Genomic DNA, 54613 nt, shown 5'->3' on the forward strand with positions numbered 1-54613 from the left:
GCAACCTGCGGCTAGCTTTTTAGTTTGCTCTTTGATTTTTATTGAGTATGAAAGGATGTTTGAGAAGGTTTTACAGTAAAAGAAAATTAAAAAATCTAGAAAGAAAATATGAAAGATAGAATAAAAGAATATTTACAAGATAAGGGAAAGGTAACTGTCAATGACTTGGCTCAGGCTTTGGAAAAAGACGGTTCCAAGGATTTTCGTGAGTTGATTAAAACCTTGTCCCTAATGGAAAGAAAGCACCAGATACGCTTTGAAGAAGATGGCAGTCTGACCTTGGAAGTCAAGAAAAAACATGAGATTACCCTCAAGGGGATTTTTCATGCCCATAAAAATGGCTTTGGCTTTGTTAGTCTGGAAGGCGAGGAGGACGACCTTTTTGTAGGAAAAAACGATGTCAACTATGCTATTGATGGTGATACCGTTGAGGTCGTGATCAAGAAAGTCGCTGACCGCAATAAGGGAACAGCAGCAGAAGCCAAAATTATTGATATCTTAGAACACAGCCTGACAACAGTTGTCGGACAAATCGTTCTAGATCAGGAAAAGCCTAAGTATGCTGGCTACATCCGTTCGAAAAATCAGAAAATCAGCCAACCCATCTATGTTAAGAAACCAGCCCTTAAACTGGAGGGAACAGAAGTTCTCAAGGTCTTTATCGATAAATACCCAAGCAAGAAACATGATTTCTTTGTCGCGAGTGTTCTCGATGTGGTGGGACACTCAACAGATGTCGGAATTGATGTTCTTGAGGTCTTGGAATCAATGGACATTGTATCCGAGTTTCCAGAAGCTGTTGTCAAGGAAGCAGAAAGTGTGCCTGATGCTCCGTCTAAAAAGGATACGGAAGGTCGTCTGGATCTAAGAGATGAGATTATCTTTACCATCGATGGTGCTGACGCCAAGGACTTGGACGATGCGGTGCATATCAAGCCTATGAAAAATGGCAATCTGGAACTTGGAGTTCACATTGCGGATGTTTCCTACTATGTGACCGAGGATTCTGCCCTGGACAAGGAAGCCCTTAACCGCGCGACTTCAGTCTATGTGACAGACCGTGTGGTCCCAATGCTTCCAGAACGACTGTCTAATGGAATTTGCTCCCTCAATCCCCAAGTTGACCGCCTGACCCAGTCTGCCATTATGGAAATTGATAAACATGGTCGTGTGGTCAACTATACCATTACACAAACGGTTATCAAGACTAGCTTCCGTATGACCTACAGTGATGTCAATGATATCCTAGCTGGCGATGAGGAAAAGCGACAAGAATATCATAAAATTGTACCAAGTATCGAACTTATGGCCAAGCTTCATGAAACTTTAGAAAACATGCGTGTGAAACGTGGAGCTCTCAATTTTGATACCAATGAAGCGAAGATTTTAGTGGATAAACAAGGTAAGCCTGTTGATATCGTTCTTCGGCAGCGTGGCATTGCCGAGCGGATGATTGAGTCTTTTATGTTGATGGCCAATGAAACAGTTGCCGAGCATTTCAGCAAGCTGGACCTACCTTTTATCTATCGAATTCACGAGGAGCCTAAGGCTGAAAAGGTTCAGAAGTTTATTGATTATGCTTCGAGTTTCGGTATTCGAATCTATGGGACTGCTAGTGAAATGAGTCAAGAGGCACTTCAAGATATTATGCGAGCAGTTGAGGGGGAACCTTATGCAGATGTATTGTCCATGATGCTTCTTCGCTCCATGCAGCAGGCTCGTTATTCGGAGCATAATCACGGCCACTATGGATTAGCAGCAGATTACTACACTCACTTTACTAGTCCGATTCGTCGTTATCCAGACCTTCTTGTTCATCGCATGATTCGGGATTATGGGCGTTCTAAGGAAATAGCAGAGCATTTTGAACAAGTGATTCCAGAGATTGCGACCCAGTCTTCCAACCGTGAGCGTCGTGCCATTGAGGCTGAGCGTGAAGTCGAAGCCATGAAAAAGGCTGAGTATATGGAAGAATACGTGGGCGAAGAGTACGATGCGGTTGTGTCCAGCATTGTCAAGTTTGGTCTCTTTGTTGAATTGCCAAACACAGTTGAAGGCTTGATTCACATCACAAATCTACCTGAATTTTATCATTTCAATGAGCGTGATTTGACTCTTCGTGGGGAGAAATCAGGAACAACTTTCCGTGTAGGTCAGCAAATCCGTATCCGAGTTGAAAGAGCCGACAAGATGACGGGTGAAATTGACTTCTCTTACATCCCAAGTGAGTTTGATGTGATTGAAAAAGGCTTAAAACAGTCTAATCGTAGTGACAGAGGGCGTGGTTCAAATCGTCGTTCAGATAAGAAGGAAGATAAGAGAAAATCAGGACGCTCAAATGATAAGCGCAAGCATTCACAAAAAGACAAGAAGAAAAAAGGAAAGAAACCTTTTTACAAGGAAGTAGCTAAGAAAGGAGCCAAGCATGGCAAAGGGCGAGGGAAAGGTCGTCGCACAAAATAAAAAGGCGCGCCACGACTATACAATCATAGATACGCTAGAGGCAGGGATGGTTCTGACTGGAACTGAAATCAAGAGTGTACGAGCTGCTCGAATCAATCTCAAGGATGGCTTTGCCCAAGTAAAAAATGGAGAGGTCTGGTTGAGCAATGTCCATATCGCTCCTTACGAAGAGGGCAATATCTGGAACCAAGAACCAGAACGTCGTCGTAAACTCCTGCTCCATAAAAAGCAAATCCAAAAGTTGGAACAAGAGACTAAAGGGACAGGAATGACCCTGGTTCCTCTTAAAGTCTATATCAAAGACGGTTATGCCAAGCTTCTTTTAGGTTTAGCTAAAGGGAAGCATGACTACGATAAGAGAGAGTCTATCAAACGTCGTGAGCAAAACCGCGACATCGCGCGCGTGATGAAAGCTGTTAATCAGCGATAAAAAGAGGAATTGAAAATGGAAAAATTAGTTGCCTATAAACGCATGCCTTTGTAGACTAAAGAAACCATGCCTGAAGCTGTTCAGCAAAAGCACAATACAAAAGTTGGGACTTGGGGAAAATTACTGTCTTGAAGGGAGCTCTCAAGTTTATTGAATTGACAGAAGAAGGGGAAGTTCTAGCTGAACACCTCTTTGAAGCAGGGGCAGATAATCCCATGGCACAACCACAAGTCTGGCACCGAGTGGAAGCTGCCACAGATGATGTGGAATGGTACTTGGAATTTTATTGTAAACCTGAGGATTATTTCCCTAAGAAATACAATACCAATCCTTTTCATTCAGAGGTTCTAGAGGCCATGCAGACAGTAAAACCAGGGAAAGCTTTGGATTTGGGTTGTGGTCAGGGGCGCAATTCTCTTTTTCTAGCCCAGCAAGGTTTTGATGTGACGGCTGTAGATCAAAATGACCTGACCCTTGAAATCTTGCAAAGTATTGTGGAGCAAGAAGATCTGGACATGACTGTTGGTCTTTACGATATCAATTCAGCTAGCATTGGGCAAGAATATGATTTTATCGTATCAACTGTTGTTCTCATGTTTCTACAAGCAGACTGCATTCCAGCTATTATTCAAAATATGCAGGATAAAACCAGTGTTGGTGGCTATAATCTTATCGTTTGTGCTATGGACACGGAGGATTATCCTTGCTCAGTGAACTTCCCATTCACCTTTAAAGAAGGGGAATTGGCAGACTATTACAAGGATTGGGAATTGGTTAAGTACAATGAAAATCCAGGCCATTTGCACCGTCGCGATGAAAATGGCAATCGTATTCAACTACGCTTTGCGACCATGCTAGCCAAGAAAATCAAATAAAAATGAATGAAGATTAGGAATTTTCCTGATCTTTTTTCTTTTTTACGAATAATATAGAAAAGGAGGGAAATCATGTTTGTTGCGAGAGATGCTAGGGGAAAATTGGTAAATGTGTTAGAGGATAAGCTTGAGAAGCAAGCATACACCTGCCCAGCTTGTGGAGGTCAGCTTCGTTTGCGTCAAGGACCAAGTGTACGGACCCATTTTGCCCATAAATCCTTAAAAGACTGTGATTTTTCCTCTGAAAATGAAAGTCCAGAACACCTGGCAAATAAGGAAGTCCTCTATCACTGGTTGAAAACAGAGGCTGAGGTGCAATTAGAATACCCGCTTCCAGAGCTTAAACAGATTGCAGATGTATTTGTAAATGGCAATCTAGCTTTAGAAGTTCAGTGTAGTCTCTTGCCTCAAAAAATTCTTAAGGAGCGTAGTGAGGGCTATCGTAGTCAGGGTTACCAAGTACTGTGGTTGCTAGGAGAAAAACTTTGGCTCAAGGAGCGTTTGACTCGTCTGCAAGAAGGTTTTCTATACTTCAGTCAAAACATGGGATTTTATGTTTGGGAAGTAGACAAGGAAAAACAGGTTTTAAGGCTTAAATATCTCATCCACCAGGATCTCCGAGGCAGACTCTATTATCAAATCAAGGAATTTCCCTATGGACAAGATAGTCTACTGGAGATATTACGTTTTCCCTATAAGAAACAAAAAATATCTAGTTTTAGTGTTTCTCAGGATAAGAACATCTGTCGTTATATCCGGCAACAACTGTTTTATCAAAATCCCTTTTGGATGAAAGAACAAGCAGAAGCCTATCAAAAGGGAGAGAATATCCTGACTTATGGGCTAAAAGAATGGTATCCACAAATTCGACCACTAGTAGGTGAGTTTTGCCAACTTGAGCAAGATTTGACCAGCTATTATCAGTATTTTCAAACCTATTACCAAGAAAATCCTCAAAATGATTGGCAAAAGCTCTATCCACCAGCCTTTTATCAGCAATATTTCTTAAAAAATATGGTAGAATAGAAAGGATGGAGGAATCTAATGGTATTACAAAGACATGAAATAAATAAAAAAGATACATGGGATCTATCAACGATTTACCCAACTGACCAGGCTTGGGAAGAAGCCTTAAAAGATTTAACAGAAAAATTGGAGACAGTAGCCCAGTATGAAGGTCATCTCTTGGATAGTGCGGATAGCCTACTGGAAATTACTGAATTTTCTCTTGAAATGGAACGCCAGACGGAGAAGCTTTACGTTTATGCTCATATGAAAAATGACCAGGACACACGTGAAGCCAAGTACCAAGAGTACTATGCCAAGGCCATGACTCTCTACAGTCAGCTAGATCAAGCCTTTTCATTCTATGAACCTGAATTTATGGAAATCAGTGAAGAGCAGTATGCTGACTTTTTAGAAGCTCAACCAAAATTGCAGGTTTATAAACACTATTTTGATAAGCTTTTGCAAGGCAAGGATCACGTTCTTTCACAACGTGAAGAAGAATTATTGGCTGGAGCTGGAGAAATCTTTGGTTCGGCAAGTGAAACCTTCGCTATCTTGGACAATGCGGATATTGTGTTCCCTTATGTCCTCGACGATGATGGTAAGGAAGTTCAGCTATCTCATGGGACTTACACACGTTTGATGGAGTCTAAAAATCGTGAGGTGCGTCGTGGTGCCTATCAAGCTCTTTATGCGACTTATGAACAATTCCAACATACCTATGCCAAAACCTTGCAAACCAATGTTAAGGTGCAAAACTATCGTGCCAAAGTTCGCAACTACAAGAGCGCTCGTCATGCAGCCCTAGCAGCCAATTTTGTTCCAGAGAGTGTTTATGACAATTTGGTAGCAGCAGTTCGCAAGCATTTGCCACTCTTGCATCGTTACCTTGAGCTTCGTTCAAAAATCTTGGGGATTTCAGACCTCAAGATGTACGATGTCTACACACCACTTTCATCTGTTGAATACAGTTTTACCTACCAAGAAGCCTTGAAAAAGGCAGAAGATGCCTTGGCAGTCTTGGGTGAGGATTACTTGAGCCGTGTTAAACGTGCCTTCAGTGAGCGTTGGATTGATGTTTACGAAAATCAAGGCAAGCGTTCAGGGGCTTACTCTGGTGGTTCTTACGATACCAATGCCTTTATGCTTCTTAACTGGCAGGACAATCTGGACAATCTCTTTACTCTTGTTCATGAAACAGGTCACAGTATGCATTCAAGCTATACTCGTGAAACGCAACCTTATGTTTACGGAGATTATTCGATCTTCTTGGCTGAGATTGCCTCAACGACCAATGAAAATATCTTGACGGAGAAATTATTGGAAGAAGTGGAAGACGATGCAACGCGCTTTGCTATTCTCAATAACTTCCTAGACGGTTTCCGTGGGACAGTTTTCCGCCAAACTCAATTTGCTGAGTTTGAACACGCGATTCACCAAGCGGATCAAAATGGTGAAGTCTTGACAAGCGATTTCTTAAATAAACTCTATGCTGACTTGAACCAAGAGTATTATGGTTTGAGTAAGGAAGACAATCCGGAAATCCAATACGAGTGGGCTCGGATTCCACACTTCTACTATAACTACTATGTATACCAATATTCAACAGGCTTTGCGGCGGCCTCAGCCTTGGCTGAAAAAATTGTCCATGGTAGTCAAGAAGACCGTGACCGCTATATCGACTACCTCAAGGCAGGTAAATCTGACTATCCACTTAATGTCATGAGAAAAGCTGGCGTTGATATGGAGAAGGAAGACTATCTCAACGATGCCTTTGCAGTCTTTGAACGTCGTTTGAATGAGTTTGAAGCCCTTGTTGAAAAATTGGGATTGGCGTAAGATGGTTGAATCGTATAGTAAAAATGCCAACCATAACATGCGTCGCCCTGTCGTCAAGGAAGAAATTGTAGACTTGATGCGTCAGCGTCAAAAGCAAGTCACAGGTTCCTTGAAAGAATTGGAAGACTTTGCCCGCAAGGAAAATATTCCCATTATTCCCCATGAAACGGTTGTTTATTTCAGGTTTCTCATGGAAACCATGCAACCTAAAAACATTCTGGAAATTGGGACGGCTATCGGTTTTTCAGCTCTCTTGATGGCAGAGCATGCGCCAAATGCTAAGATTACAACCATTGACCGTAATCCAGAAATGATTGGTTTTGCCAAGGAAAATTTTGCCCAGTTTGACAGTCGCAAGCAAATCACTCTCCTAGAGGGAGATGCGGTAGACGTCTTATCTACACTGACAGAGTCTTATGATTTCGTCTTTATGGATTCTGCCAAGTCTAAATACATCGTCTTTCTGCCAGAAATCCTCAAACATTTGGAAGTTGGAGGTGTGGTTGTCTTGGATGATATTTTTCAAGGTGGTGATGTTGCCAAGGACATTATGGAAGTTCGTCGTGGCCAGCGAACCATTTATCGAGGACTTCAAAGACTATTTGATGCAACCTTAGACAATCCAGGACTCACCGCAACATTAGTACCTCTGGGGGACGGCATTCTCATGCTTCGTAAAAATGTAGCAGATGTTCAATTGCCTGACAGCGAATGATTTTCAGAAAAATTTAAGAAAATATAGTAAAATAGATAGAGTAACACTTATCTCAAAGGAGTAGACATGAAGAAAAAACTATTGGCAGGTGCCATTACACTATTATCAGTAGCAACTTTAGCAGCTTGTTCGAAAGGTTCAGAAGGGGCAGACCTTATCAGCATGAAAGGGGATGTCATCACAGAACATCAATTTTATGAGCAAGTGAAAAGCAACCCTTCAGCCCAACAAGTCTTGTTAAATATGACCATCCAAAAAGTTTTTGAAAAACAATATGGCTCAGAGCTTGATGATAAAGAGGTTGATGATACTATTGCCGAAGAAGAAAAACAATATGGTGAAAACTACCAACGTGTCTTGTCACAAGCAGGTATGACTCTTGAAACACGTAAAGCTCAAATTCGTACAAGTAAATTAGTTGAGTTGGCAGTTAAGAAGGCAGCAGAAGCTGAATTGACAGATGATGCTTACAAGAAGGCCTTTGACGAATACACTCCAGATGTAACGGCTCAAATCATCCGTTTGGACAATGAAGACAAGGCCAAAGAAGTTCTCGAAAAAGCCAAGGCAGAAGGTGCTGATTTTGCTCAATTAGCCAAAGATAACTCAACTGATGAAAAAACAAAAGAAAATGGTGGAGAAATTACCTTTGATTCTGCTTCAACGGAAGTACCTGAGCAAGTCAAGAAAGCCGCTTTCGCTTTAGATGTAAACGGCGTTTCTGATGTGATTACAGCAACTGGCACACAAGCCTACAGTAGCCAATATTACATTGTAAAACTCATTAAGAAAACAGAAAAATCATCTAATATTGATGACTACAAAGAAAAATTAAAAACTGTTATCTTGACTCAAAAACAAAATGATTCAACATTTGTTCAAAGCATTATCGGAAAAGAATTGCAAGCAGTCAATATCAAGGTTAAGGACCAAGCCTTCCAAAATATCTTTACCCAATATATCGGTGGTGGAGATTCAAGCTCAAGCAGTAGTACATCAAACGAATAGTCCAAATCAATAAGTCAGGGAAAAAACTCGACTTCAGGAAAAAATGAAGTAAATCTTCCCACAATAAAACGCATAGTACAAGGTTTTCAATACCTGATATTATGCGTTTTTTGATTTTAAAGACTTTTTGACTAGCCCCATTTTTTAACTTAATACTCAGTGAAAAGCAAAGATTAAACTAGGAAGCTAGCTGTAGGCTGCTCAAAGAACAGCTTTGAGGTTGCAGATAAGTCTTATGAGGTCACCAACATATATAATGTGAAGCTGACGTGGTTTGAATAGATTTTAGAAGAGTATGAGTTAGAAGTTTTAATGGATAATGCAAGATTCCATAGAATGGGTAAGCTAGAGTTCTTATGTGAAGAGTTTGGGCATAAACTTTTACCTCTTCCTCCCTACTCATCTTATACTCAATGAAAATCAAAGAGCAAACTAGGAAACTAGCCGCAGGTTGCTCAAANNATATATACGGCAAGGCGACGTTGACGCGGTTTGAAGAGATTTTCGAAGAGTATTAGTATAGAAAAGTGAATCTGAACTAGTACATCACTGCTTCTAAAACATTCTTATAAATTGATTTAAATTCTCAAATCAATTTATTCAGTTCATATTTCATTTTGCTCTACAATTCTGTTGAGAAGACATGTGTTCATATCAAAAAGGTATTGGCAAGTTGCAATACCTTTTTACGAGTCTCTTTTGTCTTATTTTTGTTTCAACTGACTATATCTCCAGAAGACTAGGCTATAATTATGATTGATAAGAAGTATCATTCCAAGTATCAAGAGTGAATGTTTCAAAATCATGGGTTTCTAGAATGGTCAGGCTGGCATTTGCTAGACCGCCATCTTTACGAAGAAGTGGTTCTTTATAACCTAGAAGAGTACGAATACTGGCAGTAAGATTAGCGCCATGCCCGACAATCAGAATACGCTCAGCTGGACTATCTTTTAATGATTTGATAAATTGGATTGTCCGTTGCGTGGTGCTATAGAGGGATTCGGCTCCAAACATTTGAGTGTCAAATTGAGCAAGATTAGTACGGAAAGCCTGGATTTGTTGCGGGTAAATAGCTTCCAAGGTTGCAATTTTCAAACCTTCTAATTTACCTAGCTGCCATTCACGGAGATTCGGAACACTTTCTAAAGGACAGGGTGTCTTGAGTTGACTTTGGATAATCTCGGCAGATTTGACAGCTCGAGGTAAATCACTTGAATAAATCTGATCAAAAGGAATTTCCTTGAGATATTGGCCAAGTCGTTTTAGGGTTTCAATGGATTCAGGAAGAAGAGGAGAATCACCGCTAGCACCTTGAAAACGACCTTCTTGGTTCCAGACCGTACGACCGTGGCGGACAAAGTAGAGTTTCATTACTTGCTGTCCTCCAAAATATCTACAAAGTCAGCCTTTACAAAGCTAGCCAAGTCTTGTGGCGCGACGATAATGCTATGACCAACTTCCCCAGCAGAAACAATCATTTGATTCAAGTCGAGAGCGATTTTATCGATAAAAATGGGGTAATTATGTTTTTGACGAATACCAACAGGATTATTGGCTCCATGAATATAACCTGTTGTTTTTTCCAAGTCCTTTTGTGGAATCATGTTCACTTTTTTATTGCCAGAAATTTTGGCTAGTTTCTTTTCCGACAGGTGTTGAGTGATAGGGACAATTCCAATAATCGGTCCTGTCTTGTCTCCTAAAAGAGCCAAGGTTTTGAAAATCTGATCTCGTTCATAACCTTGAGGCAGCTCTCCTTCCAGGGCATTGATTTGAATCCCCTGATGTGGGATGCCTGCTTTCGACAGGATTTGTTCCACCAATGTTTTTTTGATTTTTACTTTTTTTGCCATTATTTATACTTATCCTCCAATTGGCTCATCCAAATACCAAGCCAGATTCCCAGCGCAAAGAAGAAGGCGATGATGACATACCCAACAAGAGAAAGGCCAGTGTATTGGATACTTTCAGCGTTTCCTGCATTTGGAATTAAGATCAAAAGGGTACTTGATAGGACGATACCGATGATGAAATGATAGACGCGTGAGTGGTAGTTGTTTAAGGCATAATCCATCAATTTTGAAAAAACGATGAGAGTTGCACCTGCACCAATTCCAATCGGAAAGAAGGTTCCCAAGAGATCAAAAGTTTTAAAACCAGTCAACATAGGAGCATAGAGTCCCAAAATCAAAAGTAAATTTGATGGGCTGAGGCCAGGAACCAAGACGCCAAGGGCCAATAGTGCGCCTGCTAGGACGAAGTTAAGAAAGCTGGCGCTTAAGGTTCCAACGACAAAATTTAAGGCATAGAGTCCTAGTCCAGAAATGATAAAGGTTGTCCAGAACCAAGCTAAATCAATCTTGTCTCGATCAGATTCTCGAGTTGATTCCTTGAGGAGGCTAGGAACTGTACCAATGATGGCACCCGCAAAGCTCCATAAGACAAAGACCTGATAATTTTCAAGCAGGTATTCAATTGGGTAGGAAAATAAGCCGATTCCCAGAAGCATACCGATGGCAACTGGAATAAAGTACAAAACATTTTCTTTAAAGTCTTTAAAAGGATGGGCCAGAAAGCCAATCATTCGTTCGTAAATGCCTAAGATTGCTGCTAGAACCCCTCCGGAAATTCCCGGTAGAATAAATCCAAGAGCAATCACAATCCCTTTAATAAGGCGCGCTAACCATGAGAGCATATAGTTCCTCCAACTATTTCTATTTCAAAAAATCCTTACTATATTGTATCACAATCAAACACAAAAAGAAAAAGCAAATGCTAAACAAATGCTTTTAAGGTTTTAAAAAGAGTTTTCGAAAGGTTTCTTCTTTATTTTTTAAGGGAGAGATGACGTTGATATCCAAATTGTGGTCAAAGCCGGCAATTTTCCCTTTAGATGTGTATTGGTGAATATCATAATCTAAATCAGTTTTAGGACTGCTCTCCAAAAATCCTGAGTCTGAGCCGTAGGACGGAATCCAAACAGAGGTAAACTTGCCTGTATCAATACTATGTTCTTCCATGAAGTAGACACCAACGTAGATTCCGATGTTTTTAGCACCTAGTGATGCTAGTTTTGCTCGAAAGGCTTCAACACCCTCGTTCATATTGGACATGGTTTTATCTTCTACGTCTAGCCAATAGTAACTAGGGCTGTAAGGAGAGGCAGCATTGTAGAAAACTTCGGCAGCCTTTTCCATTTCTTGGACACTTTTTCCAGCGACATAAGCGTAGACAGCAACTGGGACATTCCGCTTTTGAAGTTCAGTGATATGACTCTTATAGGCCTTATCTATTCCATTGATAAAGGAAGCATCATTTTCTTTTGTCGTTTGAGCACCACTGTGAACACGAACAATAGCGCCTGAAATATTTTGTGAGAGGGCATCGTAGTTGATTTCCTCAGGACGCTGCCAGCCAGAGAGGTCAATAATCGGTTTGTCTAAGTGTTTCAAAGCCTGTGCTTCAATCTGTGCTATATTGGATTTTGTTTTAAACGATTGGTTGTCATTAAGTGGGCGATTGATGATTAAAATGAACATCATAATCCCAAAAAAACCAAATAAAATAAGTGGATGAATTTGTTTTCTCATATCTCATAATTTTACCTTAAAAATGAAAAAAATCAAAAAAAATGGGTTAAGGAAAGGACTTTGGAGCATTTTTTCATTCAAGGGCGCGGAATGATTTGAAATATGGTATAATAAAAGGGAATTTCTACAGAAAAGAGAAGATTATGTCAAATTTTGCCATTATTTTAGCAGCGGGTAAAGGGACTCGCATGAAATCTGATTTGCCAAAAGTGTTGCACAAGGTTGCGGGTATTTCTATGCTGGAACATGTTTTCCGTAGTGTGGGAGCTATCCAACCTGAAAAGACAGTAACAGTTGTCGGACACAAGGCAGAATTGGTTGAGGAGGTCTTGGCTGGACAGACAGAATTTGTGACTCAATCTGAACAGTTAGGGACAGGCCATGCAGTTATGATGACAGAGCCAATCTTAGAAGGTTTGTCCGGTCACACCTTGGTCATTGCAGGAGATACTCCTTTAATCACTGGTGAAAGTTTGAAAAACTTGATTGATTTCCACATCAATCATAAAAATGTGGCCACTATCTTGACTGCTGAAACGGATAATCCTTTTGGCTATGGACGAATTGTTCGTAATGACAATGCTGAGGTTCTTCGTATTGTTGAGCAAAAGGATGCCACAGATTTTGAAAAACAAATCAAGGAAATCAACACTGGAACATACGTTTTTGACAACGAACGTTTGTTTGAGGCTTTGAAAAATATCAATACCAACAATGCTCAAGGAGAATACTATATCACAGATGTCATTGGCATTTTCCGTGAAGCCGGTGAAAAAGTTGGTGCTTATACTTTGAAAGATTTTGATGAAAGTCTTGGTGTAAATGACCGTGTGGCTCTTGCGACTGCTGAGTCAGTCATGCGTCGTCGTATCAATCATAAACACATGGTCAACGGTGTTAGCTTTGTCAATCCAGAGGCAACTTATATTGATATTGATGTTGAGATTGCGCCTGAAGTTCAAATCGAAGCCAATGTTACCTTGAAGGGGCAAACGAAAATTGGTGCTGAGACTGTTTTGACAAATGGTACTTATGTAGTGAATAGCACTATCGGAGCAAGAGCGATTATTACCAATTCTATGATTGAGGAAAGTAGTGTTGCAGACGGTGTGACAGTCGGTCCTTATGCCCACATTCGTCCAGGTTCAAGTCTGGGTGCCCAAGTTCATATTGGTAACTTTGTTGAGGTGAAAGGTTCTTCAATCGGTGAGAATACTAAGGCTGGTCATTTGACTTATATCGGAAACTGTGAAGTGGGAAGCAAGGTTAATTTCGGTGCAGGAACCATTACAGTCAACTATGATGGTAAAAACAAATACAAGACAGTCATTGGCAACAATGTCTTTGTTGGATCAAATTCAACCATTATTGCGCCAGTAGAACTTGGAGACAATTCCCTCGTTGGTGCTGGTTCAACTATTACCAAAGACGTGCCAGCAGATGCGATTGCTATTGGTCGCGGACATCAGGTCAACAAAGACGAATATGCAACACGTCTTCCTCATCATCCTAATAATCAGTAGGAGCCTATCATGGAATTTGAAGAAAAAACGCTTAGCCGAAAAGAAATCTATCAAGGACCAATATTTAAACTGGTCCAAGATCAGGTTGAATTACCAGAAGGCAAGGGAACTGCCCAACGGGATTTGATTTTCCACAATGGAGCTGTCTGCGTTTTAGCTGTAACAGATGAACAAAAACTTATCTTGGTCAAGCAGTACCGCAAGGCCATCGAGGCTGTCTCTTACGAAATTCCAGCCGGAAAATTAGAAGTAGGAGAAAATACAGACCCTGTAGCAGCTGCTCTTCGTGAATTAGAGGAAGAAACAGCCTATACAGGGAAATTAGAACTCTTATATGATTTTTACTCAGCCATTGGCTTTTGTAATGAAAAGTTAAAACTATACCTAGCCAGTGATTTGACAAAAGTGGAAAATCCGCGTCCGCAGGATGAGGATGAGACCTTGGAAGTCCTTGAAGTGAGCTTAGAAGAAGCCAAGGAATTGATCCAATCAGGTCATATCTGTGATGCCAAGACAATTATGGCTGTACAATATTGGGAATTGCACAAAAAATAGAGGAGGTCAGTATGGGTAAACCTTTATTAACGGATGAAATGATTGAAAGAGCTAATAGAGGCGAAAAAATTTCAGGTCCTCCTTTGCTAGATGATAATGAGGAGACTAAGATTTTACCAACCTCTTCTTCCCGTTTTGGTTATGCCAATCCTAAGGGACATGGCTTTAGTCAGGAAACCTTGAAGATTCAGGTTGAACCATCTATTCATAAAAGTCGTCGCATTGAAAATACCAAGAGAAATGTCTTCAATTCTAAGTTGAATAAGATTTTATTTGCAGTCATCTTTCTCTTGATTTTGCTTGTCTTAGCAATGAAACTTTTGTAATAGAAAAGGAATTGAAATGAAAATAGGAATTATTGCAGCTATGCCAGAAGAACTAGCTTATTTGGTCCAGCATTTAGAAAATGCCCAAGAGCAAGTTGTCTTAGGAAATACCTATCATAAAGGCACCATTGCTTCTCATGAAGTCGTTCTTGTAGAGAGTGGAATTGGTAAGGTCATGTCTGCTATGAGTGTGGCGATTTTGGCTGATCATTTTCAAGTGGATGCTTTGATTAACACGGGATCAGCTGGGGCAGTAGCAGAAGGTATCGCTGTTGGGGATGTCGTGATTGCTGACAAATTAGCCTATCATGATGTGGATGTCACAGCTTTTGGCTATGCTTATGGACAAATGGCGCAACAACCGCTTTATTTCGAATCAGATAAAACCTTTGTTGCCAAAATCCAAGAGAGTTTATCTCAATTGGACCAGAACTGGCATCTTGGTTTGATTGCTACAGGAGATAGTTTTGTTGCAGGAAATGATAAGATAGAAGCGATTAAGTCCCATTTCCCAGAAGTTTTAGCAGTTGAGATGGAAGGAGCAGCTATTGCTCAGGCAGCGCATGCCCTTAATCTCCCAGTTTTAGTCATTCGAGCTATGAGTGACAATGCCAACAATGAAGCAAACATCTCTTTTGATGAGTTTATTATCGAAGCTGGACGTCGCTCTGCCCAAGTCTTGTTAGCCTTTTTGAAGGCTTTAGATTAAGCGGAAATTTGACAGTTTTTCTAGCTTATGATAAGATTTAAGTAAAGAAAAGCTAGAAAACGTTTCAGAGGATATTATGAGTATTGAAATGACCGTCAGTGAGATTGCAGAGGTCTTAGGATTATCTCGCCAAGCAATCAATAACCGTGTCAAAGAATTACCAGAAGAAGACACAGATAAAAATGACAAAGGGGTAACAGTTGTTACCAGAAGTGGCTTGATTAAGCTAGAAGAAATCTATAAAAAAACGATTTTTGAAGATGAGCCTGTCAGTGAAGATGTCAAGCAACGTGAACTGATGGAGATTCTGGTTGATGAGAAGAATGCAGAAATTCTTCGTCTCTATGAACAATTAAAAGCCAAGGATCGTCAGTTATCAGAAAAAGACGAGCAGATGCGTATCAAAGACCGTCAGATTGCTGAGAAAGACAAACAACTCGATCAGCAGCAACAATTGACCCTTCAAGCCATGAAGGATCAAGAAAATCTTAAGCTAGAGCTGGACCAAGCAAAAGAAGAAGTCCAATCCACTAAGAAAGGATTTTTTGCTCGTTTATTTGGAGGATAATCATGGAGCTGTTTAGGTTACATGCTAACCTGATGGCTTCTTTTATTTCTAATCTAAATAGTATAGTTGCTCAAGTAATACTCAATGAAAATCAAAGAGCAAACTAGGAAGCTAGCCGCAGGCTGCTNNGAAGTCAGCTCAAAACATGTTTTTGAGGTTGCGGATAAAACTGACGAAGTCAGTAACTATATCTACGGCAAGGCGAAGCTGACGCGGTTTGAAGAGATTTTCGAAGAGTATAAAATAACAGTATAGGAGAGGTAGAAAATGGAACGATTAGAAGATTACATTGCTTTTGACTTAGAATTTAATCAGCACGAAGGACAAACACACTTGATTCAAGTATCGGCAGTGCGTTTTAGAGATGGTCAGGAAATCGATGCCTATGATTCCTATGTCCATACTAGTGTGCCTCTAAAGAGTTTTATCAATGGTTTGACTGGGATTACAGCTGAGACATTAAAAGATGCCCCTCCAGTGGAGGAAGTCATACAAGAATTCCAAGAGTTTGTGGGTGCTTTGCTGATGATAGGCTACAATGCTGCTAAAAGTGATTTACCTATTTTAGCAGAGCATGGTTTAGACTATAGCCAACAGTACAAGGTGGATTTGTATGATGAAGCTTTTGAACGTCGGAGTTCAGATTTACATGGTATTGCCAATCTCAAATTGCAAACTGTTGCCTCATTTCTTGGATTTCAAGGTCAGTCTCATAATAGTTTAGAGGATGCTCGGATGACGGCGCGTGTTTACGAATCCTTCTTAGAGTCGGATCAAGCTAGGGAATTGTTAGAGACAGAAAGTAGCTTATCAAACAATCCTTTTGGTGGCTTGGACTTGTCTCAATTATTTGACTAGGAGTGCCTATGAAACCTGAAAAACCTAAAAAATTGGGTCTTAAACAGATTTACCTCAATCTTGATAAAATCCTCTTTCTCTTTTTCTTGATTTTTATGATAGTGGAGTATTTGTGGGTACCATTCAATTCATGGTTGGCTAGCTTCTTATTAGATCAGACAGGTTATCTTTTTATTTCCTATAACAATGTCTTAGCCATCCTTACTCATTCTCCATTGATTAGTCTAGCTTTTTTAGCCTTGATTGTAATTAACCTTCTGGTTGCTTATTTTCAAATAGGACTCCTCTTTATTGGTGCTCGTCATCTCCTCTATAATGAAAAGCGAAGGCTAATTGAGTATATCCGCAAGGTTTTCCATGAAAGTTTTGGATTTATGAAAAAGCTAACTTGCGCTAAAGCCTTGTTTATCTTTTTCTATATAGCTATGCTTTTTCCTTTTATACGGAAAATGCTGAAGATTTATTATCTTAATAAAATCGTCATTCCAGAGTTTATCCAAGCTTATTTAGAAGATAAATATTGGATGTGGTGGCTGAGCATCCTACTTCTATCTCTTATCTTTCTCTATGTCTCTGTCAGATTGATGTTTGCCCTTCCGAAGATTGTATATGATCAGCTGACTGTTCGAGAAGCAGTGATGTTTAGCTTGGAGAAAACCAAGAAGAGAGTTACTTTTTATGCTTGGAATTTATTTTACATCTTGCTCAAAGCACATTTATTATTTTATCTTCCTTTGATTCCTTTATTATTGGCTCAAACTTTGGTAGATGATATCACTCAGAGAGAGTCTCTGATTCTTGGTATTTTGAATTTTGTCGTGATTAAAAATCTCTATTATATGGCTCTGACTTATTTTTTGGTTAAATTTGTTTCATTTTTGACAGGAAAGGAGCTGGATATGCTTCCTCGGAGAGAAAAAGATCACATCATGCGATGGGGAGTCATGACTTGTGCCAGTCTTTTCTTTGCCTTAGAAGGTTATATTTATCTGGAGGCTCCCATGGTTCATCTACCTCAGCTTATTTCTCACCGAGGGGTTTCCAATGCAAATGGGATTCAAAATACAGTAGAATCCTTGGAAACTACAGCACAACTCAAACCAGACTTGGTGGAGACGGACGTGCAGGAAACAAAAGATGGGCAGTTTGTCATGATGCATGATGCTAACTTGAAAAATCTAGCAGGTATCAATAAAAGTCCTCAAGACTTAAACTTGGAGGAGCTTAAAGGGATTGATATTTTTGAAAATGGCTACCAGACTAAAATTTCAAGCTTTGAAGATTATCTCAGTCGAGCCAACGAGCTTGGTCAAAAATTACTAATTGAAATTAAAACAAGTAAAAAAGATAGTCCAGACATGATGGACCGTTTTTTAGCCCGTTATGCTGCAAAGCTCAAGATTTATGGACATCAAATCCAGTCTTTAGACTACCATGTTGTCGAAAAAGTAAGACAGTATGATGCCGAACTGCCAGTTTATTTTATCATACCCTACAATTCTGTCTTTCCTAAAACAAGGGCGACAGGATATACTATGGAGTACTCGACCTTGGATGAATATTTTGTAAGCAAACTATGGACAACGGATCAGAAACTTTATGTCTGGACTGTCAATGATTCAGAAGCTATCAATAAATCGCTTCACTTAGGAGTAGATGGAGTGATTACAGATGATTTGGAAAAAGTTCAGTGGGAAATAGAAGTAGCCCAAGAAGATCCAGAATATACGGATTTGCTCTTGAAAAAAGCTCTGGAATTCTTTGAATTTTAGTAATAAAAAAGAGGAACAACTATTCCTTCCGTGATAGGTAAGTATTTTTCGGAGAGCCTGTTTTTTTATTTGCTGAGTCTAGGATAGTTCTTGCTGGTGATAGATAGCAAGACGAACAGCTTCTTTTGAATGTCATATAAATTTAAAATTTCTGAAAATAACGAAAAATATACTAAATTTACAAATAAGGAGCCTCTAAATCCTTTAAAATAAGAAATATATATATATATAATCATCGATTTTCTAAAACAAAGTGAGGTTGAAGGAAGGGAACTAAGTTGATATAATGAAGTATTAGTAGACAATGGGCCTTTTTGTCATTTGTTTAAGATGAAAAAAGGTCATGTTTTCCTGTTTTTATTGCGAGTTGATGCCTGCATGAACATGGCTAGAGGAGCAAAGACAGGGTAGAAAGAAAGGAAAAACTATGAAACAGTTTAAAATGAATGAGCGTCAACGCTTTTCTATACGCAAGTTTTCAATTGGAGCAGTCTCAGTCTTGCTAGGGTCTGTCTTTTTTATAGCTAATCCAGCGACAGAAGTCCAGGCGGCGGAAGTAAATACAGAAGTGGTCAGTCAGGATGGAAATGGCAACACTGGGAATCCATCTGTCTTACCGCCATCAGATACAAGCAATCAAAATCTTAACGTAGAACAAGAAGGAGCTAAACCAAACACTCAAGAGACAGAGAAAAAAAGAGCCAGGAACTTCATCTAAAGATAGTGAAGGAAAAGCTAAGTCAACAGTAGAGAATAAAGGTGATGAAAAAGTTGATGGTGTAGTTAAACCTGTATCTGGTGAATTATCTACTGTGTCCGAGGTAGAAAAAGATAAAAAAGAAGTACAACCAGAGTTGGAAGAAAAATCCTCAATTATCAAAGAAGAAGCTAATAGAGAAGATAAGATAGATCAATCTCAAGAAGAAGATGGGGATCAGTTATATGATAAATTGATAGATGCATCTAAAAGATTGAAAGAATCCAATCCTGAGTCGGCAGCAGCTTTTAAAAACTTAGCAGATACTATCAACGAAAAGTTAGGACTTTCAGACGACGGAAAGATTTCTGGAGAACTTGTCGAAAAAGCTCACAAGTTACTAGATGGTAATCAAGTGATGATGTCAAAAAATGATAGTGAGGAAAATTCTGAGGAAAGAGGAGTTCATGTAAGAAAAAGACGGAATATAGCAGGATTAACAATTGGGAGATGGAATGCAGTACGTAAACAAATAGAAGTTTCTAATATACTAGTAGTACCAGGTGGAGATAGAGTATTTGGTAATATTTTGAAAATTAGTGCTAAATCAAATCATGAGAAAATTACTAGCATATCTGTAACTGGTCATGAAAACATGGGGTTAAAGGTCGAATCTTCTGTCAATGGGAGTGAAGCATCTTTGACTTTCGACGGAATTACTCCGCGCAGGGGTCAGTATTTATTGAATGTAACAGTAACTACTTCAAGCGGTAGTCAGACGACACAATTTGGATACTATCTCCCTTTTCAGAAGCCGACTATTAATACACCAAATGATAGTACAGATGCAAGTGTCCCGAGCTTAGCAGGTAAAGCTAATGAAAAACCTAATATTGATGTGACAATTCCTTATGTTCCTAAATTACCTAATGGCGCAAAGATGAAAGTATATTTGGTAACCGGAGGTTCGGATATTTCTAATTATGGAGGGAGTACGGATGGATTAGCTTATCCGGAAGGTTATAATATACTTGCCTCTAAAGATATATCTCCTAATAATGATGGGGATGGTTCTGCACGCCAAATTACTATTACCCAGTCTGATTATAAGTCTGGAGTTAATAAGATAGGAACAGATAAATTTAGAGCACTCACTGTTATCGAAGTAAATAATAACGTAAACGATGGTAATCCACGAGAACGTGGTTCCTGGTTTAGTGATGAAAGAAGAGCGACAGCACCAGTAGCTAAAGAAGCAACACCTGAAAAACCAACAGTTGCCTCTAGCGAAGCGAATGCCAATGTAACGGTAACACCAAGTGCGAATGCAGACCATGTAGAAATTAGCATTGGAAGCGACAAAGTTGTAGCTACGAAATCAGGGTCAAGCTGGAGCCTAACACCAACAAAATCAGGTGTCAGCATTGATGGAGTAAGTGGTGTTGTTACAATTTCCCATAATGCGGCTAGTGCAGGAACTCAAGTAAGTGCGACAGCTAAACATGGTAATAGTGAAGTTAGTGCTTCTTCAACACCAGTCAGCTTGCCATCAAAACGATATTATCCAATTCCCGATTCGTATAACGTAACATCGCAACCATCTACTCCTACTCAGCCAGACCAAGGAGCTACTGAGACTCCAACAGCTCCATCTGAGCCAGCTCCACAACCGTCTCAACCAACTGCTTCGGGTCAACCTGCAAGTCCTGCTCCAGCTCCGACTCAAGCACCTAGAGCGGCAGCAAGTCCTTCAGTTAGCTCAACGAGCACGCAAGCTCCAGCTCAAGAGCAAGTTGACAAGTCTGAACTTCGTGCCTTGACTCAAGAGTTAGACCAACGCTTGAAAGCTTTGGCAACAGTATCTAATCCGAAAATCGATGCAGCCAAGGCGGTCCTCCTAGATGCTCAAAAAGCTCTGGAAGATAGTGCCTTGACAGAGCAAGGTCTACGTACTGCAGTAGAGTCTGTGAAGGCTGCCTTGGACTCTCTCAAAGATGTGAAAGCAAATGCTAGCGACAGCAAGCCTGCACAGGACAAGAAAGATGCCAAACAAGGAACGGAAGATAGTAAGGATTCAGATAAGATGACTGAAACAAACTCAGTTCCAGCAGGAGTGATTGTAGTCGGTCTACTCGCCCTTCTAGGTGTGATTGCCTTCTGGTTGGTTCGCCGTAAGAAAGAGTCAGAAATCCAGCAATTAAGCACGGAATTGACAAAAGTTCTTGGACAGCTAGATGCAGAAAAAGTAGATAAAAAAGTCCTTGCTAAAGCCCAAAACCTTCTCCAAGAAACCCTTGATTTCGTGAAAGAGGAAAATGGCTCAGCAGAGACAGAAGCTAAACTAGTAGAGGAGCTTAAAGTAATCCTTGCCAAACTCAAGTAAAACTTGATTTATGAAATGTCAGATCTAAAAGACATTTTCGTTCACAAAAGCAGCGACGAGTAACCCTTGTCGTTGCTTTTTGGCTATTTTGGGGGATAAGATCCGCCTTGACTAGCAAAAGAAAAGATTGGTCCAGTAGTGCCCGATACGATTTTGCGTAGCAGAAAGCATACAAATGAAATTGAATATAGTAAAATAGGATTAGAAATCTTAAGAAAGTTGGTTCTTTATTGGAAACGATAGTATTTTCAATTTCCGTTTTTTTAGCAGGGGTCTTGTCCTTCTTTTCTCCCTGTATTTTTCCTCTTCTGCCAGTCTATGCTGGGATTTTATTGGATGATCAGGAAAGCGCAAAAAGCTTTTCTTTATTTGGGAGAAAGGTTCTCTGGTCAGGCTTGATTCGAACACTTTGCTTTATCGCAGGTATTTCACTCATTTTCTTTATTCTAGGCTTTGGTGCTGGTTACTTTGGTCATATTCTCTATGCAAATTGGTTTCGATATGTTATGGGAACAATTATTATCATTTTGGGACTTCACCAGATGGAAATTTTTCATTTTAAGAAATTAGAGGTTCAAAAAAGCTTTACTTTTAAGAAATCAGAAGCCAATCGTTATTGGTCAGCCTTTTTACTCGGTATTACCTTTAGCTTTGGTTGGACGCCTTGTATTGGTCCAGTTTTAAGTTCTGTTTTAGCGCTTGCGGCTTCTGGAGGAAATGGAGCTTGGCAAGGTGCTATCTATACTCTTATTTACACTCTGGGGATGGCTCTTCCTTTCTTGGTCTTGGCTCTAGCTTCAGGTCTAGTCATGCCTTATTTTAGTAAAATCAAACGTCATATGATGCTAATGAAGAAAATTGGTGGTTTGCTCATTATTTTAATGGGAATTTTGTTAATACTAGGACAAGTAAATGTTCTAGCTGGAATTTTTGAATAAAGGAGAAAATGATGAAAAAAGTAATGTTTGCTGGCTTAAGTCTCTTGTCATTAGTTGTATTGATAGCCTGTGGTGAGGAAGAAACTAAAAAAACTCAAGCCCCACAACAGCCAAAACAAGAAACGCCTGTACAGCAAATTGCTGTTGGGAAAGATGCTCCAGACTTCACCTTGCAATCCATGGATGGTAAAGAAGTCAAGTTATCTGATTTTAAGGGTAAAAAGGTTTACTTGAAGTTTTGGGCTTCCTGGTGTGGTCCATGTAAGAAAAGTATGCCTGAGTTGATGGAATTAGCTGCAAAACCAGATCGCGATTTTGAAATTCTTACTGTCATTGCACCAGGAATTCAAGGTGAAAAAACTGTTAATCAATTCCCACAATGGTTCCAAGAACAAGGATATAAAGATATCCCAGTTCTTTATGATACTAAAGCAACAACCTTCCAAGCTTATCAAATTCGAAGCATTCCTACAGAATACCTAATTGATAGTCAAGGAAAGATTGGAAAGATTCAATTTGGTGCTATCAGTAATGCGGATGCAGAAGCAGCATTTAAAGAAATGAACTAGAATCGATAAAAATCTGATTACAAGATGTAGTCAGATTTTTTTTTTAGAAAAATATTTTATAAATAGTCACAAATCTCCTATATTTATGGTAAAATAGAATCATCATTTTATTTGGAGAAGAAATATGAATATATTTAGAACAAAGAATGTAAGTTTGGATAAAACGGAGATGCACAGGCATTTGAAGTTATGGGATTTGATTTTGCTGGGTATCGGAGCCATGGTAGGGACAGGCATCTTTACAATTACAGGTACTGCAGCTGCCACACTTGCTGGTCCAGCCCTAGTGATTTCAATCGTCATTTCTGCCTTGTGTGTGGGATTATCAGCCCTCTTTTTTGCAGAATTTGCTTCACGAGTACCTGCTACAGGTGGTGCCTACAGTTATCTCTATGCTATTTTAGGAGAATTCCCAGCCTGGTTGGCTGGTTGGTTAACCATGATGGAGTTCATGACAGCCATATCAGGCGTAGCTTCGGGTTGGGCAGCTTATTTTAAAGGCTTGCTCTCTCAATACGGGATAGCCCTTCCTCAGCCTTTAAATGGTACCTTTAATCCTCAAGCAGGGACATTTGTTGATTTATTGCCTATTCTTGTCTTGGTCTTGGTGACCTCGCTTGTTTTACTCAATGCTAAAGCAGCCTTACGCTTTAATTCTATTCTAGTTATTTTGAAATTCTCGGCTTTAGCTCTCTTTGTTTTAGTAGGAATTTGGCATATCAAACTTGATAATTGGAGTAATTTTGCTCCTTATGGTTTTGGACAAATCTATGGTGCTAGTACTGGTATTATGGCTGGTGCCTCCTTGATGTTCTTCGGTTTTTTGGGATTTGAATCCATCTCTATGGCTGTAGATGAGGTCAAGACTCCTCAAAAAAATATTCCTAGAGGGATTGTCTTATCGCTTTCTATCGTAACCATTCTCTATGCCTTGGTGACGCTTGTTTTGACTGGTGTGGTTCACTATAGTCATTTAAATGTCAATGATGCCGTTGCCTTTGCCCTTCGTAGCGTTGGGATCAGTTGGGCAGCCAACTATGTGTCATTAGTGGCTATCTTGACCTTGATTACAGTTTGTATCTCGATGACCTATGCCCTATCGCGTATGATTTACAGTTTAGCGCGCGATGGCTTAATGCCTGCCGCCTTTAAAGAACTAACGAAGACTAGCAAGGTACCAAAGAATGCTACTATTTTAACAGGTCTAGCTTCAGCAGTAGCAGCAGGAATCTTCCCGCTAGCTAGTATTGCAGCCTTCTTAAACATTTGTACCTTGGCCTACTTAATCATGCTGGCTTACGGCCTGATTCGCTTACGGAAAGAAAAAGGGATGCCAAAAGCTGGGGAATTTAAAACACCCTTGGTACCCCTGTTACCGATTTTATCAATCATCATTTGTTTATCCTTTATGTTACAGTATAATATGGAAACTTGGATTGCTTTCCTAGTTGCCTTGTTAGTAGGAAGTATTATTTACTTCACTTATGGCTATAAGCATTCTACCATAGAAGAATAAAGTAAAAGTCTGTTGAGTTGTTGAAACTCAGCAGATTTTTATATGTGAAAGAAATTTCAAATTTTTTCTAAAAATATCTTGACAGATTAAGTTTTTAGGAGTAGAATGTTTACTAGTTAATTAAACAGTTAAGGAGTTGTTCATGAAGAAACAAAATTTATTTTTAGTCTTGTTAAGTGTCTTTCTTTTATTGCTAGGAGCCTGTAGTCAAAAGGAAAGTCAGACAGGAAAGGGGATGAAAATTGTGACCAGTTTTTATCCTATCTATGCTATGGTTAAGGAAGTATCTGGTGACTTGAATGATGTTCGGATGATTCAGTCAAGTAGTGGGATTCACTCCTTTGAACCTTCGGCAAATGATATCGCAGCCATCTATGATGCAGATGTCTTTGTTTACCATTCACATACGCTCGAATCTTGGGCAGGAAGTTTAGATCCCAATCTAAAAAAATCCAAAGTGAAGGTTTTAGAGGCTTCAGAGGGAATGACTTTAGACCGCGTCCCAGGGCTAGAAGATGTAGAAGCAGGGGATGGAGTTGATGAAAAAACGCTCTATGACCCTCACACTTGGCTAGATCCTGAAAAAGCTGGCGAAGAAGCTCAGATTATCGCTGATAAGCTTTCGGAGGCGGATAGTGAGCATAAAGAAACTTACCAAAAAAATGCGCAAGCCTTTATCAAAAAAGCTCAAGAATTGACTAAGAAATTCCAGCCTAAATTTGAAAAAGCGACTCAGAAAACATTTGTAACACAACATACAGCCTTTTCTTATTTAGCTAAGCGATTTGGACTCAATCAACTTGGTATTGCAGGTATCTCTCCGGAACAAGAACCAAGTCCAAGACAACTAACAGAAATTCAGGAATTTGTTAAAACCTATAAGGTTAAAACGATTTTTACAGAAAGTAACGCTTCTTCAAAAGTAGCTGAAACTCTTGTCAAATCAACAGGTGTAGGTCTTAAAACTCTGAATCCTTTAGAGGCAGACCCACAAAATGACAAGACCTATTTAGAAAATCTTGAAGAAAATATAAGTGTTCTAGCAGAAGAATTAAAGTGAGGAAAAAATGAAAATCAATAAAAAATATCTAGCAGGTTCAGTGGCAGTTCTTGCCCTAAGTGTTTGTTCCTATGAACTTGGTCGTTACCAAGCTGGTCAGGCTAAGAAAGAGTCTAATCGAGTTGCTTATATAGATGGTAATCAGGCTGGTCAAAAGGCAGAGAACTTAACACCAGATGAAGTCAGTAAGAGAGAGGGAATCAATGCTGAACAAATTGTTATCAAGATTACGGATCAAGGTTATGTGACTTCTCATGGAGACCATTATCATTACTATAATGGCAAGGTTCCTTATGATGCCATCATCAGTGAAGAGCTCCTCATGAAAGATTCGAATTATCAGTTGAAGGATTCAGACATTGTCAATGAAATCAAGGGTGGTTATGTCATTAAGGTAAACGGTAAATACTATGTTTACCTTAAAGATGCGGCCCATGCGGATAATATTCGGACAAAAGAAGAGATTAAACGTCAGAAGCAGGAACATAGTAGTAATCACGGTGGCGGTTCAAACAATCAGGCGGTAGTTGCAGCCAGAGCCCAAGGACGTTATACAACGGATGATGGTTATATCTTTAATGCCTCTGATATCATTGAAGATACAGGCGATGCCTATATTGTTCCTCATGGCAATCACTTCCACTATATTCCTAAGAGTGATTTGTCTGCCAGTGAATTAGCTGCTGCCCAAGCCTTCTTATCTGGAAAAGGCGGTCAATTAAGTACGGTTGAATATCGTTCTAGCAGGGGAGAAACAAGATCTAGTGTGAGAACGAGTCCATCTGAAACTCCTCAAAATCTTACAACAACTCCTGAGAGTCAAAATGAGGATTTAGCTAGTCTCCTTCAAGAATTGTACGCTTTGCCACTTAGCCAACGTCATGTGGAGTCTGATGGATTAGTATTTGACCCAGCACAGATTACAAAACGTACTGCAAATGGTGTGGCAGTACCTCACGGAGATCATTTCCATTTCATTCCTTATTCGCAAATGTCTGCCTTGGAAGAAAAATTGGCTCGAAATCTACCAATTGGAGGTCAGCCAGTTCAAAAGCATTCTGATAATACGAAACCAAGCAGTCCTGCGAAACCAAGTTCAGCCATTAAAGCAAACTTTAATCTCAATACGCAGGCACCGAATAGAGCAACTGGAGGAGCCTATACAACGGATGATGGGTATGTCTTTAGTCCAACAGATGTGATTGAAGATACAGGTGACGCTTTTGTTGTACCGCATGGAAATCATTTTCACTATATTCCTAAGAGTGATTTGTCTGCAGGAGAATTGGCTGCAGCCCAAGCCTATTGGAATGGGAAGCAGGGGTCTCGTCCTTCTTCAAGTTCTAGTCATAATGCAAATCCAGCTCAACCAAGCTTGTCAGAGAACCACAATTTGACTGTCACTCCAACTTATCATCAAAATCAAGGGGAAGACATTCCAAGCCTTTTACGTGAATTGTATGCTAAACCCTTATCAGAACGCCATGTAGAATCGGATGGACTAGTATTTGACCCGGCACAAATAACAAATCGTACAGCTAATGGTGTTGCTGTACCGCACGGAGACCATTATCACTTTATCCCTTATTCACAAATGTCACCTTTGGAAGAAAAATTGGCTCGTATGATAGCTATTAAGGGACAAAATGGTGCAGTCTTGCCGGGAATGAATTATTTGAAACCAGCACCAAAACCGCAAGCTCAACCATCAACTGAGAAAAAACAAACTGATTTTACAGTAGAACAGGTTGTTAGAAAAGTTGGGGAAGGATATGTTGTGGAAATTGCTGGTGTCAGTCACTATGTTTTTGCTAAAGACTTGGCTAAGGATAAGATTGATGCTATTGAAAATCTCTTGTCTAAGAAAACTCAAGAGACACATGCTCTAGTTGCTAAAAAAGAAAATGTCGCTTCTCGTGACCAAGAATTTTATGATAAAGCCTACAATCTGTTAACCCAGGCTCATAAAGCCTTGTCTGAAAATAAAGGTCGCGTTTCTGATTTCCAAACTTTAGACAAATTAGCAGAGCGCTTGAATGATGAATCTTCTAATAAAGTAAAATTGGTAGATGATTTATTGGCATTCCTAGCACCAATTACCCATCCAGAGCGACTTGGCAAACCAAATGCTCAAATTGCCTATACAGACGATGAAATTAAATTAGCGAAATTAGCAGGTAAATATACAACAGAGGATGGCTATATCTTTGATGAGCATGATATTGAAAGTGATGAAGGAAATGCCTACGTCACTCCACACTTGAACCATAGCCACTGGATTAAAAAAGACAGCTTATCTGAAGCTGAAAGAGCAGCAGCTCAGGCTTATGCTAAAGAAAAAGGCTTACAAGCTCCAAATTCTACTGAAGCAACAGAAGCAAAACCAGAGGCAACAGGGACAGAAGCTATCTATAACCGCGTAAAAGCTGAGAAAAAGGTACCATTAGAAAAAATACCGAATCATTTACAGTATACTGTAGCTGTACAAAATGGTCACTTTATAATTCCTCACTTTGATCACTATCATAACCTTAAGTTTGCATGGTTTGATGAAGGACTTTACTCAGCTCCTGAAGGCTATACCTTAGAAGATTTATTTGCGACAGTGAAATACTACGTTGAACATCCTGACCAACGTCCTCATTCAGATAATGGTTGGGGTAATGCTAGCGACCATGTTCGTAAAAATAAGGCAGACCAAAACGGTAAACCTGATGAAGATAAGGAACATGATGAAGTAAGTGAGCCAACTCATTCTGAATCTGATGAAAAAGAGAATCACGCTGGTTTAAATCCTTCAGCAGATAATCTTTATAGACCAAGCACTGATGCGGAAGAGACAGAGGAAGAAGCTGAAGATACTACAGATGAGGATGAAGTTCCACAAGTAGAGCGTTCTGTTATTGACGTTAAGATAGCAGAGGCGGAGACCTTGCTAGAAAAAGTAACAGATTCTCGTACTCGCCAAAATGCTATGGAGACATTGTCTGGTCTAAACAGCAGTCTTCTTTTCGGAACGAAAGACAGTAACACTATTTCAGCAGAATTAGATAGGCTCTTGGCTTTGTTAAAAGAGAGTCAACCGACTCCTATATAGTAGTAAAAAGAATGAAGCATATTTTATGGAGAAGTAACCTTTCGTGTTGCTTCTCTTTTTAGAAGAAAGTAACAGAAACTTGACAGAAGTATAATAGATTGAATCTAGAATAGTACACCTTGACTTCTAAAATATTGTTAGAAATTGATTTGACTGTCCTGATCAATTTGTCCTATTCTTATTTCATTTCTCTATAATTTTAAATAGTAAACTATTTACTGGTTAATTAAATGGTTAAATAAGCGGTTTAGAAAAATTGTTTAACCGAGAAAAAAGAAGTTAAGAAAAAGTTTCATCATTTATTGAAATGAGGGATTTATGAAATTCAGTAAAAAATATATAGCAGCTGGATCAGCTGTTATCGTATCCTTGAGTCTATGTGCCTATGGACAAAACCAGCATCGTTCGCAGGAAAATAAGGACAATAATCGTGTCTCTTATGTGGATGGCAGCCAGTCAAGTCAGAAAAGTGAAAACTTGACACCAGACCAGGTTAGCCAGAAAGAAGGAATTCAGGCTGAGCAAATTGTAATCAAAATTACAGGTCAGGGCTATGTAACGTCACACGGTGACCACTATCATTACTATAATGGGAAAGTTCCTTATGATGACCTCTTTAGTGAAGAACTCTTGATGAAGGATCCAAACTACCAACTTAAAGACGCTGATATTGTCAATGAAGTCAAGGGTGGTTGTATCATCAAGGTCGATGGAAAATATTATGTCTACCTGAAAGATGTAGCTCATGCTGATAATGTTCGAACCAAAGATGAAATCAATCGTCAAAAACAAGAACATGTCAAAGATAATGAGAAGGTTAACTCTAATGTTGCTGTAGCAAGGTCTCAGGGACGATATACGACAAATGATGGCTATGTCTTTAATCCAGCTGATATTATCGAAGATACGGGTAATGCTTATATCGTTCCTCATGGAGGTCACTATCACTACATTCCCAAAAGCGATTTATCTGCTAGTGAATTAGCAGCAGCTAAAGCACATCTGGCTGGAAAAAATATGAACCGAGTCAGTTAAGCTATTCTTCAACAGCTAGTGACAATAACACGCAATCTGTAGCAAAAGGATCAACTAGCAAGCCAGCAAATAAATCTGAAAATCTCCAGAGTCTTTTGAAGGAACTCTATGATTCACCTAGCGCCCAACGTTACAGTGAATCAGATGGCTTGGTCTTTGACCCTGCTAAGATTATCAGTCTTACACCAAATGGAGTTGCGATTCCGCATGGCGACCATTACCACTTTATTCCTTACAGCAAGCTTTCTGCCTTAGAAGAAAAGATTGCCAGAATGGTGTCTATCAGTGGAACTGGTTCTACAGTTTCTACAAATGAAGTAGTGTCTAGTCTAGGCAGTCTTTCAAGCAATCCTTCTTCTTTAACGACAAGTAAGGAGCTCTCTTCAGTATCTGATGGTTATATTTTTAATCCAAAAGATATCATTGAAGAAACGGCTATAGCTTATATTGTAAGACATGGTGATCATTTCCATTACATTCCAAAATCAAATCAAATTGGGCAACCGACTCTTCCAAACAATAGTCTAGCAACACCTTCTCCATCTCTTCCAATCAATCCAGGAACTTCACATGAGAAACATGAAGAAGATGGATACGGATTTGATGCTAATCGTATTATCGCTGAAGATGAATCAGGTTTTGTCATGAGTCATGGAGACCACAATCACTACATCAAGGTTCAAACTAAGGGCTATGAAGTAGCCTTGAAAAACAAAATTCCAGCCCTGAAATCCAACTATCAGCCTGGGGCCTTTGATGAGAAAACAGTTTTAGCAAAAGTAGATCAACTTCTTGCTGAAAGTCGAAACGTCTATAAAGACGATCCAATCAAACAAAGACAGATTGAGTTAGTTTTAGGTCAGTTTACTGAAAATATGAAGAAACTAGCAACTAACTAACTCTACAGCAGGTTATCTAAAAACACTTGACCTCTTTGATAAGCAATATATCCATATTGATGAAAGTGTCAAACCTGTTGAAACAAGTGCTTTAGATAAGAAATATCAGGCCTTGATTGATAAAATCAATACGCTAGATACAGATACTTATGGACTTCCTAAGAAAGACCTTCTCGTTCGACTCCAGGAAGCTAAGTTGGCTAAAGATGAGGCTGCTTTAGCAGCGGTTGAATCACAACTTCAAGCTCTTCAAGACTTTAATGACCGTACTGGTGATACAACAGTGGAATACATCAAGTACTTCTATGAGCATGTAAACGATGGTCGTTTAAGTGATGAGCTTCGTAATAAAGTAGCTAATTTGACTTTTACTTTATATCAATCTCAATCCTTCCGTAAGGCTGTGGACTTGAATAAACTGTTCCCAAGCATTTACCAAACAAAACAAGAAGTAGAAGAGGCTTTGAAAAATCAGCCAGCTACTGCAAAAGTAAATGAAACAGTTTTAGATAAAGAAAAAGTTGATAACCAATCTGCTAAGCAAGCGATTTATGAATTTTTGAAAGATCTTTATCCTGATCTTAAAAAAGAAGAATATGTCAATCATGTCAGCAAGGAAGAAGTAGAAAGTCTTTTGAACAAGGCAAATCAACTCTTGGAACAAATCCATGAAGAAGGAATCAGACAATCCTTGGCAGAAGAAGTAGAAAATCTAAAAGCTGCCACAAACAAGGCTGATGCAGACTTGGATGAAGTAAACAGTCAGGTAAAAGATGTTTTGACTCGTATCGCTAGCGCCCTTCAACAAGAAAAGGAAAATGCTGAGCAAGATTCTCAGACACTTGTACTCTATCAAAAACTCTACGATATTCTCATGTCGCTTCACTCTTATTTAGAAAGTAATAATGGTTCTGATGAGGACTTTGATAAAGTGGATGCATTACTAGATCAACTTTCTGCTAAGAGTAAAGACAAAGCAGCTTTACTTGAATTGACAAAAGCTATTCTAGTTTTGAATCACCAAATCCAGTCAAAAGCTAGCGCAAGTGAAGAAACAAGTCCAGCAAGAAATGCTGAAGCAAATGGTGATAACACCAGTGCTGAGAACCAACCAAACGCAACTACAGAATCTAACAGCGAAACTGCTAGCGACGAAAACAAAGCAAGCAACACAAGAGATTCTAAACCTGCTGAATTAACTTCAGAAAAGGGATCAACTGAATCTACAACAAGCACTGGTAATCAAGAAAAAGCAGTAGAATAAACAGAAAGGCGAAGTAGCTGAGCCACCTCGTCTTTTTAGCCTTTATAAGCTACGATGCCAATGATGGTATCAACTGCACGTTCCATAGTCTGAAGGCTAACGTATTCAAAACGTCCGTGCATATTTTCGCCACCTGCAAAGATATTCGGAGTTGGGATTCCCATAAAGGAAATCTTAGAGCCGTCTGTTCCACCCCGGATTGGTTCGATAATAGGCGTGATACCTAGATCTTCCATAACGGCTTTAGCAACGGTAATTGGAGTCATATCTTTTTCAATGACTTCTTTCATATTGTAGTACTGGTCTGTCAAGTTGAGAGTGACACGGTTGCTCCCAAGTTCTTGATTCATCTTATCAGCGATAGATTGCATGGATGCTTTACGCGCTTCAAAGGCATCTTTTTCAAAATCACGAATGATGTAGCTTGCACGCGCCTCCTCAACACTACCTGTCACATCCATTAGATGGTAAAAACCTTGGTAACCTTCAGTTAACTCAGGTCGGTCATTTTCTGGAAGTTGATTATGAAAATCAATTGCTAGCTGAAGGGCATTGACCATCTGCCCTTTGGCAGTACCAGGGTGGACATTACGGCCTTGGAAATGCAATTCAGCACCAGCGGCTGAGAAAGTCTCGTACTGAAGTTCACCTAGTGGACCACCATCAACAGTGTAGGCAAAATCCACATCAAAATCTTCTGCATCAAATTTATTAGCACCAACACCGATTTCCTCATCTGGACCAAAACCAACACGAATCTCACAGTGTTTGATTTCAGGATGAGCAGTCAGATATTCAATAGCTGTCATAATCTCAGCAATACCAGACTTGTCATCAGCACCTAGCAAGGTTGTTCCATCAGTTGTAATGAGCGTTTGGCCTGGATATTTCTCAAGACTCTTGAAGTCGGCTGGATCCAGTTTAAAACCAGAATTTCCAAGTTCAATCACACCACCATCGTAGTTTTCAATTACCTGTGGATTGACTCCTTCAGCATTAAAATCAGCAGTATCCATGTGGGAGATGAAGCCAATCTTACGTGTTAAAGATGGATCATTGGCTGGCAAGGTTCCAATAGCAAAACCATTCGGTAGATAGTAAACATTTTGCAGTCCAACACGTTTCATTTCAGGAATTAAGACATTTGTTGCGAAGTCAACCTGACTCTGTGTACTTGGAGTAGTAGTAGAGTGTTCATCAGAGCGCGTGTTGACCTTAACGTAGGTTAAGAAGCGGTCCAAGAGATTTGGATAAGTCATAAAAAACTCCTTTTGAATTTATTTTTTCCATTGTATCATAGAAAGAAGAGAAAAACAAAAGACAGAAGTTAGGGCAATCTGCTATGTTAGCGTTTACTTATCAGTGGATTCATGATAAAATAAACTTGATAAAAACATCACAAGGAAGCGATTATGAAAAAAGCAATTTTAATGATGACCTTCGGTTCGCCAGAAGAGATTACCTTTGAAGGTGTAGCTGATTTTTTCACAAATATTCGTCGTGGAGTGAGACCTCAAGACCACGAGATTCAGACTCTCTATGATAATTATGTACGAATTGGAGGCACGCCTCTGCAAAAAATTACCCGTCAAGAGGTTGCCTTGGTAGAAGCTAGGCTGGGGAATGAATACAGTGTCTACTTTGCTAATAAGTTTTCCAGTCCCTTTATTCCAGATGTGATCGGTCAAATGGAAGCAGACGGAATTGAACAGTGTATTTGTTTGATTTTGGAGCCTCATTATTCTTTCTACTCTGTCATGGGCTATGAAAAATTTTTAGAAAGCAAACAAATTCAATTTTTGGTCATTAAGGACTGGTATCAGGAAGAAGCACTTTTAAACTATTGGGCAGATGAAATTGCTAAAATTTTAAAAGAAGAAGTAAAGCAGGATAGCTTTAAAGTCATCTTTTCAGCCCATAGTGTGCCCATTTTTGCCTTGGATTTTGGAGATCCTTATATCGATCAAATTTTCGAAAATAGCAAGTTAGTTGCTGAAAAACTAGGTTTGAGTTCCGATCAATATACAAATACCTGGCAAAGTGAGAGTGATATTGGGATTCCATGGATTAAGCCAGATGTTTTGGAGTATCTCAGAGAACAGACAGAACATCCAGACCATTATATTTTTGTTCCAATCAGCTTTATCAGTGAGCACATTGAAGTCTTGTTTGATAATGATGTGGAATGTTATGACTTGTGTCAGGAATTTGGGGTAAACTACCATCGTCCACCAATGCCAAATACAGATTCTCGCTTGATTGATGCCTTGGTCAATACAGTTAGAGCCAATGAACATCAAGAGTTTAAGGAATTTCTCCCAGAAGAAGAGACCTTTGATGAGTTAGTTCCTTCAGACGAGACGAAAAACATTTTGGCTGAATCTCAAGATTTACAAATGCCGGAATTTGTGAAAAAACTGATTGAGAAAAAAGGGCGGGAGAATGTTAAGATGCCTTATCTTATCAAGAAGATGCTAGAAAAAGCAGGCAAGTTGCCCAAAGAGTAAAGAAAAAGGATTTAGCTTTGTGCTAGATCCTTTTAATCGATTATTTTTTCTCAAGAAGGGCTTTGATTTCTTGAAGGACTTCCAATTCGGTTGGTTTTTTTTCGTCAGTTTTTTCTTCCTTTATACCAGTCAGTTTCTGTGCTTTTTCAATACCCTTGATAATAAAGAAGAGGGCGGTACCCACAAAGATAAAATTGATAATAGCACTTAAAAAGTTACCATAGCCGACTCCATGCCAAGAAAGTTGAGCGATACGTTCGACTTTAGCAGCTTTCAAAGCGGGATTTAAAATAAGAGGAGTGATAATGTCGTTTACAAGTGAAGTAACGATAGCACCAAAAGCAGAGGCAATGACAACACCGACAGCAAGGTCAATAACATTTCCTCGAAGCAAGAACGATTTTAGATTTTTTAACATACTGTTTTCCTTTCAATGTTTCGTGTTTCATTGTATCCTAAATCATTATAGAAGGCAATTAAAAGGCTCATAAATGGAGCATTATTTTCTAAAAATATAGATCTTGCTCAAGATATAATTGATGATAATAATGAGTATTTGTGCAATTATTGTTTCAATTGCATTTACCTTATCAGGATTTTCGTTTACAAATTGCCCTATGATATGAGGGAATTGAGTTACAAAGAGAAAAGTTAAAAACAAGTCTAACAGAAAAGTAGAAAGGCGGGCAAGAAAAAATTTCACTAAACGGATAAGCCGATTCTTCCTTGCTTGCTTAAATACAAGCCTATCATTTGTGATAAAGGCAAATAGGATACCAAATATATTTGCCAAGGCCGTAGCAAGAAGTTCCTGATGAGTTAGTTGATAAATGACCAATCGCGAGAGAATCGAAACTAGAGTTGTTGCAAGGCCAAAAAAGAGATAGGCTAAGATTTCATTGTTAAAAAATTTTTGAATAGGTTTTTTCATGCTTTAAGTATAGCATAAAGCAGGCTATTGTGCTATACTAGTAAGGTTGAATAAAGCAACCCTTGGTGCTTAGCTTCTTTCACCAAGCATATTACACGCGGATAACCGCCAAAGGAGAAAAAATGAAAAAATTAACTATTCGTGATGTTGCAGATATTGCAATCGTTGCTGCTATTTATGTCGTTTTGACTGTCACACCGCCCCTAAATGCCATCAGCTATGGTGCTTATCAGTTTCGTATTTCAGAAATGATGAACTTTATGGCTTTTTACAATCCCAAGTACATCATCGGAGTTACTATCGGTTGTATGATTGCTAATTTCTTTAGCTTCGGACTACTAGATGTCTTTGTTGGTGGCGGATCAACCTTGGTATTCCTCAGTTTAGGTGTTTGGCTTTTTGCAAAATATAGCAAGGATTACCTCTTTAACGGATTGATTCGAAAAGATCATTTCTTCTTTTCAATCCTCTTTTCAATTTCCATGTTTACCATCGCTGCAGAGTTAAATATTGTAGCAGAATTACCATTTTTCCTTACTTGGTTTACAACAGGAATTGGTGAATTTGCCTCATTGATTATTGGAGCGATTATCATTGGTAAAATTGGTCGTCGAATCGATTTAAGCAAATAGAAGAAGACAAGCTAGGTAGCCTTTACCTGGCTTTTTCTTATGGAAAATTTCTAAGAAAACTTGACAAGTTTTTCTGATTATAGTATACTTACTTAAGTAAGCTGATTTAGCTCAGTTGGCAGAGCGCATCCATGGTAAGGATGAGGTCGCCGGTTCAATCCCGGCAATTAGCATGATATGTATAGGGAAACTCTTGAATACGAGAGTTTTTTGTTATACTCGATCGAAAAAATTTCTTATTGACAAAATCAAGTATCTCTAGTAATATAGAATATGCGATGAGTCGATAGGTAGTCTTCGGACTACTATTGAGCATAAGGAGGTCATAACGCAGGAGCGGACCTTGATGAGTTGTGTGAACCTGCTCATCACATGAAGATGCCTCTTAGTCCCTAGTCTAACGACTGGGGATTTTTATTTTCCAAAAAATGATGAAAAAGCTTTGCAATTCATGGAAAAAGTAGTATAATACTTCTATTATAGAAATTTTTAGAAAATTCCGAAAGAGGTTATTTATGGGATATACAGTTGCTGTAGTCGGCGCGACAGGTGCTGTCGGTGCTCAGATGATAAAAATGTTGGAAGAATCAACACTTCCAATCGATAAAATTCGTTTACTTGCTTCTGCACGTTCAGCAGGCAAGACTTTGAAATTTAAAGATCAAGATATTACGATTGAAGAAACGACTGAAACAGCTTTTGAAGGAGTTGATATTGCTCTCTTTTCAGCAGGTGGTTCTACATCAGCTAAGTATGCACCATACGCAGTGAAAGCTGGAGCGGTAGTAGTAGATAATACATCTTACTTCCGTCAAAATCCAGACGTTCCTTTGGTTGTTCCAGAGGTCAATGCTCACGCACTTGATGCCCACAATGGGATCATTGCCTGCCCTAACTGTTCAACAATTCAAATGATGGTGGCTCTTGAGCCAGTTCGCCAAAAATGGGGCTTGGACCGTATCATTGTTTCAACTTACCAAGCAGTTTCAGGTGCTGGTATGGGAGCAATTCTTGAGACACAACGTGAACTTCGTGAAGTCTTGAATGATGGTGTAACCCCACGTGATTTGCATGCCGAAATCTTGCCTTCAGGTGGTGACAAGAAACATTATCCTATCGCCTTCAATGCTCTTCCACAAATTGATGTCTTCACTGACAATGATTACACTTATGAAGAGATGAAGATGACTAAGGAAACTAAGAAAATCATGGAAGATGATAGTATTGCCGTTTCAGCAACATGTGTTCGTATTCCAGTCTTATCAGCTCACTCTGAGTCTGTTTATATCGAAACAAAAGAAGTGGCTCCAATCGAAGAAGTCAAAGCAGCTATCGCAGCCTTCCCGGGTGCTGTTCTTGAAGATGATGTAGCTCATCAAATTTATCCTCAAGCTATCAATGCAGTTGGTTCGCGTGATACCTTTGTTGGTCGTATCCGTAAAGACTTGGATGCTGAAAAAGGAATCCACATGTGGGTTGTTTCAGACAACCTGCTCAAAGGTGCTGCTTGGAACTCAGTTCAGATTGCTGAAACTCTTCATGAACGTGGCTTGGTTCGTCCAACAGCTGAATTGAAATTTGAATTAAAATAGTCATATCGTTTAGGAGTTCAGATGAACTCCTTCTTTGAAATAGAGAGGTGTTTTCATGTCTTATCAAGATTTAAAAGAGTGTAAAATCATCACAGCCTTTATTACCCCCTTCCATCAGGATGGTTCCATCAACTTTGATGCTATTCCAGCCTTGATTGAGCATTTGTTGGCTCATCATACGGATGGAATTCTTCTCGCAGGGACCACTGCTGAGAGTCCAACCTTGACTCACGATGAAGAGTTGGAGTTGTTTGCGGCTGTACAAAAGATTGTCAATGGACGCGTTCCTTTGATTGCGGGTGTTGGTACCAATGATACGCGTGACTCTATCGAGTTTGTCAAAGAAGTCGCGGAATTCGGCGGTTTTGCTGCTGGACTTGCTATTGTGCCTTACTACAACAAACCTTCTCAAGAAGGAATGTATCAGCATTTTAAAGCCATTGCAGATGCTTCTGACCTACCAATTATTATCTATAACATTCCAGGGCGTGTAGTTGTCGAATTGACTCCAGAAACCATGCTTCGCTTAGCTGACCATCCAAATATTATTGGTGTCAAAGAATGTACCAGCTTGGCCAATATGGCTTACTTGATTGAGCACAAGCCAGAAGAGTTCTTGATTTATACAGGTGAGGATGGAGATGCTTTCCATGCCATGAACCTTGGTGCGGATGGGGTTATTTCTGTTGCCTCTCATACAAATGGGGATGAGATGCACGAAATGTTTACTGCCATTGCAAAAAGCGATATGAAGAAAGCCGCAGCTATTCAACGTAAATTCATTCCTAAGGTCAATGCCCTCTTCTCTTATCCAAGTCCTGCTCCTGTCAAGGCAGTTCTTAACTATATGGGATTTGCAGCTGGACCAACTCGTCTACCTCTTGTTCCAGCACCAGAAGAAGATGCCAAACGCATTATCAAGGTTGTTGTAGATGGCGACTACGAAGCGACTAAGGCAACTGTAACAGGTGTCTTAAGACCAGATTACTAATAAGACAATAAAATCCATGACCGCAATAACGAGCATGGATTTTTCTTATTTTCCTAAACAGAATTGGCTAAAGAGTTGGGTGATGAGTTCATCTGGAGCAGCATCTCCAGTGATTTCTCCGAGGATTTCCCAAGTACGAGTCAAGTCAACTTGAAGCAAGTCAACTGGCATCCCTAGTTCAAGACCTTGGTTAACAGCTTGTAGGCTTTCAACTGCTTTTTCAATCAGGGAAATGTGACGAGCATTTGACAGGTAGGTTGCGTCTTGCTCAACCAAACCAGCATTTTCAAAGAAGAGGTTGTTGATTCTCTCTTCAATCTTATCGATATTTTGATTTTTAAGGACTGAAATGCGAATGACATCTTCTGGAAGTTCAGAGGTTTCAATAACTTCTGGCAGGTCAGTTTTGTTAAGGAGAATAATTCGGTTGGTTTCTTGGCTGATTTCTAGGAGTTGGCGGTCTTGGGCGGTTAGTGGTTCACTAGCATTTAACACTAGTAGTACTAGGTCAGCTTCCTTGAGGGCTTTTTTCGAACGCTCGACACCGATTTGTTCAACGATATCATCCGTTTCACGAATACCAGCTGTGTCAATCAATTTTAGGGGAACACCGTTGATGTTGACGTATTCTTCAATGACATCACGTGTCGTACCAGCAATATCGGTTACGATTGCCTTATCTTCACGTAAGAGGTTGTTGAGAAGGCTTGATTTCCCAACGTTGGGGCGTCCGATGATGGCAGTGGAAATTCCTTCACGAAGGATTTTACCGCGACGGGCTGTTCTAAGGAGATTGGTTAGTAATTGTTCAAACTCCATTGTCTTTTCTCGGACCACAGCAGTAGTCGCTTCTTCAACATCGTCATACTCAGGATAGTCGATATTGACCTCGACTTGGGCAAGTGTGTTAAGGATTTCTTGACGGATATTGTTAATAAGGTCAGAAAGTGAGCCGTCTAATTGTTTAACTGCAATGTTCATAGCCTTGTCTGTCTTAGCACGGATGATGTCCATAACGGCTTCAGCCTGAGTCAAGTCAACACGTCCATTTAGGAAGGCACGTTTGGTAAATTCACCAGGTTCTGCCAACCGAGCTCCTTCACGGATAGCTAGCTGGAGAATCTCATTGGTCACCGCAATCCCACCGTGAGTGTTAATCTCGATAATATCTTCACGAGTGAAGGTTTTTGGAGACTTCATGGCTCCAACCATAACCTCGTCCATGACCTTACCATTTTGAGGGTCAACGATGTGACCGTAGTTAAGTGTATGGCTAGCAACCTGACTCAAGTATTTTCCTTTAAAAATCTTTTGCGCAATAGCAAAACTTTCTGTTCCGCTCAAGCGGACAATACCAATAGCCCCTTCACCTAGTGGAGTAGAGATAGCAGCGATGGTATCAAATTCTCGTGTAATCATAATGTTTCCTTTAATCAATAACTCTTTTCTTGGAAATTTTTCCAAGTCTCTTTTCAAATTGTAACAAATTTGAACTATTTCTTCAATGGATGCTACTTGGAGATTGAAAAAGCCTAAGCAATTCTGCTTAAGCTAGCTTATTTAGTACGCATTTCCCCTTGTGGGAAGTAAGTTCCTTCTGGCATGTCGTTGATGATGACATGGACAGCAGATTGAGGGGCTCCAGTGTTGCGGACAACTGCTTCCGTTACTTCCTTAGCAAGAGCTTTCTTTTGCTCGAGCGTGCGTCCTTCAAATAAATCGATGCGTACAAATGGCATAATAGCTTCCTCCACTAGTTTTGATTTCTTCCATTTTACCACATTTTGCCGTTTAAAGCTTCAGAAAATTATGATATACTAGAATGTAGCAAAAATTTAGAAATGGACGTGAAGCAAGAAACATGGCACAGTTGTATTATCGTTATGGGACCATGAACTCTGGTAAAACGATTGAGATTCTCAAAGTGGCCTATAACTACGAGGAGCAAGGAAAAGGTGTTGTCATTATGACCTCGGCTCTGGATACGCGTGACGGTGTTGGCTATGTGTCGAGTCGAATTGGCATGAAACGCCCTGCCCTTGCGATTGAGGAAACAACGGATATCTTTGGCTATATCCGAGACCTACCAGAAAAACCTTATTGTGTTTTGGTCGATGAAGCCCAGTTTCTTAAACGCCACCATGTTTACGACCTAGCTCGTGTTGTGGACGAGTTAGACATACCCGTCATGGCTTTTGGCTTGAAAAATGACTTTCGCAATGAATTGTTCGAAGGTTCCAAATATCTCTTGCTTTTAGCAGACAAGATTGACGAAATCAAGACCATCTGTCAGTATTGCAAGAAAAAGGCGACCATGGTGTTGCGAACACAGGATGGACTGCCCGTTTACGATGGAGAACAGATCCAGATTGGTGGTAATGAAACCTATATCTCGGTTTGCCGTAAACATTATTTTGCGCCAATGATAACCTCTGACAAGGAGCAAAACTATGACAATTGAACTAAGAGATGTTACAATGGAAAATTATTTTGATGTTTTGAATTTGGATGTCAAGGAATATCAAAAACAATTCATTGCAACCAACGCAATTAGTTTAGCTGAAGCATATGTCTATACTAAAAATGGAGATTTTGTAGCTCCATTGGCAGTTTATGATAATGATGCAATTATAGGTTTTGTGATGATAGCTTATGATAAAAAGATCGGAATTAGTAGTGGAAATTATTTACTATTTCGTTTTATGATTGATAAGAATTTTCAAAATCAAGGATATTTTAAACCAATTATGTATAAAGTACTAGACTATGTTCGGACAGCGCCAGCAGGTTTAAGCAATAAACTTTGGTTGTCTTATGAACCAGAAAATGAACATGCAAGATCTTGTTACCTCAGTTATGGATTTAAAGAAACTGGGGAAATATTTGAGAACGAAGTAGTAGCAATATACGATTTAACAATTGAGAAATAAGGAGAAAAAATGAACATCTATGATCAACTACAAGCTGTAGAAGACCGTTATGAAGAATTAGGAGAATTGCTCAGTGACCCGGATGTGGTTTCGGACACCAAGCGTTTCATGGAGCTCTCAAAAGAAGAGGCTTCAAGCCGTGATACAGTGACGGTTTACCGAGAATACAAACAAGTTCTTCAAAACATCGTTGATGCTGAAGAGATGATTAAGGAATCAGGTGGAGATGCAGACTTGGAAGAAATGGCCAAGCAAGAGCTCAAAGATGCCAAGGCTGAAAAAGAAGAATACGAAGAAAAACTCAAAATTTTGCTCCTTCCAAAGGATCCAAACGATGACAAGAACATCATCCTTGAAATTCGTGGAGCGGCTGGTGGTGACGAAGCGGCACTTTTCGCTGGAGATTTGCTAACTATGTACCAAAAGTATGCGGAAGCCCAAGGTTGGCGCTTTGAAGTCATGGAAGCCTCTATGAATGGTGTCGGTGGTTTTAAAGAAGTGGTTGCTATGGTTTCAGGTCAGTCTGTATACTCTAAGCTTAAGTATGAATCAGGTGCCCACCGTGTGCAGCGTGTCCCCGTGACAGAAAGCCAAGGTCGTGTTCATACCTCAACTGCCACAGTTCTTGTCATGCCTGAAGTCGAAGAAGTAGAATACGATATCGATCCAAAAGATCTTCGTGTTGATATTTACCACGCATCAGGTGCTGGTGGTCAGAACGTCAATAAGGTTGCGACTGCCGTGCGTATCGTTCACTTGCCAACCAATATCAAGGTTGAGATGCAAGAAGAACGTACCCAGCAGAAAAACCGTGAGAAGGCCATGAAAATCATCCGTGCCCGTGTTGCTGACCACTTTGCTCAGATTGCTCAAGATGAGCAGGACGCTGAGCGTAAGTCGACAATCGGTACTGGTGACCGTTCAGAACGAATCCGAACTTATAACTTCCCACAAAACCGTGTCACAGACCACCGTATCGGCTTGACCCTCCAAAAACTAGATACGATTTTGTCTGGTAAATTGGACGAAGTTGTGGATGCCTTGGTGCTCTATGACCAAACACAAAAATTAGAAGAATTAAACAAATAATGAAATTAGCTCAATTATTTTCAGATTTTGAAGAAGAATTGATAAGACAGGGAGAGGAAGCAGAAAGCCTCTCTTTTGTCTATCGTAGCCTGAAAAATCTATCTTTTACAGATTTCATTTTTGCCCTCCAGCAGGAAGTGACGGAAGAGGAAGAAGTATTTGTAAAAGGAATTTTCCAACAGTTAGCAGCTCATAAACCGGCACAGTACATCATTGGACAGGCAGATTTTTATGGAATGCAGCTAAAAGTGGATGAGCGGGTTTTGATTCCCCGTCCAGAGACAGAGGAGTTAGTGGAGCTTATCCTGGCTGAAAATCCTGAGACGAATCTTTCAGTTCTGGATATTGGAACAGGTAGTGGAGCTATTGCTCTCGCCTTAGCAAAAAACAAACAAGATTGGTCAGTGACAGCAGCAGATATTTCCCAAGATGCTTTAGATTTAGCTAGCGAAAATGCTAAAAATCAAAATCTTCAAATATTTTTAAAAAAATCTGACTGTTTTACAGAAATTTCTGAAAAATATGATATAATTGTTTCCAATCCACCCTATATCTCTCGTGAAGATGAGTCAGAGGTCGGCTTGAATGTTTTGCATTCGGAGCCTCATCTAGCTCTCTTTGCAGACGAGGATGGCCTAGCTATTTACCGTAGAATTGCGGAAGATGCAAAAGACTATCTCAAAGATGGTGGTAAGATTTACCTTGAAATTGGATACAAGCAAGGTCAAAGTGTTCCTGAACTTTTTAGGAAACATCTTCCTGAAAAACGTGTAAGAACACTTAAGGACCAATTTGGTCAAGATAGGATGGTCGTGGTTGATGATGGACAGGATTAAACAAGAGTTGGAAAAGGGTGGAGCTGTCGTTCTACCTACAGAGACAGTTTACGGTCTTTTTGCCAAGGCGCTAGACGAAAAAGCAGTTGACCATGTTTACCAACTAAAATGTCGTCCTAGAGATAAGGCACTCAATCTCAATATTGCCTCTTTAGAGGATATCTTGCACTTTTCAAAGAATCAGCCAACCTATCTTCAAAAACTTGTAGAGACCTTTTTACCAGGTTCATTGACCATTATTCTCGAAGCTAATGACAGAGTCCCCTATTGGGTCAATTCTGGCCTCGCGACTGTTGGATTTCGGATGCCCAGTCACCCTATCACACTGGATTTAATTCGAGTGACAGGACCCCTGATTGGGCCGTCTGCCAATATTTCAGGTCAGGCAAGTGGAGTGACCTTTAATCAAATTCTGAAGGATTTTGACCAAGAGGTTCTGGGTCTGGAAGACGATGCTTTTCTAACTGGACAGGATTCAACTATTTTGGACTTGTCTGGAGACAAGGTGAAAATCTTACGCCAAGGGGCGATTAAGCGAGAAGATATTCTTGCTCAGTTGCCAGAGATTTCTTTTGAGGAGGAATGAGATGCTAAGAGGTTTAAGAGAAACTGATGTGAACGCTATATGTGAGATCAACCAAGAGGCTTTGGGTTATTCTTTTAGTCCAGAGGACACGGCTAGTCAATTTGCTAGACTATCTCAGGATTCCCATCATTTCCTACTTGGCTATGAGAATGAAGCTAGTCATGCCTTGCTTGGATATGTCCACGCTGAGGTCTATGAATCACTTTATTCTAAAGCAGGATTTAATATTTTAGCTTTAGCAGTTTCACCTCAAGCGCAAGGTCAAGGTATTGGTAAAAGCTTATTACAAGGGTTGGAAGAAGAAGCAAAAAGACGTGGTTATGGGTTTATCCGCTTAAACTCTGCCGATCATCGTCTGGGTGCTCATGCATTTTATGAAAAAGTTGGTTATACTTGTGATAAAATGCAGAAACGGTTTATTCGCATCTTTTAGTTTGATTTTCTAATAAGAAAATTAAACTAATGGACTAGTCACACAATAAAAGGAGAAGACCTATGATTTTTGACAAAGATGATTTTAAAGCATACGATGCTGATCTCTGGAATGCTATTGCCAAAGAAGAAGAACGCCAACAGAATAATATCGAGTTGATTGCTTCGGAAAACGTAGTTTCCAAGGCTGTTATGGCAGCTCAAGGGTCTATCTTGACAAACAAATATGCCGAGGGTTACCCAGGCCGCCGTTATTATGGTGGAACGGATGTGGTAGACGTGGTAGAGACTCTTGCTATTGAACGCGCAAAAGAAATTTTCGGTGCAAAATTTGCTAATGTCCAACCTCACTCAGGAAGCCAAGCCAACTGTGCGGCTTACATGGCCTTGATTGAGCCAGGTGATACCGTTATGGGGATGGATTTAGCAGCAGGTGGACACTTGACCCACGGAGCTCCAGTTAGCTTCTCAGGTCAAACCTACAACTTTGTTTCTTATAGTGTAGATCCTGAAACGGAATTATTGGACTTTGATGCTATATTGAAGCAAGCCCAAGAAGTAAAACCAAAATTGATCGTAGCAGGTGCTTCAGCCTATTCTCAAATTATCGACTTTTCAAAATTCCGTGAAATTGCAGATGCCGTTGGTGCTAAGCTCATGGTAGATATGGCTCATATCGCTGGTTTGGTTGCGGCTGGCCTTCATCCAAGCCCAGTACCATACGCTCATATCACTACAACAACGACCCACAAAACCCTTCGTGGACCTCGTGGTGGTTTGATTTTGACCAATGACGAAGAACTTGCTAAAAAAATCAATTCAGCTATTTTCCCAGGTATTCAGGGCGGTCCTTTAGAGCATGTTGTGGCGGCTAAGGCAGTTTCCTTCAAAGAAGTTTTGGATCCAGCCTTCAAGGAATATGCTGCCAATGTAATTAAGAACAGCAAGGCTATGGCAGATGTCTTCTTGCAAGACCCTGATTTCCGTATTATTTCAGGTGGAACTGAAAACCATCTCTTCCTTGTTGATGTGACTAAGGTTGTAGAAAACGGAAAAGTTGCTCAAAACTTGCTGGATGAAGTCAATATTACCCTAAATAAAAATTCAATCCCTTACGAAACCTTGTCACCATTCAAGACAAGTGGGATTCGTATCGGAGCAGCAGCCATTACTGCACGTGGATTTGGTGAAGAAGAAAGTCGCAAAGTGGCTGAACTCATCATTAAAACCCTTAAAAATGCAGAAAATGAGGCTGTATTAGAAGAAGTGAGAAGTGCAGTCAAAGAATTGACAGATGCCTTCCCATTATACGAGGACTAAAACTTTTATGGACATTTATATTAAGAAAGCCATTATTCACCAGTTCAGTCCGGATGATACCGAGCTGTTCCTAGCGGATAAGCTTCTCAATATTACTCCAAAAATCGAAGAATACCTGCGTAAAAAAATTGAACGTGTGTATTCAGATGAAGCCAAGACTGGGATTTTCGAGGAAGAAAATCCCTTCTTCAATCACATCACAGACGATTTATTGGAGACATCAGTAACACTGGCTAATCTCTGGAAAGAGGAGTTTAGCATTTCTGAAAATCTCAAGACCAATGACTTGATTTTTGTGCAATTGTCTAAAGAAGGTGTGGAACATTTCGCTTTCTTGAGAATTGCCCTGCGTGAGACCTTGACTCACCTCGGAGGAGAAGTTGATAATCCAATCAAGCTGACTCAGAATAACCTGCCTGGATTTGGAACAGGGGCTGATGAGGCCTTGGTGGTTAATCTTCAGAGTCGCAAGTACCATCTGATTGAAAAACGAATCAAGTATAACGGGGCTTTCTTGAACTATTTTTCAGATAATCTTCTTGCTGTCGCTCCTAAGATTTCTCCTAAGAAATCTATCAAGGAATTGGAAAAAACAGCACAGCGCATTGCTGAGACTTTTAACACAGATGATTTTCAATTTCAATCCAAGGTCAAATCAGCGATTTTCAACAACCTAGAAGAAAGCAATGAATTGTCACCAGAGAAACTGGCCAATGACCTTTTTGACAACAATCTGACGGCTCGTTTGAGCTTTATTGACCAAGTCAAAGAAGCCGTACCAGAACCTGTTCAATTTGATGAAATTGATGCCAGTCGCCAATTAAAGAAATTTGAAAATCAAAAACTTTCCTTGTCAAATGGAATTGAGCTCATCGTTCCCAATAACGTCTATCAAGACGCCGAGTCTGTTGAGTTTATCCAAAACGACAATGGAACCTACTCTATCTTAATCAAAAATATCGAGGATATCCAAAGTAAATAATGTTTAAACGAATTCGAAGAGTGCTTGTACTAGCAGTCTTCCTTTTTGCTGGATATAAAGCTTACCGCATTCACCAAGATGTTAAGCAAGTTATGACCTATCAACCCATGGTGCGAGAAATCTTGAGTGAAAAAGACACCCCAGCAAACGAAGAGCTTGTGCTCGCTATGATTTATACCGAAACAAAAGGAAAAGAAGGCGACGTCATGCAGTCTAGTGAGTCTGCCAGTGGTTCCACCAACACCATAAATGATAACGCCTCTAGCATTCGGCAAGGCGTTCAAACTCTGACAGACAATCTCTATCTGGCCCAGAAGCAGGGTGTTGATGTCTGGACGGCTGTTCAAGCCTATAATTTTGGACCAGCCTATATCGATTTTATCGCCCAAAATGGCAAGGAAAATACCTTGGCTCTGGCCAAACAGTACTCTCGTGAGACTGTTGCTCCCTTGCTTGGTAATACCACTGGAAAGACTTATAGTTATATTCACCCTATTTCCATTTTTCACGGTGCTGAACTTTATGTAAATGGAGGAAACTATTACTATTCTAGGCAGGTTCATCTTAACCTTTACATCATCAAATGTTTCACTCTCTTTTCAACATCTGGCTAATCCAGGTGTTTTTGTTATAAGTTTTCTTTAAGATAGATATATTACTCTAAAAAGGTAAAGGAGGGAATTCCCTATGAGAAAGAAACTCTTTCTGACCAGTGCTGCGGTCTTGTGGGCAGTAACAGCTATGAATAGCGCCCATGCAGCAACAGATGTTCAAAAAGTTATCGATGAAACCTATGTTCAACCTGAATATGTCCTAGGTTCATCATTGTCTGAAGATCAAAAAAATCAAACCCTTAAAAAACTAGGCTACAATGCCTCAACAGACACCAAAGAACTCAAGACCATGACACCTGATGTCTATTCTAAGATTATGAATGTGGCCAATGACTCTAGCTTACAATTGTATTCATCAGCCAAGATTCAAAAACTAGGTGACAAGTCGCCACTTGAGGTCAAGATTGAAACACCAGAGAACATCACTAAGGTGACTCAGGATATGTACCGAAATGCAGCAGTAACCTTGGGTGTGGAACATGCTAAAATCACTGTAGCAGCCCCTATTCCAGTTACAGGTGAGAGTGCTTTAGCAGGGATTTATTATTCGCTAGAAGCTAATGGAGCCAAGGTGCCACAAGCCAACAAAGATTTGGCTCAAGAAGAGCTAAAGGCTTTGTCCGATATCAATGCTGAAAACAAGGACAAAACAGGCTATGATGCTAATAAATTAAACGTTGCCTTAGCAGATATTAAGTCAGGACTCGCCAAAGCTAAAGAAAGTAAGGGAAATCTGACAGAGGAAGATGTCCGTAAAATTGTTGAAGATACCTTGAAAAATTACAAACTTGATCAGGTTATAACAGGAAACCAAATCAATATCATCATCAATTTTGCTTTGAATCTCTCAAAAAGTGATATTCTTAGCAATACAGACTTCACTAAAACTCTAAATGACCTTAAACAAAGTATTGTTTCACAAGCTGGCGACAGTTTTAAAAATATCAACCTTAACTTTGATGCTGATAAGGCGCTAGAGGACGGTGGGAACTTCTTAAGTTCCCTCTGGCAAGCCATTGTCAACTTCTTCAAGAGTTTTGGTTCTTAAGAAATTTCATGGTATAATAGATGGTAACCCTAACGTTGCCGTCTTTTTTGTCGGCCAATAGAAAGAGAAAATAATGTTAAAGAAAAATGATATTGTAGAAGTTGAGATTGTTGACTTGACCCATGAAGGGGCAGGAGTTGCCAAGGTGGATGGTTTGGTATTTTTTGTTGAGAATGCTTTACCGAGTGAAAAAATCCTTATGCGTGTCCTCAAGGTTAATAAAAAGATTGGTTTTGGGAAAGTTGAAGAATACCTTGTCCAATCACCACACCGTAATCAAGATTTAGATTTGGCTTACCTGCGTTCAGGAATCGCGGATTTAGGTCATCTTGCCTATCCAGAACAGCTCAAGTTTAAAACCAAGCAAGTCAAAGACAGTCTATATAAGATTGCTGGAATTGATGATATAGAGGTTGCTGAAACTTTAGGTATGGAAAATCCAGTCAAGTACCGTAACAAAGCACAGGTCCCTGTTCGTCGAGTGAATGGTGTTTTGGAAACAGGATTTTTCCGTAAGAATTCCCACGACCTCATGCCTTTGGAAGATTTCTTTATACAAGATTCTGTGATTGATGAGGTAGTAGTAGGTCTACGTGACTTGCTCCGTCGTTATGATTTGAAACCTTATGATGAAAAGGAACAAGCTGGCTTGATTCGAAACCTTGTGGTGCGTCGCGGACACTATTCAGGTCAAATTATGGTCATTTTAGTAACAACTCGTCCTAAAATTTTTCGTGTCGACCAATTGATTGAACAACTAATCAAGCAGTTCCCAGAGATTGTGTCTGTTATGCAAAATATCAACGACCAAAACACCAATGCGATTTTTGGTAAGGAATGGTACACACTTTATGGACAAGACTTTATTACTGACCAGATGTTGGGAAATGATTACCAAATCGCTGGACCTGCTTTTTACCAAGTCAATACTGAAATGGCTGAAAAACTTTATCAAACAGCTATTGACTTTGCTGAATTAAAAGAAGATGATGTGGTCATTGATGCCTATTCTGGTATCGGGACGATTGGTATTTCTGTTGCGAAACACGTCAAGGAAGTCTATGGTGTTGAAGTAATTCCAGAAGCGGTTGAGAATAGTAAGAAGAATGCTCAACTGAACAATATTTCAAATGCCAACTATGTCTGTGACACAGCTGAAAACGCCATGAAGAATTGGCTTAAAGATGGAATTCAACCAAGCCTTATCCTAGTTGATCCACCAAGAAAAGGACTCACCGAGAGTTTTATCAAAGCTAGTACCCAAACAGGAGCTGACCGCATCGCCTATATCTCATGCAATGTCGCAACCATGGCGCGTGATATCAAACTCTACCAAGATTTGGGATACGAGTTGAAGAAAGTCCAGCCGGTGGATCTTTTTCCGCAAACGCATCACGTGGAGTGTGTAGGATTGCTTGTACGAGCTGAGTCATCAGCGAAGTAGAAGTAGATTCTCCGCCCATGGGATAGCTGTCGTAGAGTAAGGAGTTTACGACGAAATGATATGGTAAGTCCGAAACGCTCAGTGTGTAAGCTTGTTGCTAAAAGCGTAAAAACCTTGGAACGAAAGGAATAATAGACTTCCTGCGAAACAAAAATACAATACAATAAAACTATGGATGATGAAGCAAGTAAACAATTAAGCGATAGCCGTTTCAAGAGCCTTGTAGGTGTTCAGCGCACGAGATGTTAGCTGTGTTAAAAACAGCTTATCAACGCAACGTAAACGCGCAAAAGTGGACGAAAACCCAAATTAAGCCTAGACGGTCTCCTGGTCTCCTCATGCTAACTATTCAATACATGCGAGAATAGAGCACTTATGAACAAATTGCGGCTGATTTTGGCATTCACGAAAGCAACTTAATCCGTCGGAGCCAATGGGTTGAAGCAACTCTTATTCAAAATAGTTTTACGATTTCAAATTCTGCCTTAATTCTGTAAAAATAGTAAAATTCGAAGGATTGTGAAGGATTGTAAGGTAAGAGTTTTTTTCTTTCTGAAAAAATGGTATAATAGCAATCAAAACTAGAAAATAAAACGGAATTTGGAACAGATTTGTCTGTATCCTAGTAGAGTGGTGATACTATGAAGATTAGTAAGAGGCACTTATTAAATTATTCCATCTTGATTCCCTACTTTCTTTTATCTATTTTGGGCTTGATTGTGGTCTATTCGACCACCAGTGCTATTTTAATCGAAGAAGGCAAGAGCGCCTTGCAATTGGTTCGAAATCAAGGAATCTTTTGGATTGTTAGTTTAATACTGATTGCCTTAATTTATAAATTAAGACTAGATTTTTTGAGAAATGAGCGACTAATCATTTTAGTTATATTGATAGAAATGCTTTTATTGTTCTTGGCTCGTTTTATTGGTATTTCCGTAAACGGGGCATACGGTTGGATTTCGGTTGCAGGAGTAACTATTCAGCCAGCTGAGTACTTGAAAATCATTATTATTTGGTATTTGGCTCACCGATTCTCCAAACAGCAAGAAGAAATAGCTATTTATGATTTTCAAGTTTTGACTCAAAATCAATGGCTTCCCCGTGCTTTTAATGATTGGCGATTCGTTCTCCTAGTTCTGATTGGAAGTTTGGGAATTTTCCCTGATTTAGGAAATGCGACTATTTTAGTCTTGGTTTCCTTGATTATGTATACAGTTAGTGGAATCGCTTATCGCTGGTTTTCAACCATTCTGGCGCTCGTATCTGCCGCTTCTGTCTTTGTCTTGACCACTATCAGCCTAATCGGTGTTGAGACCTTTTCAAAAATTCCAGTATTTGGCTATGTGGCCAAGCGCTTTAGTGCCTTTTTTAATCCTTTTGCCGATCGTGCTGATGCGGGTCACCAGTTATCTAATTCTTATTTTGCCATGGTCAATGGCGGTTGGTTTGGTCTAGGTCTTGGGAATTCGATTGAAAAACGAGGTTATTTACCAGAAGCTCATACAGACTTTGTCTTTTCTATCGTGATTGAAGAATTTGGCTTTGTTGGTGCCAGTCTTATTTTAGCTCTCTTGTTTTTCATGATTTTGCGGATTATCTTGGTCGGTATCCGAGCGGAGAATCCTTTCAATGCCATGGTTGCACTCGGTGTCGGAGGGATGATGTTGGTTCAGGTATTTGTCAATATCGGAGGGATTTCGGGCTTGATTCCATCTACAGGAGTAACCTTCCCCTTCTTATCCCAGGGGGGGAATAGTCTTCTAGTCTTATCAGTGGCAGTGGCCTTTGTCTTAAATATTGATGCCAGTGAAAAACGCGCTAAGTTGTACCGAGAATTGGAAAATCAACCAATGAACCTTCTGTGAAGTAGAATAAAGAAAGGATAGTCTATGTCTCTTCAAAAATTAGAAAATTATAGTAATAAAAGTGTTGTGCAAGAAGAAGTATTGATTCTAACAGAATTGCTGGAAGATATTACTAAAAATATGCTTGCCCCAGAGACCTTTGAAAAAATCATGCAGTTGAAAGAATTATCAACGCAGGAAGATTATCAAGGTCTAAACCGTCTAGTGACTAGCTTATCAAATGATGAAATGGTCTATATTTCACGCTATTTTTCAATCTTACCTCTTTTGATTAATATTTCAGAGGATGTGGATTTAGCTTATGAAATCAATCATCAAAATAATATTGATCAGGACTATTTAGGTAAATTATCAACAACGATCAAAATGGTTGCTGAAAAAGAAAATGCCGCTGAAATTCTTGAACACTTGAATGTTGTCCCTGTTTTGACAGCCCATCCAACACAAGTGCAACGCAAAAGTATGTTGGATTTAACAAATCATATTCATAGTCTTTTGCGTAAATACCGTGATGTTAAGTTGGGGTTGATCAATAAAGAAAAATGGCACAATGATTTGCGTCGTTATATCGAAATTATCATGCAGACAGACATGATTCGTGAGAAAAAATTAAAAGTGACTAACGAAATCACGAATGCTATGGAATATTACAACAGCTCCTTTTTGAAAGCTGTACCTCATTTGACGACGGAGTATAAGCGCTTAGCGCAAGCGCATGGATTGAATTTAAAACAGGCTAAACCGATCACCATGGGAATGTGGATTGGTGGAGACCGTGATGGTAATCCCTTTGTTACAGCAGAGACCTTGAAACAGTCTGCACTTACTCAGTGTGAAGTCATCATGAACTATTATGATGAAAAGATTTACCAACTTTATCGTGAATTTTCTCTTTCAACTAGCATTGTCAACGTCAGCAAGCAAGTCAGAGAAATGGCTCGTCAATCCAAGGATAACTCGATTTACCGCGAAAAAGAGCTTTACCGTCGTGCCTTGTTTGATATTCAATCAAAAATCCAAGCAACAAAAACCTATCTGATTGAGGATAAGGAAGTTGGGACTCGCTATGAAACCGCCAATGATTTCTACAAGGATTTGATTGCCATTCGAGATTCTCTACTAGAAAATAAGGGCGAGTCCTTGATTTCAGGTGATTTTGTGGAATTATTGCAGGCAGTAGAGATATTTGGTTTTTACCTAGCATCAATTGATATGCGACAAGACTCTAGCGTCTATGAAGCCTGTGTGGCAGAACTCTTGAAATCAGCAGGAATTCATTCTCGCTATAGTGAGTTGAGTGAAGAAGAAAAGTGTGACCTTCTCTTGAAAGAATTAGAAGAAGATCCCCGAATTCTTTCTGCGACTCACGCAGAAAAATCAGAATTATTAGCAAAAGAACTAGCTATTTTTAAGACGGCTCGTGTTTTGAAAGATAAGTTGGGCGATGATGTCATCCGTCAGACCATCATTTCACATGCTACCAGCCTTTCTGATATGCTAGAATTAGCTATTCTATTAAAAGAAGTAGGATTGGTGGATACGGAAAGGGCGCGTGTTCAGATTGTGCCCCTTTTTGAAACAATTGAAGACTTGGATCATTCAGAGGAAACAATGAGAAAATATCTTTCTCTTAGCCTTGCCAAAAAATGGATTGCTTCACGCAATAACTACCAAGAAATCATGCTTGGTTACTCTGATAGTAATAAAGATGGCGGTTACTTATCATCATGTTGGACCCTTTACAAGGCTCAACAACAATTGACTGCTATTGGAGATGAATTTGGCGTTAAGGTTACCTTCTTCCATGGTCGTGGTGGGACTGTCGGTCGTGGTGGTGGGCCAACCTATGAGGCTATCACCTCTCAACCGCTCAAGTCTATCAAGGATCGTATCCGCTTGACGGAGCAAGGAGAAGTAATTGGCAATAAATACGGTAACAAAGATGCTGCCTACTATAACCTTGAAATGCTAGTATCGGCAGCTATTAACCGTATGATTACGCAGAAGAAGAGCGATACCAATACCTCAAATCGTTATGAAGCCATTATGGATCAAGTAGTGGACCGTAGTTACGATATCTACCGTGATTTGGTCTTTGGTAATGAGCATTTCTATGACTATTTCTTCGAGTCAAGTCCAATCAAGGCTATTTCAAGCTTTAATATTGGTTCTCGTCCAGCCGCTCGTAAGACGATTACTGAAATCGGTGGTTTGCGTGCCATCCCTTGGGTATTCTCATGGTCACAGAGTCGTGTTATGTTCCCTGGATGGTACGGAGTTGGTTCAAGTTTCAAGGAATTTATCGATAAAAATCCAGAGAATATTGCTATCTTACGAGATATGTACCAAAATTGGCCTTTCTTCCAATCGCTTCTTTCAAATGTTGATATGGTTTTGTCAAAATCAAATATGAATATTGCTTTTGAATATGCTAAACTTTGTGAAGATGAGCAAGTTAAGGTCATCTATGAGACTATTTTAAATGAATGGCAAGTTACTAAGAACGTTATCTTGGCTATTGAAGGACATGACGAACTCTTAGCTGACAATCCATATCTAAAAGCGAGTCTGGATTACCGTATGCCTTACTTTAATATTCTCAACTATATTCAGTTAGAGTTGATTAAACGCCAACGTCGTGGAGAATTGTCCAGTGATCAAGAACGATTGATTCATATCACCATCAACGGAATTGCGACAGGATTGCGTAATTCAGGCTAATCATTTTCAAAAGTGAAGATCAAAAAAATTCTAATAGACTATTGACAAGTAGTTTAAAAATGATATAATTTAACCATTCAGAAAAGTAATCGTACAAACTTTCAAGAGAGTCTGTGGTAGCTGAAAACAGATAAGTGGCGATGATGAAAATTGGGCTGAATGCTATTTAGAATTTGAAATCATAAAAATTCGGTGAGCACACCTTACAGTGCATCTCGTTATTGCGAGACAGAGCGATAGGGAAATTCCCTATAATTGAGGTGGTACCGCGCATCGACGTCCTCACACAAGTTTTTTGTGTGAGGACTTTTTTGATGGAGGTTAGTATGGAAAGAAAACGATGGCGTCGCTTGTTTATACTCAATGAAAATCAAAGTACAAACTAGGAAGCTAGCC

Annotated in this window: 48 protein-coding genes, 1 tRNA gene, 4 pseudogenes, 1 riboswitch and 1 other annotated feature; of the genes and pseudogenes, 44 read left to right on the forward strand and 9 right to left on the reverse strand. The window is 39.6% G+C overall.

The window, feature by feature from the left end:
- The first annotated feature begins 108 nt into the window (after nucleotides 1-108).
- The 8 genes and pseudogenes from rnr to HT671_RS00585 form a co-directional block, all read left to right on the forward strand.
- Nucleotides 109-2463 carry a ribonuclease R gene (gene rnr / locus HT671_RS00550; RefSeq protein WP_138703426.1) on the forward strand — a complete coding sequence of 785 codons (2355 nt, stop codon included), beginning with the start codon at nucleotides 109-111 and terminating at the stop codon, nucleotides 2461-2463.
- Complete coding sequence (gene smpB / locus HT671_RS00555) at nucleotides 2426-2893, forward strand: SsrA-binding protein SmpB (RefSeq protein ID WP_001051744.1); 468 nt, start codon at nucleotides 2426-2428, stop codon at nucleotides 2891-2893. Before rnr ends, smpB begins: the two co-directional genes overlap by 38 nt.
- 110 nt (nucleotides 2894-3003) lie before the next feature.
- Nucleotides 3004-3768: an SAM-dependent methyltransferase TehB gene (tehB, locus tag HT671_RS00560; protein WP_007285037.1), complete on the forward strand. Its 765-nt coding sequence runs from the start codon at nucleotides 3004-3006 to the stop codon at nucleotides 3766-3768.
- Nucleotides 3769-3840: 72 nt separating this feature from the next.
- Nucleotides 3841-4794 carry a competence protein CoiA family protein gene (locus tag HT671_RS00565; protein ID WP_138703425.1) on the forward strand — a complete coding sequence of 318 codons (954 nt, stop codon included), beginning with the start codon at nucleotides 3841-3843 and terminating at the stop codon, nucleotides 4792-4794.
- An 18-nt stretch (nucleotides 4795-4812) separates the two neighbouring features.
- The gene (gene pepF, locus HT671_RS00570) at nucleotides 4813-6615 is read left to right on the forward strand and encodes an oligoendopeptidase F (protein WP_166735329.1); all 1803 of its coding nucleotides are present in this window, start codon (nucleotides 4813-4815) and stop codon (nucleotides 6613-6615) included.
- A gap of 1 nt (nucleotide 6616) precedes the next feature.
- Complete coding sequence (locus tag HT671_RS00575; protein ID WP_007285038.1) at nucleotides 6617-7330, forward strand: O-methyltransferase; 714 nt, start codon at nucleotides 6617-6619, stop codon at nucleotides 7328-7330.
- Between the two features lie 66 nt (nucleotides 7331-7396).
- The gene (gene prsA / locus HT671_RS00580; protein WP_000727950.1) at nucleotides 7397-8338 is read left to right on the forward strand and encodes a peptidylprolyl isomerase PrsA; all 942 of its coding nucleotides are present in this window, start codon (nucleotides 7397-7399) and stop codon (nucleotides 8336-8338) included.
- 306 nt (nucleotides 8339-8644) lie between these two features.
- A pseudogene (locus HT671_RS00585) lies at nucleotides 8645-8740 on the forward strand (IS630 family transposase); the annotation flags it as partial.
- 348 nt (nucleotides 8741-9088) lie between these two features.
- Here HT671_RS00585 and HT671_RS00590 read toward each other — a convergent pair.
- The 4 genes from HT671_RS00590 to HT671_RS00605 all read right to left on the reverse strand — a co-directional run bounded on the left by HT671_RS00590 (nucleotide 9089) and on the right by HT671_RS00605 (nucleotide 11928).
- Nucleotides 9089-9709, reverse strand: coding sequence for a histidine phosphatase family protein (locus HT671_RS00590; protein WP_023932732.1), 621 nt, complete (start codon nucleotides 9707-9709; stop codon nucleotides 9089-9091).
- Entirely contained in the window at nucleotides 9709-10191 is a 483-nt protein-coding gene (locus HT671_RS00595; RefSeq protein ID WP_023938144.1) for an aminoacyl-tRNA deacylase, read from the reverse strand. Before HT671_RS00595 ends, HT671_RS00590 begins: the two co-directional genes overlap by 1 nt.
- Nucleotides 10191-11033, reverse strand: a complete 843-nt coding sequence (locus HT671_RS00600) for a DUF368 domain-containing protein (RefSeq protein WP_023938142.1) — start codon at nucleotides 11031-11033, stop codon at nucleotides 10191-10193. Before HT671_RS00600 ends, HT671_RS00595 begins: the two co-directional genes overlap by 1 nt.
- Before the next feature lie 94 nt (nucleotides 11034-11127).
- Entirely contained in the window at nucleotides 11128-11928 is an 801-nt protein-coding gene (locus HT671_RS00605) for a glycoside hydrolase family 25 protein (protein WP_023941523.1), read from the reverse strand.
- Nucleotides 11929-12071: 143 nt separating this feature from the next.
- On the opposite strand from HT671_RS00605, the gene glmU reads away from it, so the two are divergent.
- The 17 genes and pseudogenes from glmU to HT671_RS11465 all read left to right on the forward strand — a co-directional run bounded on the left by glmU (nucleotide 12072) and on the right by HT671_RS11465 (nucleotide 31697).
- Nucleotides 12072-13451 carry a bifunctional UDP-N-acetylglucosamine diphosphorylase/glucosamine-1-phosphate N-acetyltransferase GlmU gene (glmU, locus tag HT671_RS00610; protein WP_000064397.1) on the forward strand — a complete coding sequence of 460 codons (1380 nt, stop codon included), beginning with the start codon at nucleotides 12072-12074 and terminating at the stop codon, nucleotides 13449-13451.
- A gap of 9 nt (nucleotides 13452-13460) precedes the next feature.
- Nucleotides 13461-14006 carry an NUDIX hydrolase gene (locus HT671_RS00615; protein WP_000393816.1) on the forward strand — a complete coding sequence of 182 codons (546 nt, stop codon included), beginning with the start codon at nucleotides 13461-13463 and terminating at the stop codon, nucleotides 14004-14006.
- A gap of 11 nt (nucleotides 14007-14017) precedes the next feature.
- A complete protein-coding gene (gene macP / locus HT671_RS00620; RefSeq protein WP_000517867.1) occupies nucleotides 14018-14332 on the forward strand; it encodes a cell wall synthase accessory phosphoprotein MacP in 315 nt (104 codons plus the stop codon).
- 16 nt (nucleotides 14333-14348) lie between these two features.
- On the forward strand, nucleotides 14349-15041 hold the full coding sequence (locus HT671_RS00625; protein ID WP_000689793.1) for a 5'-methylthioadenosine/adenosylhomocysteine nucleosidase: 693 nt from the start codon (nucleotides 14349-14351) through the stop codon (nucleotides 15039-15041).
- A 76-nt stretch (nucleotides 15042-15117) separates the two neighbouring features.
- A complete protein-coding gene (rocS, locus tag HT671_RS00630) occupies nucleotides 15118-15609 on the forward strand; it encodes a chromosome segregation protein RocS (protein WP_000021242.1) in 492 nt (163 codons plus the stop codon).
- Between the two features lie 267 nt (nucleotides 15610-15876).
- Nucleotides 15877-16467 (forward strand): 3'-5' exonuclease, encoded by a 591-nt coding sequence (locus tag HT671_RS00640; protein ID WP_000440243.1) that lies wholly within the window; start codon nucleotides 15877-15879, stop codon nucleotides 16465-16467.
- An 8-nt stretch (nucleotides 16468-16475) separates the two neighbouring features.
- Entirely contained in the window at nucleotides 16476-18239 is a 1764-nt protein-coding gene (locus HT671_RS00645) for a glycerophosphodiester phosphodiesterase (RefSeq protein ID WP_166731887.1), read from the forward strand.
- A gap of 427 nt (nucleotides 18240-18666) precedes the next feature.
- On the forward strand, nucleotides 18667-18957 hold the full coding sequence (locus HT671_RS00650) for a YSIRK-type signal peptide-containing protein (RefSeq protein WP_007284790.1): 291 nt from the start codon (nucleotides 18667-18669) through the stop codon (nucleotides 18955-18957).
- A gap of 1720 nt (nucleotides 18958-20677) precedes the next feature.
- A pseudogene (locus tag HT671_RS00655) lies at nucleotides 20678-20875 on the forward strand (hypothetical protein); the annotation flags it as partial.
- Between the two features lie 27 nt (nucleotides 20876-20902).
- Nucleotides 20903-21319 (forward strand): transmembrane domain-containing protein, encoded by a 417-nt coding sequence (locus HT671_RS00660; protein ID WP_025170644.1) that lies wholly within the window; start codon nucleotides 20903-20905, stop codon nucleotides 21317-21319.
- A gap of 230 nt (nucleotides 21320-21549) precedes the next feature.
- Nucleotides 21550-22257 carry a thiol-disulfide oxidoreductase-associated membrane protein CcdA2 gene (gene ccdA2, locus HT671_RS00665; RefSeq protein ID WP_138703423.1) on the forward strand — a complete coding sequence of 236 codons (708 nt, stop codon included), beginning with the start codon at nucleotides 21550-21552 and terminating at the stop codon, nucleotides 22255-22257.
- 11 nt (nucleotides 22258-22268) lie between these two features.
- Nucleotides 22269-22826, forward strand: coding sequence for a thiol-disulfide oxidoreductase-associated lipoprotein SdbB (sdbB, locus tag HT671_RS00670; protein ID WP_000757366.1), 558 nt, complete (start codon nucleotides 22269-22271; stop codon nucleotides 22824-22826).
- Between the two features lie 124 nt (nucleotides 22827-22950).
- The gene (locus tag HT671_RS00675) at nucleotides 22951-24342 is read left to right on the forward strand and encodes an amino acid permease (protein WP_001020307.1); all 1392 of its coding nucleotides are present in this window, start codon (nucleotides 22951-22953) and stop codon (nucleotides 24340-24342) included.
- 142 nt (nucleotides 24343-24484) lie between these two features.
- Nucleotides 24485-25402, forward strand: a complete 918-nt coding sequence (gene adcAII, locus HT671_RS00680) for a zinc-binding lipoprotein AdcAII (protein ID WP_000744536.1) — start codon at nucleotides 24485-24487, stop codon at nucleotides 25400-25402.
- Nucleotides 25403-25409: 7 nt separating this feature from the next.
- A complete protein-coding gene (locus tag HT671_RS00685; RefSeq protein WP_000700358.1) occupies nucleotides 25410-28499 on the forward strand; it encodes a pneumococcal-type histidine triad protein in 3090 nt (1029 codons plus the stop codon).
- Nucleotides 28500-28817: 318 nt separating this feature from the next.
- A pseudogene (gene phtE, locus HT671_RS11460) lies at nucleotides 28818-30205 on the forward strand (pneumococcal histidine triad protein PhtE); the annotation flags it as partial.
- A 340-nt stretch (nucleotides 30206-30545) separates the two neighbouring features.
- Entirely contained in the window at nucleotides 30546-31697 is a 1152-nt protein-coding gene (locus HT671_RS11465; RefSeq protein ID WP_007284789.1) for a hypothetical protein, read from the forward strand.
- Nucleotides 31698-31732: 35 nt separating this feature from the next.
- Here the strand turns inward: HT671_RS11465 and pepT are convergent, their stop codons facing one another.
- The gene (gene pepT, locus HT671_RS00695) at nucleotides 31733-32956 is read right to left on the reverse strand and encodes a peptidase T (protein WP_000222060.1); all 1224 of its coding nucleotides are present in this window, start codon (nucleotides 32954-32956) and stop codon (nucleotides 31733-31735) included.
- Between the two features lie 153 nt (nucleotides 32957-33109).
- Between pepT and hemH the strand changes: the two genes are divergently transcribed.
- A complete protein-coding gene (gene hemH / locus HT671_RS00700; RefSeq protein ID WP_050222852.1) occupies nucleotides 33110-34204 on the forward strand; it encodes a ferrochelatase in 1095 nt (364 codons plus the stop codon).
- Nucleotides 34205-34244: 40 nt separating this feature from the next.
- On the opposite strand, the gene mscL is transcribed toward hemH, so the two are convergent.
- Both mscL and HT671_RS00710 read right to left on the reverse strand, forming a co-directional pair.
- Entirely contained in the window at nucleotides 34245-34622 is a 378-nt protein-coding gene (gene mscL / locus HT671_RS00705; protein WP_000916792.1) for a large conductance mechanosensitive channel protein MscL, read from the reverse strand.
- A gap of 81 nt (nucleotides 34623-34703) precedes the next feature.
- On the reverse strand, nucleotides 34704-35135 hold the full coding sequence (locus HT671_RS00710; protein ID WP_000743002.1) for a GtrA family protein: 432 nt from the start codon (nucleotides 35133-35135) through the stop codon (nucleotides 34704-34706).
- 28 nt (nucleotides 35136-35163) lie between these two features.
- A riboswitch (PreQ1 riboswitch) is annotated at nucleotides 35164-35260 on the forward strand.
- Here HT671_RS00710 and HT671_RS00715 point away from each other — a divergent pair.
- The 4 genes from HT671_RS00715 to dapA all read left to right on the forward strand — a co-directional run bounded on the left by HT671_RS00715 (nucleotide 35258) and on the right by dapA (nucleotide 38350).
- Nucleotides 35258-35767: a QueT transporter family protein gene (locus tag HT671_RS00715; protein ID WP_000737071.1), complete on the forward strand. Its 510-nt coding sequence runs from the start codon at nucleotides 35258-35260 to the stop codon at nucleotides 35765-35767. It overlaps the preceding riboswitch by 3 nt.
- 100 nt (nucleotides 35768-35867) lie before the next feature.
- Nucleotides 35868-35940, forward strand: a tRNA-Thr gene (locus HT671_RS00720).
- A 342-nt stretch (nucleotides 35941-36282) separates the two neighbouring features.
- A complete protein-coding gene (locus HT671_RS00725; protein WP_000542464.1) occupies nucleotides 36283-37359 on the forward strand; it encodes an aspartate-semialdehyde dehydrogenase in 1077 nt (358 codons plus the stop codon).
- 55 nt (nucleotides 37360-37414) lie between these two features.
- Nucleotides 37415-38350 carry a 4-hydroxy-tetrahydrodipicolinate synthase gene (gene dapA / locus HT671_RS00730; RefSeq protein ID WP_000121643.1) on the forward strand — a complete coding sequence of 312 codons (936 nt, stop codon included), beginning with the start codon at nucleotides 37415-37417 and terminating at the stop codon, nucleotides 38348-38350.
- Between the two features lie 45 nt (nucleotides 38351-38395).
- Here the strand turns inward: dapA and mnmE are convergent, their stop codons facing one another.
- Together mnmE and HT671_RS00740 are read right to left on the reverse strand one after the other, a co-directional pair.
- Nucleotides 38396-39769 (reverse strand): tRNA uridine-5-carboxymethylaminomethyl(34) synthesis GTPase MnmE, encoded by a 1374-nt coding sequence (gene mnmE, locus HT671_RS00735; RefSeq protein WP_000632769.1) that lies wholly within the window; start codon nucleotides 39767-39769, stop codon nucleotides 38396-38398.
- A 137-nt stretch (nucleotides 39770-39906) separates the two neighbouring features.
- Complete coding sequence (locus tag HT671_RS00740) at nucleotides 39907-40089, reverse strand: 4-oxalocrotonate tautomerase (RefSeq protein WP_001117401.1); 183 nt, start codon at nucleotides 40087-40089, stop codon at nucleotides 39907-39909.
- Between the two features lie 122 nt (nucleotides 40090-40211).
- Here HT671_RS00740 and HT671_RS00745 point away from each other — a divergent pair, with 122 nt between their 5' ends.
- The 14 genes and pseudogenes from HT671_RS00745 (at nucleotide 40212) to ppc (ending at nucleotide 54217) form a co-directional block, all read left to right on the forward strand.
- Nucleotides 40212-40811 carry a thymidine kinase gene (locus HT671_RS00745; RefSeq protein WP_138703422.1) on the forward strand — a complete coding sequence of 200 codons (600 nt, stop codon included), beginning with the start codon at nucleotides 40212-40214 and terminating at the stop codon, nucleotides 40809-40811.
- On the forward strand, nucleotides 40801-41280 hold the full coding sequence (locus HT671_RS00750) for a GNAT family N-acetyltransferase (protein ID WP_138703421.1): 480 nt from the start codon (nucleotides 40801-40803) through the stop codon (nucleotides 41278-41280). Before HT671_RS00745 ends, HT671_RS00750 begins: the two co-directional genes overlap by 11 nt.
- Before the next feature lie 9 nt (nucleotides 41281-41289).
- The gene (gene prfA / locus HT671_RS00755; RefSeq protein WP_138703420.1) at nucleotides 41290-42369 is read left to right on the forward strand and encodes a peptide chain release factor 1; all 1080 of its coding nucleotides are present in this window, start codon (nucleotides 41290-41292) and stop codon (nucleotides 42367-42369) included.
- Nucleotides 42369-43205: a peptide chain release factor N(5)-glutamine methyltransferase gene (gene prmC, locus HT671_RS00760; RefSeq protein WP_138703419.1), complete on the forward strand. Its 837-nt coding sequence runs from the start codon at nucleotides 42369-42371 to the stop codon at nucleotides 43203-43205. Before prfA ends, prmC begins: the two co-directional genes overlap by 1 nt.
- Nucleotides 43189-43791 carry an L-threonylcarbamoyladenylate synthase gene (locus HT671_RS00765; protein WP_166735327.1) on the forward strand — a complete coding sequence of 201 codons (603 nt, stop codon included), beginning with the start codon at nucleotides 43189-43191 and terminating at the stop codon, nucleotides 43789-43791. The genes prmC and HT671_RS00765 overlap by 17 nt, the downstream gene beginning before the upstream one ends.
- Nucleotide 43792: 1 nt before the next feature.
- On the forward strand, nucleotides 43793-44224 hold the full coding sequence (locus tag HT671_RS00770; RefSeq protein ID WP_138703417.1) for a GNAT family N-acetyltransferase: 432 nt from the start codon (nucleotides 43793-43795) through the stop codon (nucleotides 44222-44224).
- A gap of 62 nt (nucleotides 44225-44286) precedes the next feature.
- Complete coding sequence (gene glyA / locus HT671_RS00775) at nucleotides 44287-45543, forward strand: serine hydroxymethyltransferase (protein ID WP_023938113.1); 1257 nt, start codon at nucleotides 44287-44289, stop codon at nucleotides 45541-45543.
- A 7-nt stretch (nucleotides 45544-45550) separates the two neighbouring features.
- Complete coding sequence (locus tag HT671_RS00780) at nucleotides 45551-46525, forward strand: nucleoid-associated protein (RefSeq protein ID WP_031222414.1); 975 nt, start codon at nucleotides 45551-45553, stop codon at nucleotides 46523-46525.
- Nucleotides 46525-47139 carry a cell wall hydrolase Pmp23 gene (gene pmp23 / locus HT671_RS00785; RefSeq protein WP_000476369.1) on the forward strand — a complete coding sequence of 205 codons (615 nt, stop codon included), beginning with the start codon at nucleotides 46525-46527 and terminating at the stop codon, nucleotides 47137-47139. Before HT671_RS00780 ends, pmp23 begins: the two co-directional genes overlap by 1 nt.
- A gap of 73 nt (nucleotides 47140-47212) precedes the next feature.
- Nucleotides 47213-48187, forward strand: coding sequence for a DUF1002 domain-containing protein (locus HT671_RS00790; RefSeq protein ID WP_001227752.1), 975 nt, complete (start codon nucleotides 47213-47215; stop codon nucleotides 48185-48187).
- Nucleotides 48188-48260: 73 nt separating this feature from the next.
- On the forward strand, nucleotides 48261-49631 hold the full coding sequence (rlmD, locus tag HT671_RS00795) for a 23S rRNA (uracil(1939)-C(5))-methyltransferase RlmD (RefSeq protein WP_138703416.1): 1371 nt from the start codon (nucleotides 48261-48263) through the stop codon (nucleotides 49629-49631).
- A gap of 171 nt (nucleotides 49632-49802) precedes the next feature.
- Nucleotides 49803-50119, forward strand: a pseudogene (locus tag HT671_RS00800) (transposase family protein); the annotation flags it as partial.
- Between the two features lie 153 nt (nucleotides 50120-50272).
- A complete protein-coding gene (locus tag HT671_RS00805; protein WP_138703415.1) occupies nucleotides 50273-51496 on the forward strand; it encodes an FtsW/RodA/SpoVE family cell cycle protein in 1224 nt (407 codons plus the stop codon).
- 24 nt (nucleotides 51497-51520) lie between these two features.
- Nucleotides 51521-54217 carry a phosphoenolpyruvate carboxylase gene (gene ppc / locus HT671_RS00810; protein WP_000058211.1) on the forward strand — a complete coding sequence of 899 codons (2697 nt, stop codon included), beginning with the start codon at nucleotides 51521-51523 and terminating at the stop codon, nucleotides 54215-54217.
- A gap of 69 nt (nucleotides 54218-54286) precedes the next feature.
- Nucleotides 54287-54504, forward strand: a binding site (T-box leader).
- Nucleotides 54505-54613 lie beyond the last annotated feature (109 nt).

The sequence above is a fragment of the Streptococcus sp. 2741 genome (genome assembly GCF_013276315.1).
GTDB lineage: Bacteria > Bacillota > Bacilli > Lactobacillales > Streptococcaceae > Streptococcus > Streptococcus pseudopneumoniae.

Excerpts from the sequence above, each read along its gene's own strand:
- rnr (WP_138703426.1), top strand. The coding sequence starts at position 109 with ATGAAAGATAGAATAAAAGAATATTTACAAGATAAGGGAAAGGTAACT.
- smpB (WP_001051744.1), top strand. The coding sequence starts at position 2,426 with ATGGCAAAGGGCGAGGGAAAGGTCGTCGCACAAAATAAAAAGGCGCGC.
- HT671_RS00565 (WP_138703425.1), top strand. The coding sequence starts at position 3,841 with ATGTTTGTTGCGAGAGATGCTAGGGGAAAATTGGTAAATGTGTTAGAG.
- pepF (WP_166735329.1), top strand. The coding sequence starts at position 4,813 with ATGGTATTACAAAGACATGAAATAAATAAAAAAGATACATGGGATCTA.
- HT671_RS00575 (WP_007285038.1), top strand. The coding sequence starts at position 6,617 with ATGGTTGAATCGTATAGTAAAAATGCCAACCATAACATGCGTCGCCCT.
- prsA (WP_000727950.1), top strand. The coding sequence starts at position 7,397 with ATGAAGAAAAAACTATTGGCAGGTGCCATTACACTATTATCAGTAGCA.
- HT671_RS00590 (WP_023932732.1), bottom strand. The coding sequence starts at position 9,709 with ATGAAACTCTACTTTGTCCGCCACGGTCGTACGGTCTGGAACCAAGAA.
- HT671_RS00595 (WP_023938144.1), bottom strand. The coding sequence starts at position 10,191 with ATGGCAAAAAAAGTAAAAATCAAAAAAACATTGGTGGAACAAATCCTG.
- HT671_RS00600 (WP_023938142.1), bottom strand. The coding sequence starts at position 11,033 with ATGCTCTCATGGTTAGCGCGCCTTATTAAAGGGATTGTGATTGCTCTT.
- HT671_RS00605 (WP_023941523.1), bottom strand. The coding sequence starts at position 11,928 with ATGAGAAAACAAATTCATCCACTTATTTTATTTGGTTTTTTTGGGATT.
- glmU (WP_000064397.1), top strand. The coding sequence starts at position 12,072 with ATGTCAAATTTTGCCATTATTTTAGCAGCGGGTAAAGGGACTCGCATG.
- HT671_RS00615 (WP_000393816.1), top strand. The coding sequence starts at position 13,461 with ATGGAATTTGAAGAAAAAACGCTTAGCCGAAAAGAAATCTATCAAGGA.
- macP (WP_000517867.1), top strand. The coding sequence starts at position 14,018 with ATGGGTAAACCTTTATTAACGGATGAAATGATTGAAAGAGCTAATAGA.
- HT671_RS00625 (WP_000689793.1), top strand. The coding sequence starts at position 14,349 with ATGAAAATAGGAATTATTGCAGCTATGCCAGAAGAACTAGCTTATTTG.
- rocS (WP_000021242.1), top strand. The coding sequence starts at position 15,118 with ATGAGTATTGAAATGACCGTCAGTGAGATTGCAGAGGTCTTAGGATTA.
- HT671_RS00640 (WP_000440243.1), top strand. The coding sequence starts at position 15,877 with ATGGAACGATTAGAAGATTACATTGCTTTTGACTTAGAATTTAATCAG.
- HT671_RS00645 (WP_166731887.1), top strand. The coding sequence starts at position 16,476 with ATGAAACCTGAAAAACCTAAAAAATTGGGTCTTAAACAGATTTACCTC.
- HT671_RS00650 (WP_007284790.1), top strand. The coding sequence starts at position 18,667 with ATGAAACAGTTTAAAATGAATGAGCGTCAACGCTTTTCTATACGCAAG.
- sdbB (WP_000757366.1), top strand. The coding sequence starts at position 22,269 with ATGAAAAAAGTAATGTTTGCTGGCTTAAGTCTCTTGTCATTAGTTGTA.
- HT671_RS00675 (WP_001020307.1), top strand. The coding sequence starts at position 22,951 with ATGAATATATTTAGAACAAAGAATGTAAGTTTGGATAAAACGGAGATG.
- adcAII (WP_000744536.1), top strand. The coding sequence starts at position 24,485 with ATGAAGAAACAAAATTTATTTTTAGTCTTGTTAAGTGTCTTTCTTTTA.
- HT671_RS00685 (WP_000700358.1), top strand. The coding sequence starts at position 25,410 with ATGAAAATCAATAAAAAATATCTAGCAGGTTCAGTGGCAGTTCTTGCC.
- pepT (WP_000222060.1), bottom strand. The coding sequence starts at position 32,956 with ATGACTTATCCAAATCTCTTGGACCGCTTCTTAACCTACGTTAAGGTC.
- hemH (WP_050222852.1), top strand. The coding sequence starts at position 33,110 with ATGAAAAAAGCAATTTTAATGATGACCTTCGGTTCGCCAGAAGAGATT.
- mscL (WP_000916792.1), bottom strand. The coding sequence starts at position 34,622 with ATGTTAAAAAATCTAAAATCGTTCTTGCTTCGAGGAAATGTTATTGAC.
- HT671_RS00710 (WP_000743002.1), bottom strand. The coding sequence starts at position 35,135 with ATGAAAAAACCTATTCAAAAATTTTTTAACAATGAAATCTTAGCCTAT.
- HT671_RS00715 (WP_000737071.1), top strand. The coding sequence starts at position 35,258 with ATGAAAAAATTAACTATTCGTGATGTTGCAGATATTGCAATCGTTGCT.
- HT671_RS00725 (WP_000542464.1), top strand. The coding sequence starts at position 36,283 with ATGGGATATACAGTTGCTGTAGTCGGCGCGACAGGTGCTGTCGGTGCT.
- dapA (WP_000121643.1), top strand. The coding sequence starts at position 37,415 with ATGTCTTATCAAGATTTAAAAGAGTGTAAAATCATCACAGCCTTTATT.
- mnmE (WP_000632769.1), bottom strand. The coding sequence starts at position 39,769 with ATGATTACACGAGAATTTGATACCATCGCTGCTATCTCTACTCCACTA.
- HT671_RS00740 (WP_001117401.1), bottom strand. The coding sequence starts at position 40,089 with ATGCCATTTGTACGCATCGATTTATTTGAAGGACGCACGCTCGAGCAA.
- HT671_RS00745 (WP_138703422.1), top strand. The coding sequence starts at position 40,212 with ATGGCACAGTTGTATTATCGTTATGGGACCATGAACTCTGGTAAAACG.
- HT671_RS00750 (WP_138703421.1), top strand. The coding sequence starts at position 40,801 with ATGACAATTGAACTAAGAGATGTTACAATGGAAAATTATTTTGATGTT.
- prfA (WP_138703420.1), top strand. The coding sequence starts at position 41,290 with ATGAACATCTATGATCAACTACAAGCTGTAGAAGACCGTTATGAAGAA.
- prmC (WP_138703419.1), top strand. The coding sequence starts at position 42,369 with ATGAAATTAGCTCAATTATTTTCAGATTTTGAAGAAGAATTGATAAGA.
- HT671_RS00765 (WP_166735327.1), top strand. The coding sequence starts at position 43,189 with ATGATGGACAGGATTAAACAAGAGTTGGAAAAGGGTGGAGCTGTCGTT.
- HT671_RS00770 (WP_138703417.1), top strand. The coding sequence starts at position 43,793 with ATGCTAAGAGGTTTAAGAGAAACTGATGTGAACGCTATATGTGAGATC.
- glyA (WP_023938113.1), top strand. The coding sequence starts at position 44,287 with ATGATTTTTGACAAAGATGATTTTAAAGCATACGATGCTGATCTCTGG.
- HT671_RS00780 (WP_031222414.1), top strand. The coding sequence starts at position 45,551 with ATGGACATTTATATTAAGAAAGCCATTATTCACCAGTTCAGTCCGGAT.
- pmp23 (WP_000476369.1), top strand. The coding sequence starts at position 46,525 with ATGTTTAAACGAATTCGAAGAGTGCTTGTACTAGCAGTCTTCCTTTTT.
- HT671_RS00790 (WP_001227752.1), top strand. The coding sequence starts at position 47,213 with ATGAGAAAGAAACTCTTTCTGACCAGTGCTGCGGTCTTGTGGGCAGTA.
- rlmD (WP_138703416.1), top strand. The coding sequence starts at position 48,261 with ATGTTAAAGAAAAATGATATTGTAGAAGTTGAGATTGTTGACTTGACC.
- HT671_RS00805 (WP_138703415.1), top strand. The coding sequence starts at position 50,273 with ATGAAGATTAGTAAGAGGCACTTATTAAATTATTCCATCTTGATTCCC.
- ppc (WP_000058211.1), top strand. The coding sequence starts at position 51,521 with ATGTCTCTTCAAAAATTAGAAAATTATAGTAATAAAAGTGTTGTGCAA.